Below are 56,187 nucleotides of genomic sequence, written 5' to 3' on the forward strand. Positions count from 1 at the left end.
CAGAAACTGAACGCCGTGAAGCACTCCCGAGTTGGCTGCACTTCTACAATCAACACAGATTCCACTCCGCAATCGGAGCCCCACCCATCAGCAGACTCAACAACCTACCTGGGCATCACAGCTAGCTCGCCCTGCGTCAGGGGTGCACGAGGATGTTCCCCACCTTCCGCCCCGAGTCCACGCGGCGGTGGGCGGCCACGATGTCGTCGAGCGGATGCACCGACTCCACGACCACCTCGAGCAGCCCGCGGTCGACGAGCTCGAGCAGCTCGGCGAACACCTCGGGCTTCTCCGGCGCCGGCCCGCTCTTCACCCGGCCCACCGAGCGGAGCGTCTGCCCCAGGTCGGCCACGGCGAGCAGCAGCACGCCGCGCTCGGTGAGGAGCCGCCGGCCGCTCGCCGGCGAGAGCACGCCCACGGTGTCGAGCACGAGGTCGAAGCGCTCGGCGAGCCCGTAGGGCACGTGGCTGTGTCCGTGTCCGCGTCCGTGCCTGTGTCCGTGTCCGCTGGAGGCGGGGGGCGTGCCCGGTGCGGAGTGGTCGATGACCGTGGAGGCCCCGAGCCGCTCCGCGAGCCCGGCGTTGGCGCCGCTCGTGACGGCGGTCACCCGCGCGCCGAGGTGCGCCGCGAGCTGCACCGCGTTCGTGCCGACGGCTCCGGATGCCCCCACCACGAGCACCGAGGATCCGGGAGCGAGCCGCCCCTTCTCGCGCAGGTAGTGCACGGCGGTCGAGCCGCCGAAGAGCACGCCCGCCGCCTGGTCGTGCGAGACGCCCGCGGGCTTGGGCACGAACCGCGTCGCCTTCGCGAGCGCGAACTCGGCGTGGGCGCCCATCCGGGCCCCGGTCATGCCCGCGACCTCCTGCCCCACGCGGAGACGTGCTCCGCCGGCCCCCGGGCTCTCGCCCCCGATCGCCTCGACCACACCCGAGACGCAGTTGCCGAGCACCGTCCGGCGTGGCCGTCGGAGGCCGAGCGCGAGCCGCCCGATGGGCCCGAAGCCGCCCGGGAACCGTGCGGCGCGCAGCCTCGAGTCGGCGGCCGTGACCGCGGCGGAGTGCACCCGCACGAGCACCTCGCCGGGCCCCGGCACCGGCCGCTCGATCTCGGTGACCCGAACCACCTCGGGGTCGCCGTACTCCGTGTTGACCGCAGCCCGCATGACGTCTCCTTACACCTGTAAGCCTGTTCGAGGAGAGTATCCTTACACCTGTAAGAAGCGCAAGCGGCCGACGGCCAACGGTCGACTGTCGACCGTCGACGTCGCAGCGTGAAGCAGGGTGAGGAGGTCGAGCTCGTGAAGGACCGTCCTGCGCTCACCCGAGAACGCATCCTCGAGGCCGCCGTCGCCGTGGCCGACCGGGGCGGCCTGTCGGCCGTGAGCATGCGCAACGTCGGCCGCGAGGCGGGCGTCGAGGCGATGTCGCTCTACCACCACGTGCGGAACAAGGGCGACCTGCTCGACGCGCTGGCCGACTGGATCTTCGCCGAGGTCATCGTGCCGGGCCGTCACGACCCCTGGCGCGAGGCCATGGAGGTGCGGGCCGGATCGTTGAGGAGCGTGCTCACCGCCCATCCGTGGGCGCTCACGCTCGTGGAGGCCCGCCGATCGCCCGGGCCCACGATCCTCGGCGATCACGAGGCAGTGCTCGCGTGCCTCCGCACGAGCGGGCTGTCGGTGCCGCTCGCCGCGCACGCGTTCGCCGCCATCGACTCCTACGTCTACGGCTTCGCGCTCACCGAGCAGAACCTCCCGATCGAGGAGGGGGAGCGCACCGACGAGTTCGTCGAGGAGATCGGGGTGCCGCTCGAGCAGTACCCCTTTCTCGCCGAGTACCTCGCGGTCATGGTGGTGGGCCAGGACTTCGCCTTCGCCGACGAGTTCGGCTACGGGCTCGCCCTCATCCTCGACCAGCTCGAACTGCAGCACGCCCGCGAGACCAGCGCGCACTGACCGCACCGACCTCACCGGGCACCGCTTCTTCACCCGCCGTTCACCCTCCCGTGGGGCGGGGTGCCGCCGGCCGGCCGCCGTGGCCGTCGAGGATTGCTCCATGGGTGCGGGAACCGGGCGGGTGCAGGCGACCCGCTCGAGCGCGCCCGCGGGCCCGCTCTCCGAGACGATGGTGATGTTCGCCTGGAACGGCACGATCGTGGTCGACGCCGATCGCGCGAGGGCCGCGCTCAACCTCGTGCTCGCCCGCCGGGGCCTGCCCTGCCTCGGCGAGGCCGAGTTCGCCGTGCGCTTCCGGCTGCCGCTCGCCGAGCTGTTCGAGCGGCTGGGCCTCGCCGAGGACGACCGAGCCGCCGCCGAGGAGGAGTGGATGGCCGAGCTCGCCGAGGTGCGGGCTCACCTCCGGGAGGGCGCCGTCGAGTGCCTCGGCGCCCTGCGAGGCGGGGGTGCGTGGCTCGGGGTCGTCTCCGGATCCTCGCCGGCGGCCGTGCGCTTCGACCAGCGCTCGCTCGCCGTGCCGCCCGTCTGGAACTCGATCGACGCGGCCGTGTCGGACACCTACGGCATGCTCCTTCGCCACCGGCCGATCCGCCCGCTGGCGTTCTTCGTGGGCGACTCGCCCGACGACATCCGCTCGGCCTCGGCGGCCGGCTACACCCCGGTGGGGGTGGCGGCCTCGGTGCCCGACGAGCACCCCGACTGCGAGGCGCTGCGCTCCGCCGGCGCCGCCCACGTCATCCGCTCGCTCGACGAGCTGCTCGCCATCGTCGCCTGAGCCCGAGGCCGCGAGCAATAGGCACAGACGACAGATGGCGGATGCCGCACCCGGTCTCCCGGGCGGGGCATCCGCCATCCGTGGTGAAGCGCTGGTCTAGTGCTTGTGCGCGTGCGCGGCGGCCGGCTGGTCCGCCTCGTCCTTGAGGTACTGGTACGGGTTCGTGAGGATCTCGACCTCGGGGATCTCGGGGTTCATGCCCGACTTCCAGGTGTCGTCGCCGAGCTCGCCCTGCAGGTACGAGACGGTGTCCTCGAGCTTCGCGCGCACCGAGGGCAGCTCGCCGCCGGTGAGCTTGCCGTCGAACTTGACCGCCTTGCCGCCCACGAGCACGGTGTGCACGTCGCCGCGGCCGGCCTGGTAGACCACGTGACCGTAGGGGTTCAGGATCGGCGTCATCGTGGGCGAGTCGTCGTTCTTGATGAGCACGATGTCGGCGAGCTTGCCCTTCTCGAGGCTGCCGATCTGGTCCCACTTGCCGAGCGCCTTCGCGCCGCCGCGGGTGGCCCAGTCGACCACGTCCTCCACGCGCAGCACGGCATGCGTGACGGTCTCGTTCTTCTCGTGCGCGAGCAGGTGCTCGAGCGAGCGGTCGGCGCCGATGGTCGAGCGCATCGCGGCGAACATGTCGGCGCTGAACCACACGCTCGTGTCGACCGAGAGCGAGGCCTGGATGCCGTGGCGACGGAGCGCGTGCGCCGGCGGGTAGCCCTGGCCGCAGGTCTGCTCGCTCTCGGTGGAGAGCGAGACGGTGCCACCCGTGCCCGCGATCATCTGGTACGACTCGTCGTTGAGGCTCGCGGCGTGCACGTAGACGGTGCCGGGATCCATGACCTTGTTCTCGTACATCCGGCGCACGCCGTTGTCGTTGGTGGCGCCCCAGACGCCCACATGGGTGGTGACGCCCACGCCGAGGTCGCGAGCGGCCTCGAAGGCGGCCTTCTCGAGGAATTCCTCCTCGGCGGCCGGCACGTCGAAGGCGAGCTGCGCGCCGAACAGGCGCGAGTCGTCGCGGGCGCGCTCGACGAGTCGGCGCACCTCCGGGTCCTGCGTCCACTCCCAGGGGGCCGCGGCGAGGTTGCCGTAGGCGAGCACGAAGCGGCCGGGGGAGTCGGCGAGGGCTTCGAGAGCCGCCTCGCCGTGGTCGGGCGTGCGCAGCCCGTGCGACCAGTCGACGCTCGTCGTGACTCCCGACTCCACGGCGTCCAGCGCCGAGATGAGGTTGCCGGCCGCGACGTCCTGCGGGCGGAACTTCATGCCGTGCTCGAGGTAGTACCAGACGAAGTACTGCGTCAGGGTCCAGTCGGCGCCGTAGCCGCGCATGGCGGACTGCCACATGTGGCGGTGCGTGTCGACCATGCCGGGCAGCAGGATGCCGCCCTTGGCGTCGATCTCGAAGGCTCCGTCGGGAGCGGCGAGGTCGACGCCGACATCGGCGATCTTCCCGTCGATCACCAGGACGTCACCGTTCGGGATGACGGTGTGGGCGTCGTCCATGGTGAGGACGATCCCGTTCCGGAACACGATGGGCTGATCGGGCCGGGGTGTGGGGGTGCTGGACATGTGGGCGCTCATCCTCCTTGACTTGCGTTTCACTGCTGCGTTCAGATTAAGTTCTACTGCACAGGTTGTCCAGTAGAGCTTGGCACTATTGTCAGACAAAGTTTGACAGACAATCCGAAGCAACTAGTTATAGTATGTACAACGAACACAAGCGCAATGAAGGGCTGGTTGAAGTGAGCGACAGAACCATCGTGGTCGTCGGGGGGACCTCGGGCATCGGCCTGGAGCTCGCGAAGGACTGCATCGATCGCGGCGACAGCGTCGTGATCACCGGCCGCGACCAGTCCCGCACCGAGGAGATCGCCGCCTCGCTCGGCCCGAAGGCCACGGGCATCGCGCTCGACATCTCCGAACCCCGCTCGATCGCCGAGCAGCTGAAGCCCGTGGGTCAGGCCCACGGCCTCGTGCTCGCCGCCATCGAGCGCGACCAGAACACCATCCGCGACTACGACATCGAGCGGGCCATCCGCCTCGTGACCCTCAAGCTCGTGGGGTACACCGAGACCGTCCATGCCCTGCTCGACCGCCTCGACCCCACGGTCGACACCGGCATCGTGCTCTTCGGCGGCCGCGCCAAAGACCTGCCGTACCCGGGTTCGACCACCGTCTCCTCCATCAACGGAGGCGTGATGGGGCTCGTGAACACGCTCGCCCTCGAGCTCGCCCCCATCCGTGTCAACGCCCTGCACCCCGGCATCATCGGCGACAGCCCGTTCTGGGCGACCAAGCCCGAGGGTGTGCTCGTCGGCTACGAGAGCCGCACCCCCGGCGGCAAGCTCGCCACCATGGCCGACGTCGTCGACGCGACGCAGTTCCTGCTGCGCAACCGCGGCGTCTCGGCCGTCAACCTCTACGTCGACCGCGGCTGGTCGATCACCTGACCCGACACCCCCTCCGGGTGCCTTTTCAACGACGAAAGGAACGCACGATGACGATCACCGAGGAGGCCCGGCCCAGCCAGGCCGAGGCCACGCCCCACGAGGATCCCGCCGCGCTCGAGAAGCGGCTCGTCGCGGCCGCCCGGGCGATGCGGGACGAGATCATCTCCTACTCGGCCGAGGGCCAGGAGGTCACCCACATCCCCGAGGGCCTGCACCGCCGGTTCGACGAGGAGGGCTTCTACGGGATGTACATCCCGCGTGCCCACGGTGGGCTCGAGGTGCCGCCCGTGACGTTCTTCAAGGTCGTGCAGGAGATCGCGCGCGCCGACATGGGCATCGCCTGGAGCTTCTGCCTCTCGGCCAACCACGCCCTCATGTTCGCCAACTGGTTCCCCGAGGAGATCCACGCCGAGGTCTATGCCGGCGGCGACTTCCGGGCCGCGTCGATGTACGCGCCCACCGTGAAGGCCACGCCCGTCGAGGGCGGCTGGGAGCTCAACGGCGTCGTCAACTTCTGCTCCGGCATCCCGTGGTCGACCTACTTCCTCGGTCAGTGCATCCTGCCCGGCAAGACCGAGAAGGGCGGCCCCCGGCTCGGCCTCTACATCGCGCCCAAGGAGACGTTCGAGATCCTCGACGACTGGGGCAACATGATCGGCCTGAGCTCGTCGGGCTCGAACAGCATCCGCTTCGACGGCACCTTCCTGCCCGAGCGCTTCCTGGTGGAGGACGCCGACCTCATGGACTACGCCTTCGACGGCGACAGCCCCGGATCGGCGGCCTACGGCAACTCGATGTACTCGGCACGCCACATGAGCTCGTTCGGCCTCGCCCTCGCCGCGCTCTGCCTCGGCGGCGCCTACGGTGCCCTCGACGAGTTCGGCGCCCTCATGACCACGCGGAAGACGACCATCCCGCCCTTCGTGATGCGCAGCCAGGACCCCGACTTCCTGCGCTACTACGGCGGCGCCATCGCGAAGCTCGCCATGAACGAGGCGGCCACCTACAAGGCGCTCGAGATGTGGCAGGACGCGGCGGCCGACAACGTGGCCGGCATCGCGCCGTTCTCGCAGGAGACCGACGCCATCCTCGGTGCCATCGGCCGCGAGGTCATCATCCAGACCTGGGAGGTCGTGGAGCGCGACCTCTACCGCACCATCGGCGCCTCGGCCTCGAAGAAGGGCGAGCGGTTCGAGCAGATCTTCCGCGACATGGCTCAGGCCGCCGGGCACCGCAACCCGCAGCTGCGGGACGCGACGTTCCAGCTGATCGCCCGCCAGGCCCTGGGCCAGATGTGACCGACGGAGCAGCTGTGACCGACGGAGGAACAGTGACCGACATCGCCGAAGGCCGCGTGGCGGCGCTCCCCGAGGAGTTCGAGCACTACCCCGTGCGGGCCGTCCGCCGCGGGCACTTCTGGATCGCGGGCGAGCGGGTCGAGAGCGAGCGCGGCACCGTGCAGCGCGCCCCCCTGTTCGTGGAGTGGGAGGCGCCCGAGGAGATCACCCGGCCGTATCCGCTCGTGCTCGTGCACGGCGGCGGCGGCCAGATCACCGACTGGCGCGGCACCCCCGACGGCCGCCCCGGCTGGTCGGACAAGTTCGTCGACGCCGGCTACCTCGTGTACCTCGTCGACCGGCCGGCGCACGGTCGCTCCTGGGCGCATCCGGATGTCGTGGGCACCCCGGGCGCCCAGTTCAGCTACGAGATGGCGATGGGCCTGTTCGACACCGAGATCGAGGGGCACGACCAGTCGCTCTGGTCGGGCGGCATCGGCGATCCGATGCTCGACCAGCTCATCTCCGGCATGGGCTTCCTCCCCGCCGACCTCGCGGAGTCGCACCGCATGGACCAGGACCGGATCAGCCGGCTGCTCGACCGGATCGGCCCCGCGGTGCTCGTGACGCACTCCGCGGGCGGGCCCACGGGCTGGCTCGTGGCCGATGCGCGGCCCGAGCTCGTGAAGGCGCACGTGGCGATCGAGCCGATGGGCCCGCCGTTCCACGAGTTCGGCCCCGGCACCCGGCTCGACTGGGGGATCGCGGCGGCGCCGCTCACCTACGACCCGCCCGTGGCGGACGCGGCGGCCCTCGAGGCCGCCGTGACCGAGAACCCGGGCAGCCACACGCTCCCGGCGCTGAAGGATCTGCCGGTGGTCGTGGTGGTGGGGGAGACCTCGCCGTTCACGGCCTGGGCGCCGCTCATGGTCGACTACGTCAACGCCGCCGGCGGCAGCGCCGAGTTCCTGAACCTCGGCGAGCACGGCGCGCGCGGCAACGGTCACGCGATGATGCTGGAGAAGAACTCCGACGAGGCGATCGTGCCGATCCTGGAGTGGATCGCGCGCATCGCGTGAGCGCTGACGGGAGTCAGTAGCTCGGCGGGGTGATGGCGACGATGTAGGTCGCCTTCTCCTCGCTGTCGTTGAAGAGGCGGTGGGGCAGCCGCGAGTCGTAGTGGCAGCTGTCCCCCGCTTCGAGCACGACGGTCGAGCCGTCGACGTCGATCGAGAGCGTTCCCGCCACCACCACGATGCACTCCTCCGCGGCGTGGCTGCGCGGCTCGGTGCTCGATTCACCCCCCGGGGCGATGTCGCCCTGCAGCACCTCGATCGTTCCGCGCGCCTTCGACAGGCGCGTGTAGGTGATCGAGGTCGCCGGGGTGGTGATCTCGATGTGCTCGCCCTTGCGCATCACGGCCACCCGGCTCGACTCCTCCTCGTCGACGAAGAGCTCGAAGAGGGGCACCTCGAGCACCCGGGCGATCTGGCGCAGGGTCTCGAGGCTCGGGTCGGCGAGCCCCCGCTCCACCTGGCTGATCAGGCCGCTCGAGACGCCCGCCGATCCGGCCAGCTGCGCCACTGTGAGGCCGCGCTGGGCTCGGATCTCGCGGATTCGGAAGCTCATGATGGAATCCTAGGGGCGACGCCGCAATAAGTTTCAATCACGTTAACTCTCTTTCATCCAGGTGACGATCGGCATTAGAGTCGCCCGCATGACGACGACGCATCCCTCCTCGACGCCCTTCTCGGCCGAGGACTTCCGAGCGAACTTCCCACCCCTGACGAACATGGTGCACCTGGCCAGCTGCAGCCAGGGCGCGCTCTCGAACCAGCTCTCCGCCTCGCTGACCGCGGTCACCGACTCCATCACCGACTCCGCGGCCCCCTGGGGCCTCTGGATGGACGAGGTGGAGTCCCTGCGCGTGCGCATCGCGGCCTTCATCAACGCCTCGCCCGACGAGATCGCGATCGTGCCGTCGGCCTCCGAGGGCGCCTACCAGATGGTCTCGAGCTTCGACTGGTCGAAGGGCGGCGCCATCCTCACCTCGAACCTGGAGTTCCCCTCGGTCGGTCACGTGCTGCGGGCCCAGCAGGCCAACGGGGCCGAGATCCGCTCGATCGACGACCGCATCGCCGCGCTCGAGGCCGACGCGTGGGCGCCCCTCATCGACGAGGGGGTCAGGCTCGTGTCGGTGCCTCTCGTGAGCTACCACGACGGATCGCGCGCCGACGTGGCCGCCATCACCGAGCTCGCCCACGCGGCGGGCGCCCGGGTGTTCGTCGACGCCTACCAGGGCGCGGGCGTCGTGCCCATCGACGTGAAGGCGCTCGACTGCGACTACCTCACGACCGGATCGCTGAAGTACATGCTCGGGCTCGCCGGCGTCGCGTTCCTCTACGTGCGCGGCGGCATCACGAGCGAGCGGGTGCCGGAGCTCACCGGCTGGTTCGGCCGGGTCGACCCCTTCGCCTTCGACCCCGCGCTCGTCGACTACCCCGAGACCGCCCGCCGCTTCGAGAGCGGAACGCCGGCCGTCCCCGCGGTGTACGCCGCCGGTGCCGGCCTCACCCTGCTGGAGTCGATCGACCAGGAGGCCGGCTGGGCGCACGTCGTGCGGCTCACCGATCTCCTGGCCGACGGGCTCACCGAGCTCGGGGTCGAGCTCAGCCGCCCGTCCTCGGCGGCGCGCCGTGGGCCCCAGGTGGCGCTCTACGACGACGACCCGGTGGCCCTGTCCACCGCCATCCACGAGCGCCGCGTCATGTCGGCTCCTCGCAGCCGCCTGCTGCGGCTGTCGCTGCACTACTACAACACCGAAGCCGACGTGCAGGCCGCCCTCGAGGCCATCGCCGCCGCGCGCCACGGGAAGGACGCATCATGACCGACGGCAAAGCCGCAGCCGCCGCCCAGACGGACGGCACAGCCCGGACGGACGGCGCCGTTCAGGCGGCAGACCAAGGGCCCCTGACGTTCCGCATCGGGATGCTCGGCGCCCTCATCGCGCCCTTCGTCTTCCTGATCGGCGTGATCGCCTACTTCGTGATCTTCGCCGTGTTCGACATGAACGCCCTCACCGCCTCGGGGCTCGCGGGCCTCATCATCGCGGCGCTGTTCTCGCGCAAGTACAGCCGGTTCTGGGACGCGGTGATCTCGGGTGTCTCATCGCGCCCCTCGATCACGCTGCTGCTGATCCTGCTCACGGTGAGCCTCATGTCGGCGCTCATCACCGCCACCGACGTCTCGGGCGGCTTCGTCTGGCTCGCGAGCACCCTCGGGGTGAGCGGCGGCGTCTTCATCGCCGTCATCTTCCTGATGACGTGTGCCATCTCGATGTCGACCGGTTCGTCGATCGGCACGCTCTTCACCGCGTTCCCGATCTTCTACCCGGCCGGCGTGCTGCTCGGGGCGGATCCGCTGCTGCTCGCCGGAGCCATCCTCTCGGGTGCGCTCTTCGGCGACAGCCTGGCACCGATCTCCGACTCCACGATCGTCTCGGCCTCGACCCAGCGCTACCGTCGCAAGGTCGGCACCGCCGAGATCGGCGGCGTCGTGCGGGCCAGGGCGAAGTTCGCGCTGCCGGCCGCGGCGGTCAGCGCCATCCTGTTCCTCGTGATCGGCTCGGCGGTCTCGCCCGGCACCGACATGAGCGCATCCGACATCATCGACGCCACCGGGGCCGGCCCGCTCCCGCTGATCATGCTGATCCCGATCGCGCTGCTGCTGTTCACGGCGTTCTGGAAGCGCGACATCTTCCTCGCCACGACCGTCGGACTCCTCTCGGGCACGCTGCTCGCCCTGCTGACCGGGCTGATCGACTTCTCCGACGTCATCTCGGCGAACGACGACGGCACCCCCGGCGGCTTCCTCGTGGCGGGCATCGCCGACATCATCCCGCTTATCGGGCTCGGCATCGTGATCTTCGGCATGATCGGTGTGCTGCAGGAGGCCGGCATCTTCGACGCGATCGTGAACGCGGCGAGCCGCTCGGCGTTCGCCAGGACCCCGCGCGGAGCGGAGGTCGTGATCGGCCTCGGCGCGCTCGCCACGGCGACCGTCTTCGCGGGCGTCAACGGGCCCTCGATGATCATGTTCGGTCCCGTGGCCGACCGGATCGGGGCGGCGGCCGGGCTCCACCCCTACCGCCGGGCCAACGTGATGGAGGGCTTCACCCTCGGTCTCGGCTCGGTCGTGCCGATCGTCAGCTCGTTCCTGCTGATCGCGAGCCTGCTCACCCAGGGCCACGAGGGGGTGCCCGAGGTCGCGGCGCCCGCCATCTTCCTCGGCGCCTTCTACCCGCTCGCACTCACGCTCGTGATCGCCATCTCGGTGATCACCGGCTGGGGCCGCCGCTTCGAGGGTGAGGGGGGCGCCGAGAGCCGCACGCCCGTAGCTCCGCTGAGCTAGAGCAGACCGCCGTCGCGATCCGTCAGTTCGTGCCGCCACCCGAGAGCGGGAGCGGCACGAACTGACGGATCGCGTGCGTGCGGGGCTACATCGTGAGCGGCTGGCCGAGCAGCACGCGGCCGAGCGAGGCGAGCAGCACGTCGTGCTGGGCGCCGATGTGGGTGCGGTACATCGCCGCATCCAGGTAGTACTTGCCGAGCTTGGTGCCCGCGAGGCCGGCCGAGGTGGTGCCCGCGGTCGAGAACGCCACGTCGATGGCCTCCTGCGAGAGCCGGGCGGCCTGCACGATCTGGCCCCGGATGCGCACGTCGTCGCGCGTGGTGAACTCCGGCCCGCCGTCGACCCAGGCCTGGTTGCGCTCGGCGAACTCGCGCACGGCGGCCAGCAGCAGGGCCTCGGAGGCCTCCGCGAGCGACACGACCTTGCCGTACCAGAGCTGGTACTCGGGCGACTCGCTCCGCGGGATGCGCGGCGGGAAGCTCGATCCGCGGTCCATCAGTCGCTCGTACTCGTCCATGCAGGCGAGCGCGCAGCCCACCATCGTCTGCGTGAGGCCGGCGATGAAGATCGACGAGGTGCGGCCGAGGTAGAGCGGGTTCTCGTGCAGCTGGTAGCCGGGCGTTCCGTCGGCACCCCACTCGATGTCCTTGAAGTTGAAGGGCACCGCGTTGTAGGAGGCCACGAACGCGTCGTCGATCTCGATCGAGTTCGACGACGAGGCGTGCAGGCCGATGGTGCGGCCCTCGCCCCAGTCGTCGATGATCGTGAAGTCCTCGCGGGGCAGGATGAACATGAACGGCTTCTTCGAGCCGTCGGCCTGCTCCACGAACGCGACCGGCATGAAGTGCGTGCTGAAGGTGCAGCCCGAGTTGTAGTCCCAGCGACCGGAGAGCCGGTAGCCGCCCTCGACGAGGGTGACCGTGGCCTTCTGCGGGAACGCGCGCGAGGCCGAGATGAAGGGCTCGGCGGCGAACGCCTCCTCCTGGGCGCGCTCGGGGAAGTGCGAGGCGAACTGGTAGGCGTGGCTCGAGCCGAGCTCCCACGACCAGCCCACGCCGGGGTCGCCGCGCGAGATCTCGACGGCCACCTTGAAGTAGGTCTCGAGCCCGAGCTCGAGCCCGCCGTACTTCTTGGGGCGCAGGATGTCGTAGAGCCGGCCGGCCACGAAGGCGTCGTGGATCTCCTGGGAGTAGGTGCCGAGCTTCGCGTGCTCGGGCTGGAGTTCGCGGAGGCGGTCGCGCAGCCCCCTGGCGTAGGCGACGAGGTCGTCGGCCGTGGGGGAGTCCGTGACCGGGGTGTCTTGCAGTAGCGACATGCGTGCGTCTCCGATTCGCGTCATTGCGGTTCCGGCGCGCGGCCGAGACTCGGTATTTATAGTAGTTATAACTATATGGATGTCCGGCTCGTCCTGCAAGCACCTGTTCGACTGCGCGTTACACTGCTTCGATGACCGGCACCCCGCCCCGTTCCGAGCTCCTCGGCGAGATCGGCCAGTCCGTGATCGATTCCTTCCGCTACCTCCAGCGCGAGGTCACCGTGCCGCACGCGGGCCTCATCCACATCACGCGCTCCGAGGCCGACATCATGCGCATCCTGATGGAGGAGCCGGGCACGACCGTGACCGAGATCGCGCGCGCCTTCGGTCAGCACAAGAGCAACACGAGCGCCCGGATCGCGGCCCTCGTGGAGAAGGGCCTGGCCGAGAAGCGCTCGGCGGCGGGCGACGGCCGGGAGGTGCGGGTCTACCCCACGGTCACCGCCCGCACGAACCTCGAGGGCTACCGCCAGGTCTGGGCCGAGCACCTCGAGCCGCTCTCGACGGCCTCGGACGAGCGGCTCGCGATCGCGGCCGAGGTGCTCGGCGAGATCGCGGAGGCGCTCGCCAGGGGAACCGCGGCTAGCTCGTCGGAAAGCCCACGCCCGTGAGCTCCTCCGACACCTCCCACACCCGACGGGCCTCCTCGAGCCCCGTCAGTCGCGAGTAGAGCGGCTGCTCCGCGGGGGCGCCACCGAGGTGACCTGGCCCCTTTGGGCCGTAGAGCCGGCCGCCCACGGCGTCGGGCGACGTGGCGGCGTAGAGCGCCGGCAGCGCCGCCGACTCGGGCGTGCCGAGCAGGATGCCCCTGGCCGAGAGCCACCGGATCACCCGGACGCTCCGGGTGTCGGCGCTCCGCCCGAGCTCGGGCCGCGCCGCGAGCAGGCTCGTGGGGGCGACGCCCGGGTGCGCGAGGTTGCTCGAGATGCCCCAGCCGAGCTCGGTGCTCCGGCGCTCGAGCTCGAGCCCGAAGAGCCCGAAGGCGATCTTCGACTGGCTGTAGGCGCGTCCGCCGTGGTACGAGCGCTCCCAGGCGAGGTCGTCCCAGTTGATGGCGTAGCTGTTCGCCGCGACGCTGATCTGCGAGGTCACGCGCGCCGTCCCGGCCCGCAGCAGCGGCAGCAGGTGAGCCACGAGGGCGACGTGGCCGAGGTGGTTGGTGCCGAACTGCGACTCGAAGCCGTCGGCGGTGCGCTGCAGCGAAGGCGGCGTCATGACCCCGGCGTTGTTCACGAGAAGGTGGATCGGCGCGCCCTCGTCGAGCAGCGCCTCGCCGAGGGCCGCGACCGACGCGAGCGACGACAGGTCGAGCGAGCGGAGCGACACCGTCGCATCCGGAGCCTGTTCACGGATGCGCGCCAGGGCCGCCTCGCCCTTCTGCGGGCTGCGCACCGGCAGCACGAGCTCGGCGCCCGCGGCGGCGAGGCGTGCGGCGATCCTGAGGCCGATGCCGTCGCTGCCGCCCGTGAGCACGGCGCGGCGCCCCGTGAGGTCGGGCATCGGGATGTCGAAGCGGGGGTGGTCGGTCGTGGTGCGAGGCATGTGCGGCTCCTGAGGTCTGGTGTCCCCTGAGCCTCCGGCATCGGCGGATCCGCATCCAGGACTCGTCAGGTCACTGCTCGGGATGCCACGGCTCCGGTAGAAAGGAGTCGACGAGGAGGGCGGTTCGAGCGTGATCGATCGCGAGGGGATGGCCGGGTTCCTGCTGCGGCGGCGGCAGGCGCTGCAGCCGGAGGACGTGGGGCTGCCGCGCGGGCCGAGGCGCCGCACGAGCGGGCTGCGCCGGGAGGAGGTGGCGGCGCTCTGCCACATGTCGCCCGACTACTACGCCAGGATCGAGCGGGGCACCGGCCCGCAGCCGTCGGAGCAGATGATCGCCTCGATCGCGCAGGGGCTGCACCTCACGGTCGACGAGCGCGACCACCTCTTCGCGCTGGCGGGACACCGCCCTCCGGCGCGCGGGGTCTCGGCCGACCACATCAGCCCCGGACTCCTGCGCGTGCTCGACCGCCTGCACGACACCCCGGCCGAGATCGTCACGGAGCTGGGGGAGACGCTCCGGCAGACCCCGCTCGGTGTCGCGCTCACGGGGGACATGGCGGCCCTCCCCGGCTCGATGCGCAGCATCGGCTACCGCTGGTTCGCCGATCCCGCCAGCCGCTCGCTGTACCGGGCCGACGAGCACGAGTACCTCTCCCGGCTGTGGGTCTCGGGGATCCGCGAGGTGCTCGGCCGCCGCGGCCGTCCGTCCCGCGCGGCGACGCTGTGCGACGACCTGCTCGAGCGGAGCGCGGAGTTCCGGGAGCTGTGGGACGAGCACGAGGTGGGGCTCCGCCCGCACGAGACCAAGCACTTCGTGCATCCCGAGCTGGGCGACCTCGAGCTCACCTGCCAGAGCCTGCTCGACCCGGTGCAGTCGCACTCGCTGCTCGTCTACACCGCCACTCCGGGCTCCGAGTCGCACGAGAAGCTGCAGCTGCTCGCGGTGCTCGGCGCACAGCCCCTGGCCTGACTCCTGCACCTGGTCAGCCGGCAAGCCGGCCTGTGCCGGCGGAGTCAGACGCTCCGGAACTCGGGCTCGCGGAGGTTCTGCACACCGAGGAAGAACTCGCGGGAGGCCACGGGGTCGCCCTCCACCCGCTGGTAGAGCTCGAAGGCCTCGTCGATGTCGGCCTTCACGCCGTCGTAGACGAGGTGCTTGAACCGGCTAGCGGTGGGGGAGGCCTTCTCGAGGAACGCCGTGCGCCGGCGCTCGGCGTAGTCGTCGAGGGCCTCCTCACCGGCCTCGCCCGCGACCACGGCGCCGAGGCGGTCGACGAGCAGCTCCACGTCGAAGACCCCGGTCGTGAGCCCCATCGCCCCGGTGGGGTTGGTGAGGTGCGCGGCGTCGCCCGCGAGCAGCACGCGGCCCAGCCGGTACGACTCCGCCGAACGCTGGTGCATGTGGTACGGCGAGTACTGCACGAGCTCGTACTGCTTGTCGCCCGGCAGGAACGCCTGCATGAACGCGTCGATCCGCTCGGGGATGGTCTCCTCCGGCAGCTCCTCGCTCTCGGCGAAGGTCACCCGCCAGAGCCCGTCGCGGTCGAGCAGCGCCACGATGCAGCCGAGCTCGGCATCCATCACCATGTTCGCCCGGTGGTAGCCGTGCGCCTCGAAGTCGAAGCGGATGTTCGTGGCTACGAACCGGTCGTCCCAGGTCATGCCGGGGAAGCCGAGGCCGAGGAGCCTCCGCACCGTGCTGCGCCCGCCGTCGGCGCCGATGAGCCAGTCGCCCGTGACCGTGCGGCCGGAGTCGAGGGTGACGGTGACCGAGTCGTCGTCCTGGCTGATCGCGGCGAGACCGTCGCCCCAGAGCACGGTGGCGTTCGGCAGCTCGTCGAGGTGCTCCACGCAGATGCGCCCGAGCGCGCCCTGGCCGAGGTTGAGGTTGTAGGGGAAGGGCACCACGCCCTCCATGACGGAGTTGCCGATGAACACCGACTCGTCGGTGGAGGGCCGGCGGAAGGAGTTGCCTTTCACGATCACGCCCTCCGCCTCGGCGTCGGCGCGCACCCCGAACTTCTCGAGCACCTCGAGCACGCACCAGTGGTACACGGCGGCGCGGGGCGAGTCGTTCAGAGCCGTCTCGCGCTCGAGCACCGTGACCGTGACGCCCTGGCGCGCCAGTGCGAGCGCCGCGAGGAGCCCCACGGGTCCCGCCCCGGCCACGATCACGTGCGCCGGCTCCGTCGTGCTGACCATCGGGTTCCTTCCGTCAGGGCGTGAGCACGCCGGTGATGTCGTCGAGGGCGAGCGAGCGCCGCACGACCGTGTCGATCTCGTCGAGCGCGTAGGTGCGCGTCACGAACGGGCTCGGATCGAGCTCGCCCGACTCGAGCAGCGCGATGAAGCGCGGCATGTCGGCGTGCGGGCTGATCTGCCCGTTCTGGCAGCCGAGGATGCGCTTGCCGTGCACCGTGAGCTGCAGCTGGGGCAGGTCGACCTCGGTGGCCGAGTGGGCCACACCGGCGAGCACGATCGTGCCGGCCCGCCTGGCCATCATGACCGCCTGGCGGGTGGCGATCGCGGGCCCCGCGGCCTCGATCACGACGTCGGCGCCCCGCCCCTCGGTGAGCTGCTGCACGGCGGTCACCGGATCCGTGCTGCCGGAATCGACGGTGTCGGTCGCCCCCATCGAGACGGCGAGCTCGCGCCGGCGGGGGTGGCCGTCGATGCCGATGATGCGGCCCGCTCCCGCGAGGCGCGCGGCCTGCACGGCCCAGAGCCCGAGGTGGCCGAGGCCCACGACGGCCACGGACTGGCCGGGCTGCACCTCGCCGATCGTGAAGACGGCGCCGATCGCGGTCGAGACGCCGCAGCCGAGCAGGCACGCGACGTCGTCCGGCAGCGAGTCGGGCAGGTGGTGCACCTGGATGGCCTGCACGAGCATCCGCTCGGCGTAGGCGCCCACGCGCCCGGCCGCCCGCACGTCGCGCCCGTCGGGGAGGGTGGCCACGACGGGGTCGGAGCCGTCCATCAGCACCGAGCACTGGTCGGGCCGGCCGATGCCGCAGTAGAAGCACTCGCCGCACTCCGGGGTGCCGGCCACCACCACGCGGTCGCCCGGCGCGAAGCCGGTGACCGCGCTGCCGACGTGCTCGACCACGCCCACGGCGGTGTGCCCGAGCACGACCGGCGGCTGCTTGCGCCGCATCGCGCGCCAGCCCATCCAGTCGGTGGAGCAGAAGGGCGCGGCCGTCGTGCGCACGACGAGCTGCCCGGGGTCCGGATCGGCGAGCTGCATGGGGCCGACGTAGAAATCGCTCTCGAACTGGGTGAGAACGGCGGCGCGGGTCTGCACGGCGGCTAGACCGAATCCCCGCCGCTGTGGATGAGGCGCGCGACGTGGCCGCGGAGGTGGATGAACGCGGGGTCTTCGCGGGTCGTGATCTGGTCGCGCGGCTCGGCGAGCTCCACCCGGATGTCCTCCACGAGCGTCGCGGGCGGGCGCGAGAGCACGAGCACGCGGTTGGCGAGGTAGACGCTCTCGTCGATGTCGTGCGTGACGAACAGGATGGTCATGTCGTAGCGATCGCGGATCGAGAGCACGAGATCCTCGAGGCCCTCCCGGGTCTGCGCGTCGACCGAGGCGAACGGCTCGTCCATGAGCATGAGCTTCGGCCGGTAGGCGAGCGCGCGGGCGATGGCGACGCGCTGCTGCATGCCGCCCGAGAGCTGCCAGGGGTACCGCTTCTCGAAGCCCTTCAGCCCAACGGCCTCGAGAGCCTCGTCGACGAGCGCCTTGCGCTCGGGCTTCGAGAGCGAGGAGCCGGCGATCGGGAACGCGACGTTCTTCTCGACCGAGAGCCAGGGCAGGAGCGAGCGGCTGTAGTCCTGGAACACCATCGCCATGCCGTCCGGCACCCCGGTGTTCTTCTTGCCGTTGACCCACACGGCGCCCTCGCTCGGCTGCAGGAGCCCCGCGAGGGTGCGGAGAAGGGTCGTCTTGCCGGCGCCCGAGGGGCCGACGATCGAGACGCACTCCTTGGGCATGACCTCGAAGTTCAGGTCGTGGATGGCGTGGTGCGCCGTGTCGCCGCGCCCGTAGGTGTGCGAGACGTGGTCGACGACGACCGCGGCGCCCGGCGTGCCGGGAGCGGTGCCGGCCGGGCGCGCTGCAGCCGCGGTGGCGGTGTTCGAAGTGCCTGTGTTCGTGGTGCCTGTGTTCGTGGCGCCTGTGGTCGTGGGAAGGCTGTCGGTCATGGGAGCACCGTCTTTCAGATCTTCTGTCGGGAGAGCTTGTGCCAGGCGAGAACGCGGTTCTCCACGGCGTCGAGCAGGAAATTGATGAGGAGGCCGAGGATGGCGAGCGCGAGCATCCACGACCACATGTTGAGCAGCTGGAACCGGCCCTGCGCCTGGATCAGCTGGAAGCCGATGCCGTTGGAGGCGAGGATGAACTCCGACACGATCGCGAGCAGCAGCGCCGCGGTGCTCGCGATCCTGAGGCCGGCGAAGATCTTGGGGCTCGCGGCCGGGAGCACGATGCTGAACAGCCGGCGGGCGGGCGAGATCTTGAAGACCTTGCCGAGATCGAGCATGGTGCGGTGGATGGAGCCGACACCGGAGGCGGTGTTGATGAGCACGAACCAGGAGACGCCGTAGGCGATGAAGATGATGCGCATGTCGTCTCCACCCCCGAGCAGGATGATGAACAGCGGCAGTGTGGCCGTGGCGGGGATCGATCGCAGGAACTCCACGATCGGCGTCACGGTCTCGCGCGAGCCCTGGCTGAGGCCCATGGCCGTGCCCACCACGACGCCCCAGGCCGCGCCGATGGCGTAGCCGGCGAGCATCCGCCCCACGGTCGAGAGGAAGTCGTTGTAGAACACCTCGGTGAAGACCGCGTCGCCGCCGAAGAGCAGCTTCACGAGGTTCTCGGCGATGTCGACGGGTGGCGGGAAGAAGGGCGACGGCGCGACCGTGGTGGCGATCTGCCAGAGCACGACGAGCACGGTGAGCGGGATGAAGAAGTAGCCGAGGGCCACAAGCACGCCGCGGCCACGGCCTGGGCGCCCGGGGCGGGCGGTGCGCTCGGCCTTGGCGGAGCTGCGGGTGTTCTTCTCGGGTGCGACGGTCATCACGCACCTCCTCTCGCGGTGGCGTCCCAGCCGAAGAAGCGACGCTCCAGCCAGCCGATGCCGAGGTTGATGACGAGGCCGAGGAGGCCCGCCGTGACGGTGGCGGCGAGCACGGCGAGATAGCTCTCGGCGTCGCTGAACGCGCGCTCCCGGGAGATGAAGGCGCCGATGCCCTGGGCGCCGCCGGCGATGAGCTCGACCGTGATCACCACGATGAGCGCGATCGACGACGCGATCCGGATGCCGGTGACCACGAAGGGCGCGGCCGAGGGGATGACGACGCGGCGGATGACGCCGAAGCGGCTCACCCCGAAGCTCCGCGCCATCTCTTTGGCGTAGGGGTCGACGTCGTGCACGCCGTAGAGGGTGTTGAACATGATCGGCCAGATCGCGGCGAAGACCACGATCACGAGCTTCATCTCGAGCCCCGCGCCCAGCACGAGCAGCACGAGCGGCACGAGGGCCACGGGCGGGATCGGGCGCATCAGCTCCACGATCGCGCGGGCCCCGCGGTAGGCGGGCCGGAACATGCCGAGCACGACACCGACGGGGATCGCGATGGCGCAGGCGATGAGCATGCCGTAGACGTAGGTGAGGAGGGTCGAGAGCACGTCGGCGCGGAAGACCTCGTCGCCCCACAGGGTGATGGCCTTCCACAGCACGCTCGAGAACGGCGGGAGGAAGTTGGTGTTGACGAGCCCGGAGCGCGACACGATCTCGAGCAGCAGGATGAGCCCGACGACGCCGGCAAGCCCGCGGAGAACGGCGTTGCGGCGAGCGGTGCTCCGCGGCTTCTTGGGCGCGTGGGGCGGCGTGGGCCCCGTGGTGGGGGCGGGGGGAGCAGGGGTGGCGATCGCCAAGGTCGGGTCTCCAGACGGACGGATGCGGCCGGTCGGGCGGGGAGGTCAGGAGGGAAGGCGGGGCGCCCTCACGCGGTGGTGAGGGCGCCCCGGTGCCTCACGCGGCGTCGCAGCTCTCGGGAGCCGGGAGCACGTACTCCGTGAGGTCGAACTCCTCGGTGAGGCGACCGCTCTCGAAGTACACGTCGGCGTTCCGCTGGATCTCGTCGAGCCGGTTCTCCGACTGGTAGTCGAGCATCACCTCGGCGGCCGCGACCGCCGGGGGTGCGCCGAGGAAGGCCGAGAACTGCTCCTCGAAGTAGGCGCGGTCCTCGACCAGGGCGCCCTGCGCGTCGAAGAGCGAGCACTGGATCGCGGCGATCGTGTTGGGGTTGGCCTCGGCGAACTCGCGCGAGGCGACCCAGCCGGACTCGGCCATGCCCTCGTAGTCGCCGGCTCCGTAGTCGAAGACCGAGACGCCGCCGAGGGCGCGCACGGCCGCGAGGGTCGGCCCCACGGCGCTCGAGGCGTCGATGGTGCCCTGCTCGAGTGCCGCGGCGACCTCGCCGTAGGGCAGCTCGACCCAGTCGACGGCGTCGGGGTCGAGGCCCTCCTTCAGCATCGCGTCGCGGAGCTTGATGGCGTGGCTCGACGACAGCGAGATCACGTTGACCGTCTTGCCCTCGAGGTCGGCGAGCTCGGTGATGCCGGAGGACGGCAGCGTCTCGAGCGAGCTGGTCAGCGGCGAGCTGGCCCAGCCCTCCGCGATCACCACGAGGTCGAGGCCCTGCTGGATGGCGTCGATGACGCCGAAGTAGCTCGTGTTCGCGGCGGCCGCATCGCCGGAGATCACCGAGGTGACGGCCACGCCGCTGTTGTCGACGAAGTACGGCTCGATGGTGAGGCCGTACTCGGCGCCGAACTCGTCGGCGGCGGTCTGCAGCGGGATGGTGCCTGGGCCCTTGATGCCGGTGAGCGAGACGTCGGTGGTCTCGGGGGCGAACGGATCGCCGGGGGTCACCTCGTCGGCGACGCTGCCGCCGGAATCGCCTCCGGAGGATCCGCCCGAGGAGCAGGCGGCGAGGGACGCTGCGAGACCGAGGGCGGCGACTCCCGCGAGGGCGCGGATCAGGCGCAGATTGTGCTGTGGACGTGCAGGCATGATGAAGGGTCCTCTCCATTGAGACAGATCATGGCTTTTGTCGGACAATAATATGATCTGGCGGAATGGTCAAGGCCCCCCACCCCCGCCCGAGGGGTGCCGGAGGCGGCCGGCTCAGGTCGCGTCGGCCGACTTCTCCGAGAGCCGAAGGCTCTTGAGCGCCGTCTTCGAGGCGTTGCGCACGTGGGTGGCGCAGAGCTGTGCGGCGAGGGCCCCGTCGCGGCGGAGCGCGGCCTCGGCCATGGCCTGCAGCTCGGCGGCGGCCTCCTCGGCGCGCCCCGGCTCGCCCATCGAGGTGGCGCGCAGGATGCGCACGCGGGCCTGGATGCCCTCGATGATGTTCTTGAGGGCGGGGCTCGCGGCTCCCTCGATGAGCACGACGTAGAGCACGTCCTTCGCGTCGAGCACGACGCGGATCTCGTTGCTGCCGGCCGTGGCGGTCGCGAAGTGGTCCACCGCGTCCTTCAGGCGCTGCAGCTGCTCGTCGGTGGCGCGCTCGACGAACCGCTCGACGAGGATGGCCTCGAGCACCGCGCGGATCTCGTACAGGTCCTCCGCCTCGGCCAGCGAGGGGGCGCTCACGATGGCGCCCCGCTGGGGGACGACCGTCACGAGCCCCTCGCTCGTGAGCTCGCGGAGGGCCTCACGGATGGTGGTGCGGGAGACGCCGAGCTGCTCGATCAGCTCGCGCTCGACGAGCCGCTGACCCGGGCGGAGGGTGAAGTCGAGGATGGCCGAGCGGAGGGCGGTGATCACCTGCTCGCGCAGCGGTGCCGCCACGCGTTCCACATGGGCGCTCGACCAGGCCGCGGAGAGGGTGTTGGGAGCGGTCATCATAGGTCCTAACTGCGTGATGGTGTGCCGATCATACAGGGAGCCGGTGATGGACCAGCGGAAGGCGGGGCGGCGCGAATCGGGGTTGCACCGCGCACCCGGCGCTTGACAATATATTATCGTCAGACAATCTGCGGCAGACGATCGGATGCGACGACGCATCCGGCGGCCGCAACGACCGGTTCTCCGGGGTAGTGAAAGGCGGCACGATGACGTACGCAGGAATCGAAGGCAAGGTCGCGATCGTGACGGGAGGCGTCGGCGGCATCGGCTCGGCCGTCGTCGACCGGCTCTCGGCTGCGGGTGCGCGCCTCGTGATCGTCGACCTCGACGGTGACCGCGCGAAGGCCGCGGCCGACGCGCTCGAGGGCGAGGCGATCGGCGTGGGCGCCGACGTCTCGACCGAAGCCGGTGTCGACGCCTACCTCGAGGCGGCCATCCAGACCTTCGGATCGGCGGACCTCCACCACCTCAACGCGGGGATCGCCGGCAAGCCCCGGATCCAGCTGACCGACGCGACCGTCGACGAGTGGGACGCCGTGATGGCCGTCAACCTCCGCGGCCCGTTCCTCGGCACCCGGGCTGCGCTCCGCCACTTCGTGAAGACCGGCACCACGGGGTCGATCGTCGTCACGGCGTCGATCGCGAGCCTCCGGGGCGCCTCCGACCTCCTCGCCTATACGACCTCGAAGCACGGCGTGATCGGGCTGGTGCACGGCGCTGCCGTCTACGCCGGGCCCATCGGCGTGCGCGTGAACGGCGTCGCGCCCGGGATCGTGCCGACGCCGATCTTCGGCGAGGCGGGCATCCAGGACATGAAGAAGCGGGCGAGCACGTCTCCGCTCCGCCGGGCCGGAGAGCCGGACGAGGTGGCCGCGGCCGTGGCGTTCCTGCTCAGCGACGACGCCTCCTACGTGACCGGAGCCGTGCTCTCGGTCGACGGCGGCGCGAGCGTGCAGAACACCAACCGCTGGGGCGGCGGCGCGGGCCTCTGGGATCCGGCGCCCGTGGATGCGGACCTCATCGCCGCATTCGAAGCTTGATTGTCATACGATATTGACATCATACAATCCGTGGGCAACCATGGATCTCGGAACCGCGACGACGCGGTCCGGCAGTTTCGAAGGGGAAACCGCATGTACATCGTGACCGGAGTGGGCGGCTACGTCTCGGGCGCAGTCGCCCGGCAGCTGCTCGAAGAACTCGGACCGGACCAGCTCGTGGTCACCAGCCGCGACGAGTCGACGCTCGGCGAGTGGCGGGAGCGCGGCGTGACCACGCGCCGGGCCGACTACGGCGACAAGGAGTCGCTCGTGGCGGCGTTCCAGGGGGGAACGCATCTCTTCATGGTCTCGGCCATGGAGGCGGGGCCGAGCCGGCAGTCGCAGCACCGCAACGCGGTCGAGGCGGCGACAGAGGCCGGGGTGGAGCACATCGTCTACACCTCGTTCATCGGCACCGAGCGCCCCGAGGTCAACTCGGTGGAGGTGGCCGACCACAAGTTCACCGAGGGCCTGATCACGCAGAGCGGGATCACCTGGAACTTCCTGCGCAACAACCAGTACGCCGACGCGATGGCCGAGAACCAGGCGGCCATCGCCATCACCTCCGGCCAGAGCATCGGCAACGCCGGCGAGGGAACGGTGGCGTTCGTGGCCAGGGAGGACGTGGCCGCCGTGGCCGCCGCGGTGCTGAAGGGCGAGGGCGAGCCGAACACCGGCTATGACGTGACAGGCCCCGAGCTCCTCACCTACCGCGAGGTGGGCGAGATGATCGCCGAGCTGAGCGGTGCGCCCATCCAGATCGTCGACCTCACCGACGACGAGATGTACGCCATGTGGGATGCGCTCGGTGTGCCGCGCGACGCCACGGGCGACTTCTCGAACTCGCCCGTCCCGTGGGCCAGCGACGGCATGGTGACCTTCGGCCAGATGATCCGCGCCGGCCACCTCGGCCGCACCACCGACGTGGTCGAGCGCTTCACGGGGCGAGCCCCGCGCACCCTCCGCGACCTCATGCTCGAGCGGCGGGCCGGCTGGCCGCCCGTGCCCGAGATCGTGCCCGAGGGGGCCTGACGATGGGCGAGCAGTACGAGTTCACCGTCGTCAAGTACGGCACCCGGCACGGGCACCGCTCCGAGGTCTACCTCAACTACCACGTGCACGGGCAGCCCGACGGGCCCATCGACATGGACTACTTCGTCTGGGTCGCCCGCAACGAGAACCGCACGATCCTCTTCGACACCGGCTTCTCGGTGCAGGGCGGCGCGAACCGCAACCGCACCTTCGTGGCCGAGATCCCCGACATCTACGACGCGCTCGGCATCGACATGGCGGCGGAGCAGACCCTCGTGGTCACCCACGCGCACTACGACCACATCGGCAACCTCGCGGCCTTCCCGAAGGCGCAGATCGTGATCGCGCAGGCCGAGCTCGACTTCTGGCTCTCGTCGATGGGAACGCGCGCCCAGTTCCGCTGGTCGACCGAGCCTGAGGAGATCGACGCGCTGCGGCAGGCCCTCGACGAGGGCAGGGTCACGGCGTTCGAGGGGTCGTTCGAGGTGGCGCCCGGCATCGAGCTGATCGAGGTCGGCGGGCACACGCCCGGCCAGGCCATCGCCCGCATCGCGACGAGCGAGGGCGACGTGCTGCTGGCCTCCGACGCCCTGCACTACTACGAGGAGTTCGAAGAGGACATGCCCTTCGCCTACGTGGCCGACCTGCCCGCGATGTACGCCGGGTTCGACCGCATCCGGGAGCTCCTCGACTCGGGCGTGCAGCACCTCGTGAGCGGGCACGATCCGGACACCCTCAATCGCTTCACCCTCGTGGAGGAGGGCCCGCTCGCCGGGATCTCCGCCACCATCGGAACCCTCCGGAAGGACGCCTGACATATGACCGACGTGATCGGATTCATCGGACTCGGCAACATGGGCGGTCGCATGACCCGCCGTATCGTCGACGGCGGTGTGGAGGTGCTCGGCTTCGACATGCAGCGGGCCGCCGTGGAGGCCGCGGGCGCGAAGCCGCTCGGCTCGGCCGCGGAGGTGGCGGGCGCGAGCGACGTCGTCTTCCTCTCGCTGCCGGACAGCAAGGTGGTCGAGAAGGTCGTGCTCGAGGACGAGTCGTTCATCCCGGCGCTCCGCGAGGGCTCGGTGGTGGTCGACCTCAGCACCGCCGCCCCCGCCTCCACCAAGCGCATCAGCGCGCGGCTGGCCGAGCACGGCGTCGCCTACCTCGACGCGGGCATCTCCGGTGGCGCGGCCGCCGCCGAGAAGGGCGCGCTCACCCTCATGGTGGGCGGTGACGCGGCGGCGCTCGAACGGGTGCAGCCCGTGCTCGCCCACTTCGCCACGAACGTCTTCCTGATGGGGGACTCGGGGGCCGGCCACAGCACGAAGCTGCTCAACAACTTCCTGAACGCCATCAGCCTCGCGGCCACCGCGGAGGTCATGGTGGCGGCGAAGAAGGCGGGGCTCGACCTCGCCACGGTGCTCGACGTGCTGAACTCCAGCTCGGGCGTGAACTTCGCCACCCTCAACCGGTTCCCCAAGATCATCACGGGCGACTACCTCAAGGGCGGCCTCACGAACGCGCTGATGATGAAGGACGTCGTGCTCTACGTCGACCACCTGCACGAGCTGGGCGTCGCCTCGCTCAACTCCGCCGGACCGCTCGCGAGCTTCGGCCTCGCCCAGTCGCTCGGCTACGGCCAGGAGATCAGCAACACCGTCGTCGACGCGATCGGAGACGTCTCGGGGCGCGTGCGACTGCACGAGCCGGAATCGACCCCACGACACGAAGGACAGAAGCCATGACCGACCAGGAGACCACGAAGCAGGATGCCCCTCGCAGCGCTTCGAAGCACGACGCCACGCGGGGTGAGACCTACGAGGCGGGTCTGAACGTGCGCCGCGAGGTGCTCGGGGCCGCCCACGTCGACCGCTCACTCGGTGCCGTCACGGAGTTCTCCCGCCCCATCCAGGAGCTCGTCACGGAGTACTGCTGGGGTGCGGTCTGGACCGACGACGGCATCGACCGCCGCACCCGGAGCCTGCTCAACCTCGTGATGCTCACGGCACTCAACCGCTCGCACGAGCTGGGCGTGCACGTGCGCGGCGCGATCCGGAACGGCGTCACGATCTCCGAGATCCAGGCGACCCTCATGCAGACCGCCATCTACGTGGGCGTGCCGGCGGCGCTGGAGTCGTTCCGCGTGGCCGAGGCCAAGCTCGACGAGATGAAGGCGGCCGGCGAGCTGTGAGCGATGTGAGTGAGCCCGAAGTGAATCAGCCCGAGGTGAAGAAGCCCGAGGTGAAGCAGACCGTCGGCTTCGTCGGCCTCGGCAACATGGGCGGCCCGATGTCGGAGCGCCTCGTGGCCGCCGGCTACCCCGTTGTGGGGTTCGACCTCGCGCCCGCCGCCCGCGAGCGGCTGGCCGCAGCCGGCGGTGCCGCGGCCGAGACGGCGGGCGACGTCGTGTCGCAGTCGGACGTCGTCATCCTCATGCTGCCGAACTCCGACATCGTCGAGAGCGTGCTGACCGGCGAGGACGGCGTGCTCGCCGGTGCTCGCCCGGGCACGCTGTTCGTCGACATGAGCTCGTCCGAGCCGCTCCGCACGCGCGCCCTCGCCGAGGTCGTCGACGCGGCCGGATCGCGCCTCATCGACGCCCCCGTCTCGGGCGGCGTCAAGGGAGCCGTCGCCGGCACCCTCACGATCATGGTGGGCGGTGCCGAGGAGGATCTCGCCCGCGCCGTCGGCGTGCTGGAGGTGCTCGGCAAGCCCGCCCTCATCGGCGGCATCGGCGCCGGGCACGCGCTCAAGGCCATCAACAACCTCATGTCGGCCGCGCACCTCTGGGTGACGAGCGAGGCGATGCTCACGGGCATCGAGTTCGGTCTCGACCCGAACGTCATGCTCGAGGCCATCAACACCTCGAGCGGGCGCAGCGGATCGACGCAGCTGAAGTGGCCGAACTTCATCGTGGGCGAGACCTACGACTCGGGCTTCGGGCTGAGCCTGATGCTGAAGGACATGAAGATCGCGACCGGACTCGCCGAGAGCCTCGGCGTGCCGCATACGCTGAGCGACAAGGCCGTGGAGCACTGGAGCGCCGCGAGCGGCGACCTGGGCCCCGCCGCCGACCACACCGAGGTGGCGCGCTGGCTGCGCGAGCGCGAGAACGAAGGGAGCGGCAAGTGACCGACGAGACTGGCAAGGCCGAGACCCGCAAAGCCGACATCCGGCGCGAGTACGAGGAGTCCCACGGGGAGTGGGACGGCAGCACCCAGGCCGTGCTCGACCTCGACCCCGAGTTCCTCGCCGCCTACTCCAAGCTCGCGGGCGTGCCCGCGAAGGTCGGCGCACTCCCGGAGAAGGTGCAGCACTTCGTGCGCCTCGCCGTGGCGGCGAACTCGACCCACCTCTACCTGCCGCCCGTGCGCGGTCACATCCGCCGTGCCCTCGCCGCCGGAGCGACCCCCGAGGAGGTCATGGAGGTGCTGGAGTGCTGCGCCACCCTCGGCATCCACTCGATGAACATCGGCGTGCCGATCCTCGTCGACGTGCTCGAGCAGGAGGGCAAGCGCACCGAGGCCGCCGAGCTCGACGAGTACCAGGAGCGGCTGAAGGCCGAGTTCACCGAGAAGCGCGGCTACTGGCACTCGTTCTGGAACGAGATCCTCGAGCTCGCACCCGAGTTCTTCGACGCCTACACCGAGTTCTCCTCGGTGCCCTGGGTGAGCGGCACGCTCGAGCCCAAGGTCAAGGAGTTCATGTACATCGCCTTCGACACGGCGGCGACGCACCTCTACACCTCCGGCCTCCGCCTCCACATCGAGAACGCGGTGCGCTACGGCGCCACCGCGGCCGAGATCGTGGAGGTCATGGAGATCGCGGCGACCCTCGGCATCCACGGTGTCTTCGAGGCCGCTCCCATCCTCGTCGAGGAGGCGCGGAAGCTCTCATGACCCCCGACACCACCCCCTACGAGCTCAGCGACGGAACCGCAGCGCGCTTCCGCGAGCTGCTCGGCGACGAGGCGGTCGTGACCGACCGCGCGGGCCGCGACGAGTACTCCGATCCGTACTGGGTCAAGGGCGACCGCACCTACGACTCCTCCGCCGTGCTCTACCCCACGAGCACCGAGGAGGTGCAGGCCGTCGTGCGCCTCGCCGACGAGCTCGGCGTGCCGCTCTGGGTCTCGTCCCAGGGCCGCAACAACGGCTACGGCGGCCCCTCGCCGCGCGTGGCCGGATCGGTGCTCGTGAGCCTCCGCCGCATGAACAAGGTGCTCGAGATCAACGCGCAGCTCGCCTACGCCGTGGTGGAGCCCGGCGTGAGCTGGATGGACCTGCACGCGGCGATCGCCGAGGCCGGGCACGACGACCTCCTCATCTCGGTACCCGACCTCGGCTGGGGCTCCGTGGTGGGCAACTCGCTCGACAGCGGCATGACCTACCTGCCGCTCGGCGTCGACTTCCAGGCCCCCACCGGCATGGAGGTCGTGCTCGCCGACGGGTCGCTGCTGCGCACAGGCATGGGCGGCATCCCGAACTCGAAGTCGTGGCACGCCTACAAGCGCGGCCTCGGCCCGTCGCTCGATCCGCTGTTCGTGCAGTCGAACTTCGGCATCGTCACGAAGATGGGCTACTGGCTCATGCGGATGCCCGAGGCCTACGCACCGCTCTTCCTCACCGTGCCACGCGACCACCAGCTCGAGCAGGCCATCGACATCCTCCGCGAGCTCCGGCTCGACGGCGTCATCCGCGGTGTGCCCGTGATGCAGAACACGCTCACGCTCGCCTCGCACTTCCCGGAGCTGCTCGGCCAGATGCAGGCCGGCGGAACCCTCGGCCCCGAGCAGCTCGACGAACTCGCCGACATCTCGGGCGTGGGCCGCTGGGGCATGCGCACCGCGGTCTGGGGTGACGAGGTCGTCGTGGCCCGGCACGTGGAGAAGATCACCGAGGCCTGGTCGGCGATCGAGGGATCCCGGGTCGACCACCACCGCACCTACCTGCGCGACGAGTGGGACCAGATCGAGCACTTCGTCGACAAGGTGCAGGCGGGCATCCCGAACCTCGACATGCTCGAGTCGCTGCCGCCGGACTTCGGTCACGTGGGCTTCTCGCCCGCCGTGCCCCTCGTCGGCTCCGAGATGCGGAAGGTCATGGACACGCTCGAGGAGATCGTGACCCGCGACACCGGCAACAGCTTCCTCGTGGGCATCTGCGTCTCGAGCGAGCGCAGCGCGCTCGTGGTGAGCGGCTTCGGCTTCAACACCGCCGACGTCGACGAGACCCGCAACGCCTACGCCACCGTGAAGACGATGATCCGGGAGGTGGGCAAGCTCGGCTACGGCGAGTACCGCGCCCACCTCGACTTCATGGAGGAGGCGACCGCCGAGTTCTCCTTCGGCGACCACGCCTACCGCCGCTTCGTGGAGCGGATCAAGGACGCCGTCGACCCCAAGGGCATCCTCTCGCCCGGCCGGCACGGCATCTGGCCGTCCTCCCGACGAAAGCCCTGACCCTCCACCCACCTCTTCCCCACTTCCCCACTTCCCCAAGGAGCAACGATGCCCCAGGTCTCCGACGCGGATCTCTCCGCCCTCCGTTCCGAGCTGAACGGCCCCCTGTTCGAGCGCGGCGACGAGGGCTACCAGCCCGAGATCGACGGCTTCAACTCGCTCTCGCCCATGCGGCCCGACTACGTGGTGGGCGCCACCTCGGAGGCCGACGTGCAGGCGGCGGTGCGCTTCGCCGCCGCGCACGGCCTCGAGGTGAGCGTGCAGGCCACCGGGCACGGCTCCTACCGGGGTGTCGACCACGGCGTGCTCATCCGCACCCACCGGCTCGACTCGGTGACGGTCGACCCGGCGGGGCCGACGGGGCCGACGTTCACGATCGGGGCGGGAGCGCGCTGGATGGGGATCCTGCCCCACCTCGGCGAGCACGGCCTCGCCGCGGTGACCGGCTCCTCCCCGAGCGTGGGAGCCGTGGGCCTCGTGCTCGGCGGGGGCATCGGGCCGCTCAGTCGCACGCTCGGCTGGGCCGCCGACCGCGCCGTGTCGTTCCGCGTGGTGATCGGCGACGGATCGGTCGTGGTGGCGAGCGCCGAGAGCGAGCCCGACCTGTTCTGGGCGCTCAAGGGCGGCAAGGTCGGCCTCGGGATCGTCACGGAGCTCACTCTCGAGGCGCTCGAGCTCACCGAGATCTACGGCGGCGGCCTGTTCTTCGCGCAGGAGGACATCGCCACCGTGCACCGCGCCTGGCTGCCGTGGGCGAAGAGCCTGCCCGAGTCGGCGAACACCTCCATGTCGATCGTGCGGCTGCCGCCCGTCGGCGTGCCCGAGCCGCTGGCCGGGCGCACGCTCGCGCACGTCCGCTTCGCCTACGTGGAGCAGGGAGCCGACGCGGCCGCACTCTCCTCGCGGGGCGCCGAGCTGCTCGCCCCGATGCGCGAGGTGGCGCCGGTCTACATCGACGGCGTCGACGTCATGCCCTTCACCGACGTGGGCACGATCCACGCCGAGCCTTTCGGCCCGCTGCCCATCTGGGAGCGCGGCGAGTTCCTCGATGACATCGACGAGACCTACGTCGAGCGCATCCTCGAGCACGCGGGCGGTGATGTCGAGGCGCCCTTCGCCAACGTCGAGACGAGGCTCCTCGGCGGCGCCATCGCGCGCGACGCCGCGCTGCCCAACGCGATCGGCGGTCGCGGGGCCCAGTTCTCGCTGCTCACCATCGCGGCCGTCATCCCCGGGGTCAACGACCAGGCGCTCCCCGTGGCCGGTCCCGCCCTCTACGACTCGGTGGCCGACTACTCGCACGACGAGATCAACTACAACTGGGCCGGGCACCCGAGCCCCGAGGTCTTCGCGCGGCTGTGGCCCGCCGACATCGCAGCCCGGCTCGCCCAGGTGCGCGAAACCTACGACCCGGCGGGCGTCTTCGCCTACGGGAACTGACAGAGACCCACCTACGACCGCGTACGCGTAGACCACGTACGCGTAGACCACGTACAAGAGGAGTGCACGCATGACCAGCATCGCCGGACGGGTGGCCGTCGTCACCGGCGGCGCCAGCGGCATCGGCCGCGGCATCGCCGAACAGCTGATCGCCGAGGGCGCGCAGGTCGTGATCGCCGACGTGCAGCAGGATGCGCTCGACGCGACGGCCGCCGAGATCGGCGCCACGGGCATCCGCGTCGACGTCACCGACCCCGCGAGCGTCGAGGCGCTCGCCGCCGAGGTGATCGAGCGGTTCGGCTCGGTCGGCATCGTCGTGAACAACGCGGGCATCGGAGCGCTCGGGCGCCTCGCCGACCTCTCGCTGGCCGACTGGAAGTGGATGATCGACGTCAACCTGTGGGGCGTCATCCACGGCGTCACCACGTTCCTGCCGCTCCTGAAGGCGAACCCGGATGGCGGCCACATCGTGAACACCGGATCGATGGCCTCCTTCTCGCCCATGGCGGGCGGCGGGGCCTACGCCGTCACGAAGTACGGCGTGGCCGCGCTCACCGAGGCGCTCGCGATCGAGCTCGAGGAGGACGGCGTGCCCGTGCACGTCACGCTCCTCGCGCCCGGCACCGTGCGCACCAACATCAAGAACAGCACCCGCAACCGTCCGGCCGAGCTCGCGGGCGGGCTCGCCGACGTCGACATCTCGGAGGGCGTCGCCGCCGACCTCCGCTGGATCGACCCGATCGAGGCGGGGCGGATCGTGACCCGTTCCATCCGCAACGACGATCTGTACGCGCTCACGCATCCGGACTGGTGGCACATCGTCGAGGGGCGGCAGACCGCCATCCGCACCGCCTTCGAGAAGTACCCGGTCGAGGATGCTGCAGCACTCTCGGCGGCTCCGTCGGCGGCTCCGGTGGTGGCGTCATGACCACGTGGCGGGGGCGCGCCGGTGTGCTGCGCGCGATCAAGGAGCCGTTCTCCATCGAGGAGGTCGACCTGCTGCCGCTCGATCCGCACCGGGTCGTGGTGAAGACCCACGCGAGCCCGTTCTGCTCGACCGACGTGAAGAACTGGAAGGGCAAGCTCTACAAGATCCCGCCCACCATCCTCGGTCACGCCTCGATCGGCGAGGTCGTGGAGGTCGGCTCGGCCGTCTCCGGCGTACGCGTGGGGCAGCGCGTCGTCGTGCCGGGAACCCCCGAGTGCGGCGTCTGCTACTACTGCAGCATCGGCGAGCCGTGGCAGTGCGGCGAGCTGTTCGATCTCGGTGGCATCTACCCCGACATCGCCGCGGGCGACGACGGTGCGCGCATCTCGTGCGCCGGCTGCGTGGGCGGCTACGCCGAGTACATGTCGATCTCGGGCAACCAGGTGTTCCCGGTGGAGTCTGATCTCGACTCCGACGTGCTCTCGATGCTCGGCTGCGGCATCTCGACGGGGGTCGGATCGGTGTTCAACGTCGCACAGGTGCAGCCGGGGGAGTCGGTGGCCATCGTGGGTGCCGGGCACCTGGGGCTCTGGATGCTGCAGGCCGCGCGGCTCGCGGGAGCGGGCAGCATCACGGTCGTGGAGCCGCACGCCGAGCGGCTCGCGCTCGCCGGTTCGCTGGGCGCGGATGTGCTCGTCGATCCGGGCTCCACGCCCGAGGAGGCCGCCGAGGCGCTCGCCGCCGTGCGGGCCGCCACCGGGGGCCGGGGTGCCGACGTGGTGCTCGAGGCCGCGGGCCCGGCGGTCTCGCAGGCCTTCGCCGTGCAGGCGTCGCGGCGGGGTGGCCGCACGGTGCTCACGGGCTTCGAGATCGGTGGGGCCACGCTGCCGCTGCCGCAGGTCGAGACCGCGCTGCAGAGCCGGCGCATCCTGAGCTCGCAGAACGGGCAGGTGCACATGAAGAGCGACCTGCAGCGCTACACGGGGCTGCTCGAGCGGGGACTGCTCGACGCGGCGCCGATCCTGACGCGGCGCTACCCGCTCGAGGAGCTCGACCTCGCACGTGATCGCTCGGGGAGTCTCGACGACGTGTGCGGGGTGATCGTCTTCGACCACTGAGGTCGCGGGCTCTCGCGCCCGGGTCTTTTCTGGGTGGCGCCCGCGAGCGGTTCGGGCTCGGGCGGAGCACACTCGTCCCATGCGCATCGTCATCGTGGGAGCCAGCGGCAATCTCGGAACGGCACTGCTCCGGCGGGCCCTGCCGGAGCCGGAGGTGCAGCTCGTGGGGGTGTCCCGCCGGCGACCGGCCGACGAGGCGCCCTACTCGGCTGCGGAATGGCATCCGCTCGACATCGCCGAGGGCGGTGCCACCGACCGGCTGCGCGCCGTGTTCAGCGGTGCGGATGCCGTGGTGCACCTCGGCTGGAAGCTGCAGCCCAACCATGACGAGCCCGAGATGGCCCGCACGAACGTGCACGGCACGGCAGTTGTGCTCGACGCGGCTGCGGCGGCAGGGGTGCCGCACGTGCTCGTGGCGTCGTCGGTCGGGGCCTACAGCTTCGGGCCGAAGCACGCGCGGGTGTCGGAGGACTGGCCGACGGGTGGGGTGCACACCTCGCACTACGCGAGGCACAAGGCCATCAACGAGCGGCAGATGGATGCCTTCGAGGCTACGCACCCGTCGATTGTGCTCACGCGAATGCGGCCGGGGCTCGTGTTCCAGCCGGATGCCGCGCGGGAGATCGCGCACCTGTTCGCCGGCCGGCACATCCCGGTGCCGCTGCTCGCGCTCGTCAAGCGGCTGCCCGTGCTGCCGCTGCCCACCTCCCTCATCTCGCAGGCTGTGCACGCCGACGACGTGGCGGATGCGTTCTGGCGTGCCATCGAGCGGCGTGCGGGCGGGGCGTTCAACATCGCGGCCGAGCCGGTGCTGGGGCCATCGGAGGTGGTGGGGGCGTTGGGGATCCCGCGCACGGTGCCGTTGCGTCGTCAGGTGCTGAGGGCGATCGTGGACGTCTCGTGGCGGCTGCGGCTGCAGGCGTCGGACCCGGGGTGGATCGACATCGCCACGTCGGTGCCCGTGATGTCGACGGCGCGTGCTCGGGCGGTGCTGGGGTGGGAGCCGACGGTGTCGTCGACGGCGGCGCTGCGGTCGCTGGTGGATGCACTCGGGGTGAATCGGGGGCATGAGCCTTCGCCGTCGTTGGGGGCGTGAGCGGCTGAGGGGATAGGCTGCCGCGCGCTTCGCGCTTGCCTTCGATGGGCGTGGTTCGGTTTTCAGGAGCCGGTGTCGGTGGGTACTGATTGAATAAAGCTCATGAAGACGACGTTCGGATCACCTCCCGGGGCACCCCTGGATGCTCTCGAGCGTGCGATCTCGGATGAGGTGGCGGGCTTCGCTCGGGATGATCGGAAGATCGCGAGGCTGCAGGCCCGGCAGGCGCGGCGGTTGGCGCGGGCGGTCGGGTTGGCGGAGTCTCGGGCGGAGTTGCTGCAGGGTGGGTTGACGCCGAAGGCGCGCGAGTGGGCTCGCCGGTCGCTGCGGGCCGAGGTGGCGTGCGCTACCCGGCGTTCGGAGGGTGCGGTGTCGCGTCTGATCGCGGATGCGGAGGCGTTGGTGGCGGATCTGCCTTCGACGCTCGCCGCGCTCGAGGCGGGCGAAGTCTCCTACGCCCACGCCCGTTCGGTGGTGATCCATGCGGGCTCGCTCCCGATCGAGGCGCGTGGCGCATTCGAGCACGCGGTCCTGCCGCAGGCGCGGGAGAAGAACCCGGCCCGCTTCGACGACGTGGCCCGGCGTCTGCGTGAGGTGCATCATCCCGAGTCGATCACCCGCCGAGCGGTGCTCGCCCGTGAAGAGCGTGCCGTCTGGTTGGACGCGGAGCGGGACGGAATGGCGACCCTCCATCACCATCTGCCCGCAGTGGACGCGCTCGCGATCCACGACATCATCGACCAGGCGGCCCGCGCCGCACGGAGTGACACTGAGCCGCGCACGCAGGCGCAGCTGCGCTCGGACATCCTCGCCGACCGAATTCTCGGCCGCTCCGATGGCCTGGCTGGCTTCGTGCCGAGCGTGATCGTGACGGTGCCGGCGCTGGTGCTGGCCGGGTGCGAATCGGCACCCTCCACGTCGCCCACGTTCACCCCACCCAAGTGCCCGTCGTTCATCTCCACCCCGCCCACTTGCACCCCGGCGGACTCACCTGCGGAGTTGCACGGGTACGGCCCCATCGACCCCGCGACTGCCCGCCGGATCGCCGCGTCGGCGCCCACGTTCCTCCGCGTGCTCACCCACCCGGTCACCGGCGACGTCATCGAGGCCGCCGGACGCTATCGCATCCCCACCGCGCTGCGTGAGGTGCTGGTCGTGGCAGACCAGCACTGCCGGTTCCCCGGCTGCGGTCGCCGGGCCGCACGGTGCGAACTCGATCACACCGTGGACTGGGCGCACGGAGGCCGGAGCGTCGCCTCGAACCTCGCCCATCTCTGCACGAGCCACCATCACCTCAAACACGACGGTGGCTGGCAGGTGACCCGCCCACCCGACACCGGGCCCGCATCCCGCGCCCTCGAATGGCGATCACCTCTCGGCGCCACCTACCGCACCAATCCACCCGGAGCGGCCCTTACCGCTGGGCACATCGCCGACCCGCCACCCTTCTGATGCGCCGAATGATGCACCGACGGGTGCCGAAGGATGGCGGGCGCGATGGGCGCCAAAGGCGCGGCGGGATCGCCGGCGGGTCAGGCCTCGTCGCGGTACTTGGCCGGCCAGACGCCGTGGCGGCCGGGGGAGAGGATGCCCTTGGGGTCGACCGCGTCCTTGATCGCCTGGGTGAAGCGACGGTAGGCGTGGTCGCCGAAGGAGTACTGCTCCGAAGCGAGGTCCATGAAGTCGAGGTGCGCGCGGTACTCGCCGTAGCCGAGCGCCGCGACCTCCTCGATCAGGATCTTCACCGTCTCGAACGTGCGCGCCACATCCTCGGCATTCGTGCGATCGAAGCTCACCGAGCTCACGATCATCGCACTCCGATCATTGGTCGGGAAGATCGCGCACACGAAGTTCGTGCCCGTGCGCTCGATCACCCGTGCCTTGATCCGGTCGACGACCTCCACGACCTCCGCACCCTTCAGCGGCACGATCGGCGAGAAGCCCACGTGCCCGACCCAGTCGGGCATCTGCTCCATCATCTCCATGGTGGGGATGCCCGCCGAGATCTTCTGCATGAACGTCGAGATCTCATGCCAGTTCGACGCCCCGAACCGGCCCAGCTCATCGATCCGCGACCCCTCGATCGCCGACCAGGCCTCCCGGATCCGCGCGAGATGATGATCGATCACCGGCCCGTCACCCCACAGCGCCGTGCGCACACCCCAGCGACCGATGCCCGTGGCATCCGCCAGCGCATCGAGCCTGTCCTCCGACCACGTCGCATCCGCCCCCGGGAACATGCCCATGTGCTCCGGGAACTGCGTGCCCATCGTGATGAGGTTCTGCAGATTCGGCACCCCGCGGATGACACCGTCGAGCCGGAGCTCCCGGATGATGTCGATCGCCTGCGCCAGCTGGTGGTCACGCGGCACCGAGAGGTAGAGCGGCGCGTACTCCCGCGGCCGCCGCATGAGCCACACACCCATGCGCGTGACGATGCCGTAGTTCGACTGCGTGAAGAGCGGATCGAGCGTCGGACCGAGCCCTCGCTTGTAGACGTGCCACGACTTCGAATCCGGGATCGCCCCCATGCCCGTGCGCAGCAGCGAACCGTCGGCGAGCACGACCTCCATGCCCGTGGGCGCCTGGAAATCCGAACCGAGCGGCAGGTAGGTCATGCCGTTGTCGAGCGAGTTGCCGATGATCGAGCCCCACCCGATGTCCGGCACCGAGAGCATGAGCTCGTCACCCAGCTCGTGCAGCGCCGCGTGCAGATCGAGCCAGCGCACCCCGGGCTCCACCACCGCGTAGGCGAGCTCGGTGTCGATCTCGAGGATGCGGTTCATCTGCCGTAGGCTGATCAGCACCGAACCGGCCACCCGCGGCGACGGCCCGCCGTAGCCGTTGTTGCGGCCCTGCGACGAGGTCCACACCGGCACCTCGTAGCGGCCGGCGATCCGCACGATCTCCTGCACCTGCTCCACACTCGTGGGGAAGACGACCGCCGACGAGTCGTAGGTGCGGTCGTCGTGGTGCCAGTACGGGTCGCGGAAGGTGTCGCGCTCCTCCTCGGTGAGCAGGATGTTCTCGCGGCCGACCACCGCGACGAGCTCGTCCCGCGCGGCGTCCGGCAGCGTGGCGGGCGCCGGATGACGGGTGCTCACGCGCGCGCAGCCGAACCGGCCGCCGAGCTGTCGCCCGCGATCCCCGTCGTCACGGCGGCCGCCGCGTACTCCTCCTCGGAGACCTCCTCGAGCCACACCGTGTCGCCGAGCGTGATGGCCGTGTGCCCGAGCAGCGACTCGGCGGTGCCGCCGTGCCAGTGCCGCTCTCCGGGCTCGATCCAGACCGTGTCGCCCTCCGAGATGAGCTGCGGCACCCCGTCCGCACCGGCCACGAAGCCGCGACCGCGGAAGACCTGGAGGATCTGCCCGTGCGAGTGGTGGTGCCAGTACGTGCGCGAGCACGGGGTGAACAGCACCGTGTTGATCTTCACGTCGGCGCGATCCGTGATCACCGGATCCTGGAGCACCTGCCCCGTGAACGTGCCGCTGGCAGTGATGGAGGGGGCACCGGATCGGCCCGAGATGATGCGCATGTCGCTCTCTTCCGTGAACATCGTCGTCCAGATTGTCAGACAGTACTATAGCTCTCAGTCGAGGCCTGAAACTAGTTGTAGCTGTTGTAACTAAATGCTAGCATCGGCGACACCGCGGGTCCATGCCCGCATCCGAGTCAGCGCAAAGGGGCGAGACATGACTGCAGTCGAGACCAGCACGGAAGAGATGAGCACGGACGGGCCCAGCAAGGGCGAGTTCCGCGACGTCATGGGACGGTTCGCGAGCGGCGTGACCGTCATCACCACGAACTTCGAGGGAGAGGACCTCGGCGCCGCCGCGAGCGCCGTCTCGTCCCTCTCGGATGAGCCGCCGAGCCTGCTCATCTGCCTCAACGTCACCTCCACGACGGCGCAGGCCATCGTGAAGAACGGCACCTTCGCCGTCAACGTGCTCGCCGAGGACTCCGCACCCATCGCGCAGCGCTTCGCGAGCAAGGCGCCCGACAAGTTCGCCTCCATCGCCTTCGAGCGCGGCCACGCCGACGTCCCGCTCATCGCCGGAAGCATCGCCCACTTCGAGTGCGTGGTCGACGAGACCGTGCGCGGCGGCACCCACCTCGTGTTCCTCGCCCGCGTGGTGAGGGTCTCCTCGAAGCCGGGAAACCCGCTCGCCTACTTCCGCGGGTCCTTCGGCCGCATGGAGACGGCCCCGGATGCCGCAGCGCTCCACGCCGTGCGCGACTACGTGGTGGCGGCGGTGACGGATGAGACGGTGCCGCTCGACGCCGAGAGCATCGCGGCCGAGCTCGAGATCGAGGTGGGCCGCACGTTCCAGGCGCTCGTCGCCCTCTGCAACGAGGGGCTCGTGCGCCGCGCCGGCGGCACCTTCGAGGTCGAGCCGGTGCCGGACGAGGTCATCTACGACTACTACGCCGCCAAGCTCGCGATCGAGGTGGGGGCTGCCGCCCAGACCGTCGGATCGGTCGAGCCCGAGCAGCTCGCGGAGCTCCGCCGGCTGCTCGACGAGACCCTCGGGTTCAGCGTCGACGAGCAGTTCAGCGACCCCAAGGGCTGGATCCGCGCGAACGCGGACTTCCACGAGTACCTCGTCGGCCTGGCCGGCAGTGTCATCCTCACCGAGACCTACAAAGGGCTGCAGCTGCCCGCCCTCGAGCAGCGCTCGATCAAGCCCTCGACGAAGGCCACGACCGTGCTGCACGACGACCATCGAGCCATCGTGGAGGGCTACGAGAGCGGCGACGTCGAGCTCGTGCTGCGCACCCTCACGGCCCACGCCCGCCGCCCGCAGGAGATGCGGGCGGGCGACGCCGGGGCCTGAGTCCCGGCGCCGGCCCCAGGCCGCGCCATGGCTGCATCCTGCCTCACATCACCATGCCGCCGTTGGAGTTGACGGTCTGCCCGGTGATGAACTGCGCCTCGTCGCTGCAGAGGTAGACGATGGTCGCGGCCATCTCCGAGGCCGGCACCACGCGCGCGATCGGCTGCAGCGCGACCATGCTCGCGAGCAGCTCCTCGTCGTCGGGCAGCATCGCGGTCTTCGTGGCGGCCGGGGCCACAGCATTGATCCGGATGTTCTCCGACCCTACGAGGGCCGCGATCGCCCGGGTCATGCCCAGCACCCCGGCCTTCGAGGCGGGGTAGGCGGCGGCGAGCGGATACGGCGCGAGCGCGCCGACGCTCGAGATGGTGACGACGGCGCCGCCCCGGCCCTCGTTCTTCCGCAGCAGCGGCAGCGCGGCGCGCACGCAGTAGAAGGTGCCGGTGAGGTTGACCCGGATCACGAGATCCCACGCGGCGTCGTCGATGGTCGACGGATCGGGGTCGCTGTTGCGGTCGGAGAGCCGCCACGGCGCATCCGAGATGCCGGCGGCCGTCACGAGCACGTCGAGCCGGCCGTGGTCGGCGGCGACCCGTTCGAACGCCGCGTTCACCTGGGCGCTGTCGCCCACGTCGACCGCCTGCGTCACGACTTCGTCGACACCGGCCCACACCGCGTCGAGCGCGTCGGCCGAGAGGTCGAGGGCGTAGAGGACGGCGCCTTCGGCGACGAGGCGTTCGACGACGGCCCGGCCGATGCCCGACGCGGCTCCCGTGACGACGGCGATCCGGCCGGGGAAGCGGCGGGCTCCCCAGGTCTCGACATCCGCCGCCCCGACTCGGACGGTCGTGGTCGCGGGGGTGGTCTCTTCGTGGTTCGGCATCGTCGCCCTCCAGGGTTGCAATATGTCTGATTGTCGTACAACAATGATGCCGATGGTAGACGCGCCTCCCGCGCCGACGCCAGCATCCGCAGATTTCAAAGGAGAGATCGAACGTGCACACCTTCCCCAGGCCCCGGGCGGAACGACTCTCCGTCGAGCGTGACCACGTCGAGGCCACCTGCCCCGAATGCGGCGGCACCGACATCGCCAGCTACCGCGCCCTCAGCGAGGGCGGGTGGTGGACGGTCGTGAAGTGCCAGGACTGCCTCGCCTCGCTCGAGCGGACCCCCGCGCCGGCGCTCGGGTCGTTCGTGCCGCTCGGCACGACCGTCGCGAACACCCCGAGCACCACCCCTACCGCCACCGCAGGAGGCCGCGCATGATCGGCGTGGATGTCGGCGGCACGTTCACCGACGTCGTCGCGATCCGCGACGGCAAGGTCACCGTCACGAAGGTGCCCTCCGGCCGCACCGACCCGGCCGGCTCGGTGGTCGAGGGCGCCCGGCGCCTCGGCGTGGAGGGCAGCGCCGTGTTCAACCACGCGAGCACCATGGGCCTGAACGCCGTGCTCGAGCGCCGGCTGCCGAAGATCGCCTTCCTCACCACCGAGGGCTTCCGCGACGTGCTCGACCGCGGCTCGGTGCACCGGCCGCTCGCGGCGCAGACCGACCCGTCGTGGCGGCGCACCTTCGGCGACGCGGCCCGCCCGCTCGTGCCGCGCTACCTCCGCCGCGGCATCGTGGAGCGGAAGACCGCCGACGGCGGCACCCTCATCCCGCTCGACGAGGCGCAGGCCCGGCACGAGCTCGAGATCCTCAGCCGGATGGACATCGACGGCGTCGCCATCTGCCTGCTCAACGCCTACGTCGACGACAGCCACGAGCTGCGCCTCCGCGAACTCGTGCGCGAGGTGCTCGGCGGCGACGTGGAGGTGTCGATCTCGTCGGCCACCTCCCCGCTCGCCAAGGAGTACGAGCGCGCCTCGACCACGGTGATCGACGTCATCATGAAGCTGCTCTTCAGCGACTACTCCGAGCAGCTGCAGGCGGGCCTCGGCGGCCTCGGCTTCGACGGCCAGCTGAACTTCGCCGACTGCGCCGCCAACCTGCTGCCCTGGCAGGAGGCTCTCGAGCGCCCCTTCCGCATCCTGTTCGCCGGCCCCGCCGCGGGCACCGTCTCGAGCGGCCACCTCGGAGCCGCGATCGGCCGCGCCGACATCCTCTGCGCCGACGTCGGCGGCACCTCCACCGACGTCTCGATCATCGTGGGCGGTGCGCCGTTCGTGCAGAACACCTTCGAGATCGAGCACGACCTCATCATCAACGCCCTCTCCACCGAGGTGTCGAGCGTGGGAGCGGGCGGCGGCAGCCTCGTCACCGTCTCCTCCTCGGGCGGCATCCTCGTGGGCCCCGGCAGCGCGGGCGCCGAGCCCGGCCCCGCCTGCTACGGCCGCGGCGGCACCGAGCCGACGGTCACGGATGCCGCGCTCCTCATCGGCATCCTCGATCCGGCCGGATTCGCCGGCGGCGAGTTCGAGCTCGACCGCGAGGCCGCGCGCCGGGCGTTCGAGTCGCTCGACACCCCGGTGCCCTTCGACGAGCGGGTGCGCACGGCGTACCGGCTCGCGGTGGCGCACATGGCCGAGGAGATCCTCAACGTGGCCGTGCGGCACGGTGTCGACATCCGCGACTTCAGCCTCATGGCCTACGGGGCGGCGGGCGGCATGCTGCTGCCGGCCGCACTCGACCTGCTCCCGCTGAAGGAGGTCGTGATCCCGCCGCACCCCGGCCTCTTCTCGGCCATCGGTCTGCTCTCGGCCGACCAGGTCTACTACGAGGCCGAGAGCGCCTACGTGGTGTTCGGGCCCGAGAGCGCCGAGGGCATCGAGGCCGTCTACCAGCGCATGGAGGAGCGCCTCCGCGAGCGCCTCGGCGAGGCGGGCGAGGGGCTGCCGGTGCGCCGGAGCTTCGACGGCCGCCTGATGGGGCAGAGCTGGGAGACGCCGTTCGTGCAGATCCCGGAGGGCGCCATCACGGCCGAGACCATCGGCCGGGCCGTCGCCGGATTCCACGACACCTACGAGCTGCGGAACGGCAACCGCTTCGACGCGTTCCCCGTGGAGGGCGTGACCTACCGGGTCGAGCTCGTGGTGCCCTCGGAGAAGGTCGACTACACCCCGGCCGAGGCCCGCGATCCGTTCCCCGCCGTGCCCGAGGGCACCACGACGCTCAGCCATCTGACCGGCGAGCCGGTCGAGGCCGAGTGGTTCTCGCGGCCCGCCCTCGAGACCGGCGCGACCGTCACAGGTCCCGCCATCATCCGCGAGGAGCTCAGCACCACGTTCGTCGCCGCCGGGCAGTCCGCCGTCGTGGGCCGCTGCGGCGAGCTCATCATCACCACGAGGAGCGCATCATGACAGACACCATCTCCCGCCCGGCTCCGCGGGCGGCCTCGCAGATCCGCGACCTCGACGAGGCGGCCTTCCAGGCCCACTACGACTGCGACCGCTACACCGCCACCGTGCTCGGCAACCGCTTCGACTACCTCGTCGAGCACATGAGCGCGCGCCTGCTCACGGGCGCCTTCTCGCCCGTGCTGCGCGACTTCTACGACCTCGCCTGCACGATCGCGGGCCCCGCCGAGCTCGGCTATCCGGTGCCCGCCGCGAGCAACGGCATCGTGCTGATGGCCGGCACCACGATCGACGCCGTGCCGAACATGGTCGACGAGTTCGGCGCCGACCGGCTGCGCCCGGGCGACGTGCTCATCGCCAACGACCCGTACCGCACCGGCAACCACAACAACGACCTCGTCTTCACCCGGCCGGTCTTCGTCGACGGGCGGATCGTGGCCTACGTCACGCTCAACGCCCACCAGCTCGACATGGGCGGCACGGTGCCCGGCGGCTTCAGCGCCACCAAGCAGAACGTGTTCGAGAACGGCCTCGTGCTCTCGCCGCGCCTGCTCGTCCGTGAGGGCGTCAACGTGCCCGAGACCTGGAGCGTGATCTTCGACAACGTGCGCATGGCCGAGGTGCTCTACCCCGACATGAAGACCGTCTGCTCGAGCCTCGAGCTCGGCGAGCGGCTCGTGCTCGAGTCGATCGAACGCTACGGCCTCGGCGCCTTCCACGGCGCCATGCGCTACGCCACCGACGTGGCGGCGGAGCGGATGGCGCTCGGCATGGCCGAGCTGCCCGACGGAGACTGGGAGGCCGAGCACGGCGTCGACGCCGACGGCATCGACGACAGCGAGAGCTACCCCGTGCACGTCGCCATCCGCAAGCGCGGCGACCGCATCGAGGTCGACTTCTCGGGCACGCACCGGCAGGCCCGCACCTCGATCAACGCCACCGCGTGGGAGGTGAAGACCGCCATCGGCGTGGCCCTGAAGTACAACTTCGACCCCCGCGGCCGCTTCAACTCCGGGCTCTTCCGCAACATCGACATCGTCATCCCCGAGGGCAGCGTCGTCTCGGCGCTGCCGCCGGACGGCGCGGTGTTCCTCTACTTCGAGCAGAGCCAGGTCATCCTCGCCACCGTGCTCATCGCCCTCGAGAAGGCTCTCGGCGAGCGGGCCATCGCGGGCGACCGCGCCGGCACCAACCTGCACACCGCGTTCGGTGCGCATCCGGATGGCACGCCCTGGGTCTCGGCCATGCAGTGCGGCGGCGAGATCGGCCCCTTCGGCGCCAACCGGCACGGCGACGCCGACACCCAGTGCATGTCGTACCTCGCCAACGGCGTCGCCCCGTCGGTGGAGGCCATCGAGAAGGAGAGCCCCGTGGTGATGCTCCGGCACGAGCCCGTGGCCGACACGGCGGGGCCCGGCGTCAACCGGGGCGGCAACGCCATGCTCCGCGACACCCTCTGGCTCACGGATGCCGCGCACTCGATCATCGAGCTCCGGCACAAGTCGGTCACCGGCTTCGGCGTGCACGGCGGCGGCAGCGGCGTCAACGGCGGGGTGTGGATCTTCCCGCCCGACGCCGAGGGCGCGGCAGCCGTGCCCGGCACCGGGCGAGACTCGTTCGGCGGCGGAACCGCCTGGGCGGGCGTCATCGACCCCGAGTCGAACGCCCCGTCGGCCGAGGGGGAGTACGTGTACCCGTTCTCGAACGCCAACACGAGCACGAAGCAGTCGGTGCTCCGCTACATCACGAACGGCGCCGGAGGCTGGGGCGATCCGCTCGCCCGGGAGCCGGAGCGCGTGCTGGTCGATGTGCGCGACGAGTACGTCACGATCGAGGGTGCAGCGAGGCTGTACGGCGTCGTCGTGTCCGGTGACCCGCACGAGGATCCCGAGGGGCTCGTGCTCGACCTCGACGCCACCACCGCTCTCCGCCAGCAGCTCCGCGCCTTGTAAAGCCCCGGCGCACAGAGGGGTGGAATTCCCTCTGGTAATCGTGCACCGCGAGTGTATGATTACCCCATTGTCCGACAATTATTGTCCGACACTATGACAATGACGTCACCCAGAAAGCGAGCAATCACATGCAAAGACGCACCACAGCAGCTCTGCGTACCGCCGCCGTTCTCGCCTCCGTCGCCCTCGTCGCCACCGGCTGTTCCGCCGGCGGCGGTGAGTCAGGTGAAGGAGGATCGGGCGAGGAAGTCGCCCTCACCTACCAGACCCCCGACGGCCAGTGCGAAGCCGGCCCCACCGAGGGCGTCGACTACGACACCGCGAACGAGCTGATCCAGTCGTTCCAGGAGCCCTCCACCGGCCTCATCCAGACCGAGCCCCTGCCCACGCCCGTCGGGCCCGACTTCACGGTCGCCTTCCTCAACAACGACACCGCCGTGGCCGGCATCATGTACGCGAGCATGGAGCTCGCCGCCGACGCAGCCGGGGTCGAGCTCGTGAACGTGAGCACGGGCACCGACGCCCAGAGCATCAACAGCGCGCTGAACTCGGTCGTCGAGCTCGAGCCCGACGCCGTCATCTCGGTCGCCATCGACGCCACCTTCTACCAGGACCAGCTCGAGCAGCTCGAGGCCAAGGGCATCCCGGTCGTCTACGCCTCCCAGGGCAACGCCGAGGAGTTCGGCCTCGACGACACCCTCGGCGGGCTCAACGCCTCGCTCGTCAACGGCCAGGTGCTCGCCGCCGGCGCGGTGGCCTTCACCTGCGGCACTGGCGACGAGTTCGTGTTCTACAACGTGCCCGAGCTCACCTTCTCGGCCATCCAGCTCGAGGCGGCCCAGGAGTACCTCGCCGAGCTCTGCGCCGACTGCTCGCTCCGCGTGGTCGACATCTCGATCATCGACCCGAGCCCGGCCGACAAGATCGTGAGCGACCTGCAGTCGAACCCAGAGACCGACTTCTTCATCACCCCCGTCGACCAGTACCAGATCGGTCTCGGCGACAAGGCGCAGCTCGCCGGCCTCACCAACGCCTACGGCTTCGGCCAGTCGTCGCTGCCGCCGAACGTGCAGCAGCTCGCCGACGGCCTGCAGACCGCCGGCTTCGCCGTGGACCTCAACATGTTCATGTGGCTGCTCCTCGACGAGGCGTTCCGCAAGGCGCAGGGCGTCTACGAGCCCTACACCGACTGGGATGCCGTCAACCGCTCGGTCTCGCTCGTGCTGACCCCGGAGAACGCCGGCCAGTACGTCGCGGGCTTCGAGGCCTACCCGGGCATGGAAGACGACTTCAAGGCCCTCTGGGGCAAGTAGCAGCACCCGCGGCCGCCGGCCCAGCACCGGCCGGCGGCCACACCCCTCATCCGCACTAGAAAGCGAGCAATCACATGCAACGACGCATCACGAACGCACTCCGAGCCGCAGCGGTTCTGGGTGCGGTCTCCCTGCTGGCCGCAGGCTGTTCCTCCGGAGGAACCGACGGCGGCGGTGGCGGCGACGCGGCCGGCGGCGACGTCCCCCTGACCTACATGGCCGAGGACGGCTCCTGCGCCGAGGGCCCCGCCGAGGGCATCGACTTCGCCGCGGCCGACGAGGTCGTGAAGAGCTTCGAGACGCCGAACGAAGCCATCCTCGCCACCGAGCCCCTCAAGGAGCCGGTCGATCCGAACACCACCGCGGTCTACCTCAACAACGGCACCCCGGTCGCCGGGCTCTTCCAGGCCGGCCTCCAGGCCGCCTCCGAGGCCGCCGGCATCAAGTTCGTCAACGTCGACACCGGCACCGACGCGCAGAGCATCAACTCGGCGCTCAACTCGGTCGTCGAGATGAAGCCCGACATCGTCTTCGACCAGTCGGTCGACGCCCGCTTCTTCCAGGACCAGCTCACGCAGCTCCAGGACCAGGGCACCGCGATCGTCTACGGCGGTCAGCTCAACGCCGAGGAGTTCGGCCTGCGCGACTCGCTCGGCGGCGCCGGCAGCATCGAGGTCAACAGCGATGTTCTCGCGAATGCCGCCGTCCAGCTCACGTGCGGCACGGCGACCGAGTTCGTGATGTACTCCATCCCCGAGATCCCGGCCTCCGAGATCCAGAACGAGGCCGTGCCGGCCGCGCTCGCCGAGCTCTGCCCCGAGTGCACGCTGCGCATCGTCGACATCTCGATCGCCGACGCGAGCCCCGCCGACAAGATCGTCTCCGACCTGCAGGCCAACCCGCAGACGGAGTTCTTCATCTCGCTCGCCGACCAGTTCCAGATCGGCCTCTCCGAGAAGGCGCAGCTCGCCGGACTCACCAACGCCTACGGCGTGGGTCAGTCGTCGCTGCCGCAGAACATCCAGCAGATCGCCGACGGCACCGAGGTGGCGGGCTACGTGGTCGACTTCAACATGTTCATGTGGCTGCAGGTCGATGAAGGACTCCGCACGATGCAAGGCATGGAGGTCCCCTACCTCGACGGCGACTGGGAAGCCGCGGCCAAGGCGATCTCGCACATCGTGACCATCCGGAACGCCGACGAGTACCTCACCCCTGCGGGTTACGTGGCCCTCGAGGGCTTCGAGGACCAGTTCCTGGAACTCTGGGGCAAGTGATCCGATGACGAACGAGTCGACGAACGGGTCGCCGATGGGCGCCCCACCGCTGCTGAGCATCGAGGGGATGATCAAGGACTTCCCGGGCAACCGGGCCCTCGACAACGTCTCCCTCGAGGTCGCCAGCGGTGAGGTGGTCGCGGTGGTGGGCCACAACGGGTCGGGCAAGTCGACCCTGGTGAAGATCCTCGCGGGGGTCTACACCTCCGACGGGGGCACGGTGGAGCTGTCGTCCCAGGACGGCTTCGACACCGAGCTGCACATCATCCATCAGGATCTCGGCCTCGCCAACGAGCTGACGGGCATTGAGAACCTGGGCATCACGCACTACCACGGCGCCTCGTCGTTCGCCCCGTTCGACCGCAAGAAGGAGCGGGCCAAGGCGCGCGAGCTCATCGGCCGCTTCGGCGAGCCGTTCGACGTCGACATCCCCATCTCCAAGCTCGCCCCCGCCCAGCGCTCGATCATCGGCATCGCCCGAGCGCTGGACGGGTGGCAGCACCCCCGCAACGTGCTCATCCTCGATGAGCCCACGGAGGCGCTGCACGCCACCGAGGTGCGGGTGCTGTTCGACGCCGTGAAGAAGCTCGCCGCCGACGGCGCGGGCGTCATCTTCATCTCGCACCGACTCGACGAGGTGCTCGACCTCGCCGACCGCGTCGTCGTGCTCCGCGACGGGCGGAAGGTGGCCGACGAGCCCCGATCCGACCTCGACCACGACCGTCTGGTCTCCTACGTCACCGGCATCCCCGTGGGCGAGGCCGAGCACGGCGAGAACGCGCGGAACGCGGGGGAGGTGGTGCTCGACATCAAGGGCCTCACGGGCGAGATCCTCGATGGGGTCGACCTGCAGGTGCGCTCCGGCGAGGTCGTCGGTGTCGCGGGCGTGCTGGGCTCGGGCCGCGAGGCGCTGCCCGCCATGATCTACGGATCGATCGACGCCGACGTGGAGTCGTTCACCCTCGACGGGAGGCCCTACCTCAAGCGGTCGCCGCGGGAGAGCATCCGCCGAGGCACCGCGTTCGTGCCGGGCGACCGGGCGAAGTTCGGCTCGGTCAGGCCCATGACGGCGCGGGAGAACGTGACGCTGCCGGAGCTGAAGTCGATGACCGGTGCCGGAGGCGCCATCAACCTCAAGCGCGAGCGCGAGCACGCTCAGACGCTCATGCAGGAGTACGACGTGAAGCCGCCGCGTGCGGAGCAGGTGTTCGCACAGTTCTCGGGCGGCAACCAGCAGAAGATCGTGTTCGCGAAGTGGCTGCGCAACAAGCCCTCGCTGCTGCTCCTGGAGGAGCCGACACAGGGCGTCGACATCGGCGCCAAGCAGGCCATCTACGACGCCATCGATCGAGCGGCCTCCACGGGCGCCGCGGTGCTCGTGTGCTCGTCGGAGGCGAAGGAGCTCGTGCGCCTGTGCGACCGGGTGCTGGTGCTGCGCGATGGACGGATCGCCGCCGAACTGGCGGGCGACGAGCTGACGGAGACGCAGCTCGTCATCGAAGGCTATGGATTGAAGAGCGAGGACGAACTGTGAAGAAGACCGAAGCCATCCAGACGGTCGATCCGGCGGTCGCGGATCGCGGACCGGCGAAGAAGAACGGGGTGCTGGCGGCGCTGTCGTTCCGCAACATCAGCGCGATCTACATCTTCGTCGTGCTGTTCGCGATCTTCGCGATCATCACGCCGCGCACGTTCCTCACCCCGGGCACCTGGCTCGTGCTGCTGGACGCGCAGTCGATCACGGTGCTCGCGGCGATCGCGGTGCTCATCCCGCTCGTCAACGGCGTGTTCAACCTGGCGATCGGCGCGGAGGTCGGCTTCGCCGTCATCCTCGTGGCCGTGCTGCAGACGAAGCTCAACATGCCGTGGGGCCTCGCCATCGCGGTCGCGATCCTGATCGGGGCCTTCATCGGCCTCGTCTCGGGCCTCATCATCACCAAGGGCAAGATCGACTCGTTCATCGCGACCCTCGGCATGAGCTCGATCCTGCTGGCGGGCCTCGCGTTCCTCTCCGAGAACCGCCAGATCATCGGCCTGCAGGACGGCTTCCGCCTGTTCGCCACGGGGGGTCTGCCGCTCGTCCCCGACAACCCGAACTTCAAGCTCACGAACCCCGTGTTCATCATGCTGATCGTGGCGTTCATCGTCTGGTACCTGCTCGAGCGCACCCCCGTCGGCCGCCGCATGTACGCGGCGGGCTACAACCCCGACGGCGCCCGGCTCTCCGGTGTCAACGTCGGCCGGCTGCAGATCGCCTCGCTCGTGGCCGGCGGCATCATCGCCGCCCTCGCGGGTGTGCTGCTCGCCTCGCGCATCAACGCCGGTGACCCGACCGTCGGCCCGGGCCTCCTGCTGCCGGCGCTCACCGCGGTGTTCCTCGGATCGACCCAGTTCAAGGGCGGCCGGTTCAACGTGTGGGGCACCGTCATCTCGGTCTACGTGCTCGCCGTGGGCATCAAGGGCCTGCAGCTGCTCGGTGCGCAGAACTGGGTGAGCGACCTGTTCAACGGTGTCGCCCTGCTCGCCGCCGTCGGTCTCTCCCGCTGGGAGCGCACCGCCAAGCGCGGAAGCGCCATCAAGCGGGCGACGCCCAAGTTCGGCCGCGGCAAGTAACCCCTCCCACGAGTGGTCGGTTTCGGTCCCTAGAAGCAATTCTTGGGACCGATTCTGACCACTCGTGGGATGGAAGAAGCCCCCTCCACGTCGTGTGGAGGGGGCTTCTCGGCGTGCGGGCTAGAGCAGGTCGCGGCGGGAGACCTCGGCGATGGCGCTCCAGTCGGCGTCCTTGAGATCCGGATCAGCGAGGGCCGCGTCGAACACCTGGATGAGGGCCGGGAGCGTCGCCGCGGTCACGCCGCCGGCCTCCGCGACCTCCTGGGCGAGCCCCAGATCCTTCCGCCCGAGGGCGATGTGGAAGCCGGGCGGGGTGTACTCGCCGCGCGCGATCATGCCGCCGTAGCCGGAGTAGACGACCCCACCGAAGAGCGTCGACGAGAGCAGCTCGGTGAAGAGCTCGGGATCGACCCCCTGGCGCTCGGTCATCGCGACCGACTCGCCGATCGCCTGCATGGCGTGGATGATGTTGTAGTTCACCGCCGCCTTCACGGCGTTGGCGGCCGAGGGCCGCTCGCCGAGCCGCCAGGTGCGCTTGCCGAGCTCGGCGAAGTACGGCTCGAGGGCGTCGAGCGCCTCGGCCGGGCCCGCCGCCAAAATGTTCAGCTGGCCCGCGGCCGCCACCGGCGGGCGGCCGAGCACGGGGGCGCCCACGTAGGTGGCGCCCTCCGCGTCGAACGCCGCCACGAGCCGATCCGCCAGCGACGGGCTGATCGAGGCCATCACGACGTGCGTGCGGCCCTTCAGCGACCGGATGGCGGCCTCGTCGAGCACCGACTGCACGGCCTCGTCGTTGGCGAGCATCGAGAACGACAGCTCGGGCTCGAGGGCCTCGGCGGGCGTCTGGGCCCGCCGGGCCCCCGCGGCCACGAGCTCGTCGGCGGCACCGGGCGAGCGGTTCCAGACGACGACGTCGTGGCCGGCGTCGAGAAGGCGCCTCGCCATGCCCTGGCCCATCGAGCCGAGGCCGAGGAATCCGACCGTGGTCACGGTGTCGCTCGTCACGCTTCGCCGCGCCCCCAGGTGGTGTTGAGGTGCGACTGCGAGTCGCGCTCGAGGTTGAGCGGGCCGTCGATCGTGTAGTAGCGCTTGCCCGCCACGAGCAGCTCCTCGGCCGGGAACTTCGTGATGACCTCGCAGCCGTCGGCCGTGACCACGACCTCCTCCTCGATGCGCGCGGCGCCCCAGCCGTCGGCCGAGGGCCAGTAGGTCTCGAGGGCGAAGACGTTGCCCTCCTGCAGCACCTCCGGGTGGTCGAGCGAGGTGAGGCGCGAGAAGATCGGCTTCTCCCAGATCGACAGGCCCACGCCGTGGCCGTACTGCAGGGCGAACGCGGCCTCCTCGTCGGCGAAGCCGAACTCCTCGGCCTTCGGCCACACCTTCACGATGTCGGCGGTGGTGGCACCGGGCTTCACGAGGGCGATCGCGCGGTCCATGTACTCGCGGGCGCGGGTGTAGGCGTCGCGCTGGGCCGACGACGCCGAGCCGACCGCGAAGGTGCGGTAGTAGCAGGTGCGGTAGCCGTTGAACGAGTGCAGGATGTCGAAGAACGCCGGGTCGCCCGGGCGGATCAGGCGGTCCGAGAACACGTGCGGGTGCGGCGAGCAGCGCTCACCGGAGATCGCGTTCACGCCCTCGACGTACTCCGAGCCGAGGTCGTAGAGGGTCTTCGCCACGAGGCCCACGGCCTCGTTCTCGCGGACGCCGGGGCGGAGGAAGCGGTAGAGGTCCTCGTAGGCCGCGTCGACCATCGAGGCGGCCTGGGTGAGCAGGCGGATCTCATCCGGCGTCTTCACGCGGCGGGCCTCCATGAAGACCTGCTGGCCGTCGACGACCTGGATGCCCTCCTGCTGCAGGGCGAAGAGGATGGGCAGCTCGATCACGTCGACACCGAGCGGCTGGTTCGCGAGCCCGAACTTCTCGAGCTCGCGCTTGATCTTCTTGGCCACCTTCTGCGCGATCTCCGCCTCGGGCGGGAACGCGCCGCGGAGGGTGGAGATGCCGGCGCGGGCGCCGGACTCGAGCCGCGGCCGCTTGGCGCCCTCGTGCGGGGCGTTGGGGTCGGCATCCATCTCGGCCGTCGTGGTGTCGAGCCACGGGTTGTAGAGGGCGTGGTGCTTCGCCGCCGAGCCGAAGTCCCAGACGATCGGATCGGTGTTGCGCGTGAGCAGCGAGAAGCGGATGAGCTTGTCCATCGCCCAGGTGCCGATGTGGGTGGCGCTCATGTAGCGGATGTTGGAGAAGTCGAACGCGAGCACCGCACCGAGCGAGGAGATGTCGAGCTCCGCCTTCAGTCGGGCGAGGCGGGCGTCGCGCAGCCGATCCATGTCGACGCGCTCCTCCCAGTCCACGGCGTTGGTTCCGGTGGTGCCGGTGCTCTTCATCGAGTCCTCCTTGGGGTCGCGCCGACGATCTGGTCGCGCTGACGATCTGACTGGCTTGGCGGCGCCGCACTTTACACGCGTACAGCCCGACTTAACACTACAACACCGATCTCGCGTACGCTCGGGCTCTACTATGGAGACCATGCCGGACGGATTGGGCGCACGACTGCGCGAAGCACGACTGAAGCAGGGAATGAGCCTGCGCAGCGTCGCGCAGAGCCTCGGTGTCTCGGCTTCCCTCATCTCTCAGGTCGAGATCGGCAAGACGCAGCCCTCGGTCTCGACCCTCTACGCCATGGCGAACCACCTCGGGGTCTCGCTCGACGAGCTCGTGGGCATGCAGCCCGCGCCGGTGGCTCCCGACGAGGCGCCCGTGTCGATGTTCGGTCACACCGGCCCCGCCCTGCCCGACGTGCAGCGCGGCGCCGAGAACCCCGTGATCGAGATGGAGAACGGCGTGCGCTGGGAGCGGCTCGCGGCCGGCGCGGGCGGCCCCGTCGATGCGCTGCTCGTGACCTACGAGCCCGGAGCGTCGAGCTCGGTCGAGGGCAAGCTGATGCGGCACGCCGGCACCGAGTACGCCTACCTGCTCGAGGGCGAGCTCACCCTGCACATCGACTTCGACACCCACGTGCTCGGCCCGGGCGACTCGCTGCAGTTCGACTCCGTGCGCCCGCACCTCTACTCCAACCGCGGCTCGGTGCCGGCGAAGGGCGTGTGGTTCGTCTTCGGCCGCCGGCAGCAGAACCTCGCCATGCGCGATGCTCCGCAGGGGGAGTCCGGCGCTCCCGAGGGCGCGCCCGGATCGGCGGTCGACGTGCTGCGGCAGATGGACGGGCTCGGCGCCTAGCCCCCTCGAGGTGCCTGGCGCCGAGCCCGTCGTCGTCGTGTTGGCCGTTCGTGTCAGCTGCGGGTGTGCACCGCGGGCCGCGGCTCGGCGATCCACGGGTCGACGAGCGTCTTGATCTGCGTGGAGCGGCCCTCGAGCAGCGGCTGCAGCGCATCCTCGCCCACGGTGTCGAGCGGGATGACCTCGCTCGCGATGTCGGACCAGTCCGGCCGGGTGCCGAGCAGTCGCACGGCCTCGGGGAAGTCGGTCCGGTAGACGTGCGCGACGGTGCCGATGATCGTGTACTCGCTGAGCGTCCAGCGCCCGAGCGGCAGGGCGGGCTCGCCGCGCTGCACGCCCACGGGCACGATCGTGGCGCCGGGCTTGGCCGCATCGAGCACGGAGGCGAGGCCCGGGGCCGAGCCGCTGACCTCGAAGAACACGTCGATGTCCATGCCGAGCTCCTCGATCCGCTCGGCGAGGCTCGCGGTGCCGCCCTTCAGTGTCTCGGTCGCGCCGAGGCGCTTCGCGAGCTCGAGCCGGTCGTCGTTGAGGTCGACCACGAGCACCCGTGCGCCCGTGGCCGCGGCGGCGACCGTGATGAACGCGCCGATGCCGCCCACGCCGATCACCACGGCGTCCATGCCGGCGGCCAGGCCGCTCCGGCGCACGGCGTGCACCGCGATGGCCATCGGCTGGGTGAGCCCGAGGGTGTCGAGGGGGAGGCCAGAGTCGGAGGCGTCGAAGGTGATGGCGGCCGGCGAGATCACGTAGCCGGCGAGACCGCCGTCGTGGTGGAAGCCGATCGTGCTGTAGCTGCGGCACAGGTTGGTGCGGCCCTGGCGGCAGGGCTTGCAGTCGCCGCACGAGATGCCGGCGCCGCTCACCACGGTCGCCCCCACCTCGAGGTCGGTCACGCCGGGGCCGACGGCCGCGACGGTGCCGGCGAGCTCGTGGCCGAGGGCCACGGGAGGGGAGGCGAGCACGAGGCTGCGACCGAACTCGGTCGCGTCGCTGCCGCAGACGCCGCAGACGCCCACGCGGATGAGCACCTCGCCGGGGCCGGGCTCGGGCACGGCCAGCTCGTCGACCCGCAGGTCGCCGACGTCGTGCAGCACGACAGCGCGCATGGTCGCCTCCGGCACGAGGGAGTCCGGGACGGTCGTCACGCGAACGATCCGGACTCGATCGGCAGCTGCACCGCGGAGCGCTCCGCGATCATGCGGCCGAGGTGCTTCTCGTAGACCGCGACGTGGTCGGGGTGGTCGAGGTAGGCGTCGAGGCCCGCGGCGTCGTCGAGGATCGCGACGACCCCGTAGTCGGAGCCGGCCGGGCGGAGGTGCAGGTTGGGGCCCGCGGTGTACGACTTGATCTCGGGGATGCCCGTGGCCATCTCGGAGAGGGCTGCCGTGAGCGCGCTCACGTCGGCTTCCGTGACGTCGTCTTTCCAGCGGAATGCGGCGAGGTGGAGGATCATCGGTCTCTGCTCTCTTCGTCGAGGATGTCAAGCGACAATGTACATTGTGGGGCTCTGGCCTTCAATTTATCAGGGGATTGTGTGACGGTTGTACATCGTTGCTGTATTCTCGACAGCGTTGCCGATGAGGGCTGGAGGACACCGATGAGCGGACCGCGGATCGCCGTGCTGGGAGCCGGAGCGAACGGAGCCTCGATCGGAGCCGATCTCACGGCGGCCGGCCTCGACCCGGTGCTGATCGAGCAGTGGCCCTCTCACGTCGAGCGGATGCGTGCCGACGGCATCCGCATCATCACCCCCGACAGCGAGCTGCACGTGCGGCCCCGGGTGCTGCACCTCTGCGAGGTCGCCGAGCTCAAGCAGCCCTTCGACGTCGTGCTCATGCTCATGAAGGCCTACGACTCGCGGTGGGCCGCCGAGCTGATCCGGCCGTACCTGGCCGCCGACGGCCTCATGGCCGGCGTGCAGAACGGCATGACCGCGGGTGTCGTGGAGGACGTGGTGGGCGCCTCCCGCACCATCGGCACCGTGATCGAGTGCTCCGCCACCATGGACGAGCCGGGCGTCGTGCACCGGCACACGGGCGTCGACCGCTCGTGGTTCGCGGTGGGGGAGCTCCCGGGCGGGCCGGCCGGCCGCGCCGAGGAGGTGGCGGCCCTGCTGCGGCACTCCGGCACGGTGCAGCACTTCGACGACATCGAGGCGGCGAAGTGGATGAAGCTCGTCTCCAACAGCACGCTGCTCGTCACGAGCGCGATCCTCGGCTTGCCGATGCTCGACGCCCTGCACACGCCCGGGTACCGCGAGGTGATGGTGACCGCCGGAAACGAGGCGCTCGCCGTGGGGGCCGCCGCGGGGCATCCGGTGCTGCCCATCTTCGGGCTCACCCCCGACGAGATCGCCGACCCCGACCAGGTGGTCGAGATCATGACCGACAAGCTCTTCACCGGATTCGTGGTGCCGGGCGCCACCACCACCGTGCTGCAGGACTGGGTGAAGGGGCGGCACAGCGAGGTCGACGACCTCAACGGGCACGTCGTCGCGCGCGGCGCCGAGCTCGGGGTGCCGACGCCCGTGAACGCGGCCGTCGTGGAGCTCGCCCACGCCATCGAGCGCGGGGAGCTCGAGCCCTCGCCGGCGCACCTCGACGCGATGTCGCGGGCGCGCGGGTGACGACGGGCCCGGACTCGCAGGCTGCCGCACCGGCGTCGGAGCCGGCGTCGGAGCCGGCGTCGAAGCCGGGCCCGGCGAAGCGGTCGCGGCCCGTCGTCGCGACGATCGCCGCCCTGGTGGCCGGGTGCGCCGTGGCCGCCCAGACCTCCATCAACGGGCACACGAGCGTGGCGGTCGGATCTCCCGTGCTCGCGACCGCGGTCAACCACGGGTCGGCGCTGCTGCTCTCGCTCATTGTGGCGCTCGCCATGGGGGCGCTGCCCCGGGCGGCCCGCGCCCTCCGGCAGCGGCGCTCGGAGCTCCGCTGGTGGTGGTTCCTCGGCGGCCTGATGGGCTTCGTGGCCGTGCTCGCCATCATCACGGTCACGCCCACCGTGGGAGTGGTCGCGGTGGCGGTGGCCGTCACCCTCGGGCAGCTCATCGGCTCGGTGATGGCCGACTCGCTGAACCTCGGGCCCGGAGGCCGGCGACCGCTCAACCTGCTCCGCACGGTGGGGCTCGGCGTGGCGGTGATCGCCGTCGTCGTGGGAGCGGTCGGCCGTTTCGAGGTCGAGAACCTCGTCGTCATCCCGGTCGTCATCGTCGCCGGCATCATCATCGCCGTGCAGCAGGCCTGGAACGGCTGGATCGTCGTGGTCTCGGGCGAGTTCGCCGCCATGTCGGTCATCAACTTCGCCACCTCGGCGATCTTCGTGGGCACGGCGCTCGTGATCTCGATGCTCAACGCGCCCATCGACTTCGCCGCGCTGCCGCCCTGGGCGCCCCTCGGCGGCGCCGTGGGGGCCGTGATCGGAGTGGTCACGGCGCTCACCCTGCGCATCATCGGCGTGCTGAGCGTGATGCTCTGCATCGCCGCCGGGCAGGCGATCGCGGCGGTCGTGCTCGACCTCGTGGTGCCCGTCGACGCGATCGGGTTGACGCCGGGCGCCGTGCTCGGCGCGGTGCTCGCGGTGGCCGCGGTGGGGATCGCGGGACTCGGGGCGCTCACGGGTGCTCGGCGGCGGGCGGCGGATGCTCGTGATGCTGCGGGGGCGGGTGCGGGGGCGGATGCCGGTGCGGGCGCTGGTGCCGATGCCGTGCCGCTGCCCGGGAGCCAGACCCCCTAGACAACACGCAGGCCGGCACCGCCGCCGGGCCAGGAGGAGATGCCATGCCGACCACCGTCGATGCCGCCGTCACCCACATGGGTGCGCTCGAGCTCAGCGTGGAGCCGCTCGTGCTCCGCGATCCGGGCGAGCGCGACGTCGTGGTCGAGATCGACGCCACGGCGTTCTGCTACAGCGACTG

The 56,187-nt window shown here is 70.4% G+C and carries 53 protein-coding genes and 1 pseudogene (1 of these 54 only partly in view); 35 read left to right on the top strand and 19 right to left on the bottom strand.

The features are described from left to right. Positions 1-125: pseudogene (locus Q0D57_RS02865) on the top strand (IS481 family transposase); the annotation flags it as partial. An 11-nt stretch (positions 126-136) separates the two neighbouring features. On the opposite strand, the gene Q0D57_RS02870 reads toward Q0D57_RS02865, so the two are convergent. Continuing rightward, on the bottom strand, positions 137-1,162 hold the full coding sequence (locus tag Q0D57_RS02870) for an NAD(P)-dependent alcohol dehydrogenase (protein ID WP_291037827.1): 1,026 nt from the start codon (positions 1,160-1,162) through the stop codon (positions 137-139). A 108-nt stretch (positions 1,163-1,270) separates the two neighbouring features. Here Q0D57_RS02870 and Q0D57_RS02875 point away from each other — a divergent pair, with 108 nt between their 5' ends. Together Q0D57_RS02875 and Q0D57_RS02880 are read left to right on the top strand one after the other, a co-directional pair. Next, the gene (locus Q0D57_RS02875) at positions 1,271-1,954 is read left to right on the top strand and encodes a TetR/AcrR family transcriptional regulator (RefSeq protein ID WP_291037830.1); all 684 of its coding nucleotides are present in this window, start codon (positions 1,271-1,273) and stop codon (positions 1,952-1,954) included. Between the two features lie 100 nt (positions 1,955-2,054). Beyond that, on the top strand, positions 2,055-2,729 hold the full coding sequence (locus tag Q0D57_RS02880) for a hypothetical protein (protein WP_291037834.1): 675 nt from the start codon (positions 2,055-2,057) through the stop codon (positions 2,727-2,729). 96 nt (positions 2,730-2,825) lie between these two features. Here Q0D57_RS02880 and Q0D57_RS02885 read toward each other — a convergent pair whose 3' ends face one another. Beyond that, positions 2,826-4,292 carry an amidohydrolase family protein gene (locus Q0D57_RS02885; protein WP_291037837.1) on the bottom strand — a complete coding sequence of 489 codons (1,467 nt, stop codon included), beginning with the start codon at positions 4,290-4,292 and terminating at the stop codon, positions 2,826-2,828. A gap of 173 nt (positions 4,293-4,465) precedes the next feature. Here Q0D57_RS02885 and Q0D57_RS02890 point away from each other — a divergent pair, with 173 nt between their 5' ends. The 3 genes from Q0D57_RS02890 to Q0D57_RS02900 are packed head-to-tail and all read left to right on the top strand — an operon-like array spanning position 4,466 to position 7,529. Next, positions 4,466-5,173, top strand: coding sequence for an SDR family NAD(P)-dependent oxidoreductase (locus Q0D57_RS02890; RefSeq protein ID WP_291037840.1), 708 nt, complete (start codon positions 4,466-4,468; stop codon positions 5,171-5,173). Between the two features lie 47 nt (positions 5,174-5,220). Continuing rightward, positions 5,221-6,471, top strand: coding sequence for an acyl-CoA dehydrogenase family protein (locus tag Q0D57_RS02895; RefSeq protein ID WP_291037843.1), 1,251 nt, complete (start codon positions 5,221-5,223; stop codon positions 6,469-6,471). Between the two features lie 32 nt (positions 6,472-6,503). Continuing rightward, entirely contained in the window at positions 6,504-7,529 is a 1,026-nt protein-coding gene (locus Q0D57_RS02900) for an alpha/beta fold hydrolase (RefSeq protein WP_291037846.1), read from the top strand. 13 nt (positions 7,530-7,542) lie between these two features. Here the strand turns inward: Q0D57_RS02900 and Q0D57_RS02905 are convergent, their stop codons facing one another. Continuing rightward, positions 7,543-8,079, bottom strand: coding sequence for an XRE family transcriptional regulator (locus Q0D57_RS02905; RefSeq protein WP_291037849.1), 537 nt, complete (start codon positions 8,077-8,079; stop codon positions 7,543-7,545). Positions 8,080-8,167: 88 nt separating this feature from the next. On the opposite strand from Q0D57_RS02905, the gene Q0D57_RS02910 reads away from it, so the two are divergent. Together Q0D57_RS02910 and Q0D57_RS02915 are read left to right on the top strand one after the other, a co-directional pair. Next, entirely contained in the window at positions 8,168-9,337 is a 1,170-nt protein-coding gene (locus Q0D57_RS02910; protein WP_291037852.1) for an aminotransferase class V-fold PLP-dependent enzyme, read from the top strand. After that, on the top strand, positions 9,334-10,860 hold the full coding sequence (locus Q0D57_RS02915; protein WP_291037855.1) for a Na+/H+ antiporter NhaC family protein: 1,527 nt from the start codon (positions 9,334-9,336) through the stop codon (positions 10,858-10,860). Before Q0D57_RS02910 ends, Q0D57_RS02915 begins: the two co-directional genes overlap by 4 nt. Positions 10,861-10,945: 85 nt before the next feature. Here Q0D57_RS02915 and Q0D57_RS02920 read toward each other — a convergent pair whose 3' ends face one another. Further along, on the bottom strand, positions 10,946-12,175 hold the full coding sequence (locus tag Q0D57_RS02920) for a hypothetical protein (RefSeq protein WP_291037858.1): 1,230 nt from the start codon (positions 12,173-12,175) through the stop codon (positions 10,946-10,948). A 131-nt stretch (positions 12,176-12,306) separates the two neighbouring features. On the opposite strand from Q0D57_RS02920, the gene Q0D57_RS02925 reads away from it, so the two are divergent. Beyond that, positions 12,307-12,786: a MarR family transcriptional regulator gene (locus Q0D57_RS02925; RefSeq protein ID WP_291037861.1), complete on the top strand. Its 480-nt coding sequence runs from the start codon at positions 12,307-12,309 to the stop codon at positions 12,784-12,786. Here Q0D57_RS02925 and Q0D57_RS02930 read toward each other — a convergent pair. Then, a complete protein-coding gene (locus Q0D57_RS02930) occupies positions 12,758-13,717 on the bottom strand; it encodes an SDR family oxidoreductase (protein WP_291037864.1) in 960 nt (319 codons plus the stop codon). The genes Q0D57_RS02925 and Q0D57_RS02930 overlap by 29 nt on opposite strands. Before the next feature lie 130 nt (positions 13,718-13,847). On the opposite strand from Q0D57_RS02930, the gene Q0D57_RS02935 reads away from it, so the two are divergent. Further along, positions 13,848-14,687 (top strand): helix-turn-helix transcriptional regulator, encoded by an 840-nt coding sequence (locus tag Q0D57_RS02935; protein ID WP_291037865.1) that lies wholly within the window; start codon positions 13,848-13,850, stop codon positions 14,685-14,687. Positions 14,688-14,731: 44 nt separating this feature from the next. Here the strand turns inward: Q0D57_RS02935 and Q0D57_RS02940 are convergent, their stop codons facing one another. The 7 genes from Q0D57_RS02940 to Q0D57_RS02970 form a co-directional block, all read right to left on the bottom strand. Next, positions 14,732-15,919, bottom strand: a complete 1,188-nt coding sequence (locus Q0D57_RS02940) for an FAD-dependent monooxygenase (RefSeq protein ID WP_291037866.1) — start codon at positions 15,917-15,919, stop codon at positions 14,732-14,734. 13 nt (positions 15,920-15,932) lie between these two features. Beyond that, positions 15,933-17,018 carry a zinc-binding dehydrogenase gene (locus tag Q0D57_RS02945; RefSeq protein ID WP_291037869.1) on the bottom strand — a complete coding sequence of 362 codons (1,086 nt, stop codon included), beginning with the start codon at positions 17,016-17,018 and terminating at the stop codon, positions 15,933-15,935. Positions 17,019-17,023: 5 nt separating this feature from the next. Beyond that, positions 17,024-17,920, bottom strand: coding sequence for an ABC transporter ATP-binding protein (locus tag Q0D57_RS02950; RefSeq protein WP_291037871.1), 897 nt, complete (start codon positions 17,918-17,920; stop codon positions 17,024-17,026). 14 nt (positions 17,921-17,934) lie between these two features. After that, positions 17,935-18,798, bottom strand: a complete 864-nt coding sequence (locus Q0D57_RS02955) for an ABC transporter permease (protein WP_291037873.1) — start codon at positions 18,796-18,798, stop codon at positions 17,935-17,937. Next, positions 18,798-19,658 (bottom strand): ABC transporter permease, encoded by an 861-nt coding sequence (locus tag Q0D57_RS02960; protein ID WP_291037875.1) that lies wholly within the window; start codon positions 19,656-19,658, stop codon positions 18,798-18,800. The genes Q0D57_RS02955 and Q0D57_RS02960 overlap by 1 nt, the downstream gene beginning before the upstream one ends. A gap of 97 nt (positions 19,659-19,755) precedes the next feature. Beyond that, on the bottom strand, positions 19,756-20,799 hold the full coding sequence (locus Q0D57_RS02965) for an ABC transporter substrate-binding protein (protein WP_291037877.1): 1,044 nt from the start codon (positions 20,797-20,799) through the stop codon (positions 19,756-19,758). A gap of 114 nt (positions 20,800-20,913) precedes the next feature. After that, positions 20,914-21,633 (bottom strand): GntR family transcriptional regulator, encoded by a 720-nt coding sequence (locus tag Q0D57_RS02970; protein WP_291037880.1) that lies wholly within the window; start codon positions 21,631-21,633, stop codon positions 20,914-20,916. Between the two features lie 209 nt (positions 21,634-21,842). Here Q0D57_RS02970 and Q0D57_RS02975 point away from each other — a divergent pair, with 209 nt between their 5' ends. The 13 genes from Q0D57_RS02975 to Q0D57_RS03035 all read left to right on the top strand — a co-directional run bounded on the left by Q0D57_RS02975 (position 21,843) and on the right by Q0D57_RS03035 (position 35,200). Further along, positions 21,843-22,676 (top strand): SDR family oxidoreductase, encoded by an 834-nt coding sequence (locus Q0D57_RS02975; RefSeq protein WP_291037882.1) that lies wholly within the window; start codon positions 21,843-21,845, stop codon positions 22,674-22,676. A 93-nt stretch (positions 22,677-22,769) separates the two neighbouring features. Then, positions 22,770-23,708: an NAD(P)H-binding protein gene (locus Q0D57_RS02980; protein ID WP_291037884.1), complete on the top strand. Its 939-nt coding sequence runs from the start codon at positions 22,770-22,772 to the stop codon at positions 23,706-23,708. Positions 23,709-23,710: 2 nt separating this feature from the next. Beyond that, positions 23,711-24,523: an N-acyl homoserine lactonase family protein gene (locus Q0D57_RS02985; protein WP_291037886.1), complete on the top strand. Its 813-nt coding sequence runs from the start codon at positions 23,711-23,713 to the stop codon at positions 24,521-24,523. A gap of 3 nt (positions 24,524-24,526) precedes the next feature. Next, positions 24,527-25,450, top strand: a complete 924-nt coding sequence (locus Q0D57_RS02990; RefSeq protein ID WP_291037889.1) for an NAD(P)-dependent oxidoreductase — start codon at positions 24,527-24,529, stop codon at positions 25,448-25,450. Then, entirely contained in the window at positions 25,447-25,896 is a 450-nt protein-coding gene (locus tag Q0D57_RS02995; protein WP_291037891.1) for a carboxymuconolactone decarboxylase family protein, read from the top strand. Before Q0D57_RS02990 ends, Q0D57_RS02995 begins: the two co-directional genes overlap by 4 nt. Positions 25,897-25,916: 20 nt before the next feature. Then, a complete protein-coding gene (locus tag Q0D57_RS03000; protein WP_291037895.1) occupies positions 25,917-26,837 on the top strand; it encodes an NAD(P)-dependent oxidoreductase in 921 nt (306 codons plus the stop codon). Continuing rightward, positions 26,834-27,604 carry a carboxymuconolactone decarboxylase family protein gene (locus Q0D57_RS03005; protein ID WP_291037898.1) on the top strand — a complete coding sequence of 257 codons (771 nt, stop codon included), beginning with the start codon at positions 26,834-26,836 and terminating at the stop codon, positions 27,602-27,604. The genes Q0D57_RS03000 and Q0D57_RS03005 overlap by 4 nt, the downstream gene beginning before the upstream one ends. Further along, positions 27,601-29,166: an FAD-binding oxidoreductase gene (locus tag Q0D57_RS03010; protein ID WP_291037902.1), complete on the top strand. Its 1,566-nt coding sequence runs from the start codon at positions 27,601-27,603 to the stop codon at positions 29,164-29,166. Before Q0D57_RS03005 ends, Q0D57_RS03010 begins: the two co-directional genes overlap by 4 nt. 48 nt (positions 29,167-29,214) lie before the next feature. Then, the gene (locus Q0D57_RS03015) at positions 29,215-30,606 is read left to right on the top strand and encodes an FAD-binding protein (RefSeq protein ID WP_291037906.1); all 1,392 of its coding nucleotides are present in this window, start codon (positions 29,215-29,217) and stop codon (positions 30,604-30,606) included. 70 nt (positions 30,607-30,676) lie between these two features. After that, positions 30,677-31,534 (top strand): SDR family NAD(P)-dependent oxidoreductase, encoded by an 858-nt coding sequence (locus Q0D57_RS03020; RefSeq protein WP_291037910.1) that lies wholly within the window; start codon positions 30,677-30,679, stop codon positions 31,532-31,534. Further along, on the top strand, positions 31,531-32,652 hold the full coding sequence (locus Q0D57_RS03025; RefSeq protein WP_291037913.1) for an alcohol dehydrogenase catalytic domain-containing protein: 1,122 nt from the start codon (positions 31,531-31,533) through the stop codon (positions 32,650-32,652). The genes Q0D57_RS03020 and Q0D57_RS03025 overlap by 4 nt, the downstream gene beginning before the upstream one ends. Positions 32,653-32,731: 79 nt before the next feature. Next, on the top strand, positions 32,732-33,748 hold the full coding sequence (locus Q0D57_RS03030; RefSeq protein WP_291037917.1) for an NAD-dependent epimerase/dehydratase family protein: 1,017 nt from the start codon (positions 32,732-32,734) through the stop codon (positions 33,746-33,748). 102 nt (positions 33,749-33,850) lie between these two features. Next, positions 33,851-35,200, top strand: a complete 1,350-nt coding sequence (locus Q0D57_RS03035; protein ID WP_291037922.1) for an HNH endonuclease signature motif containing protein — start codon at positions 33,851-33,853, stop codon at positions 35,198-35,200. A gap of 80 nt (positions 35,201-35,280) precedes the next feature. Here Q0D57_RS03035 and Q0D57_RS03040 read toward each other — a convergent pair whose 3' ends face one another. Beyond that, positions 35,281-36,852, bottom strand: coding sequence for an FAD-binding oxidoreductase (locus tag Q0D57_RS03040; RefSeq protein ID WP_291037925.1), 1,572 nt, complete (start codon positions 36,850-36,852; stop codon positions 35,281-35,283). Next, on the bottom strand, positions 36,849-37,307 hold the full coding sequence (locus tag Q0D57_RS03045) for a cupin domain-containing protein (protein WP_291037928.1): 459 nt from the start codon (positions 37,305-37,307) through the stop codon (positions 36,849-36,851). The genes Q0D57_RS03040 and Q0D57_RS03045 overlap by 4 nt, the downstream gene beginning before the upstream one ends. Positions 37,308-37,443: 136 nt before the next feature. Between Q0D57_RS03045 and Q0D57_RS03050 the strand changes: the two genes are divergently transcribed. Then, complete coding sequence (locus Q0D57_RS03050) at positions 37,444-38,586, top strand: flavin reductase (RefSeq protein WP_291037930.1); 1,143 nt, start codon at positions 37,444-37,446, stop codon at positions 38,584-38,586. Between the two features lie 43 nt (positions 38,587-38,629). On the opposite strand, the gene Q0D57_RS03055 is transcribed toward Q0D57_RS03050, so the two are convergent. Then, positions 38,630-39,469 carry an SDR family NAD(P)-dependent oxidoreductase gene (locus Q0D57_RS03055; protein ID WP_291037933.1) on the bottom strand — a complete coding sequence of 280 codons (840 nt, stop codon included), beginning with the start codon at positions 39,467-39,469 and terminating at the stop codon, positions 38,630-38,632. A 113-nt stretch (positions 39,470-39,582) separates the two neighbouring features. Between Q0D57_RS03055 and Q0D57_RS03060 the strand changes: the two genes are divergently transcribed. The 7 genes from Q0D57_RS03060 to Q0D57_RS03090 all read left to right on the top strand — a co-directional run bounded on the left by Q0D57_RS03060 (position 39,583) and on the right by Q0D57_RS03090 (position 49,037). Continuing rightward, positions 39,583-39,852: a hypothetical protein gene (locus Q0D57_RS03060; protein ID WP_291037936.1), complete on the top strand. Its 270-nt coding sequence runs from the start codon at positions 39,583-39,585 to the stop codon at positions 39,850-39,852. After that, positions 39,849-41,885: a hydantoinase/oxoprolinase family protein gene (locus Q0D57_RS03065; RefSeq protein WP_291037939.1), complete on the top strand. Its 2,037-nt coding sequence runs from the start codon at positions 39,849-39,851 to the stop codon at positions 41,883-41,885. The genes Q0D57_RS03060 and Q0D57_RS03065 overlap by 4 nt, the downstream gene beginning before the upstream one ends. After that, a complete protein-coding gene (locus tag Q0D57_RS03070; RefSeq protein WP_291037942.1) occupies positions 41,882-43,834 on the top strand; it encodes a hydantoinase B/oxoprolinase family protein in 1,953 nt (650 codons plus the stop codon). Before Q0D57_RS03065 ends, Q0D57_RS03070 begins: the two co-directional genes overlap by 4 nt. A gap of 128 nt (positions 43,835-43,962) precedes the next feature. Further along, complete coding sequence (locus Q0D57_RS03075; RefSeq protein ID WP_291037944.1) at positions 43,963-45,147, top strand: substrate-binding domain-containing protein; 1,185 nt, start codon at positions 43,963-43,965, stop codon at positions 45,145-45,147. 74 nt (positions 45,148-45,221) lie between these two features. Then, a complete protein-coding gene (locus tag Q0D57_RS03080; protein ID WP_291037947.1) occupies positions 45,222-46,424 on the top strand; it encodes a substrate-binding domain-containing protein in 1,203 nt (400 codons plus the stop codon). A 4-nt stretch (positions 46,425-46,428) separates the two neighbouring features. After that, positions 46,429-47,958: a sugar ABC transporter ATP-binding protein gene (locus Q0D57_RS03085; protein WP_291037952.1), complete on the top strand. Its 1,530-nt coding sequence runs from the start codon at positions 46,429-46,431 to the stop codon at positions 47,956-47,958. After that, positions 47,955-49,037: an ABC transporter permease gene (locus tag Q0D57_RS03090; RefSeq protein ID WP_291037955.1), complete on the top strand. Its 1,083-nt coding sequence runs from the start codon at positions 47,955-47,957 to the stop codon at positions 49,035-49,037. Before Q0D57_RS03085 ends, Q0D57_RS03090 begins: the two co-directional genes overlap by 4 nt. A gap of 120 nt (positions 49,038-49,157) precedes the next feature. Here the strand turns inward: Q0D57_RS03090 and Q0D57_RS03095 are convergent, their stop codons facing one another. After that, the gene (locus tag Q0D57_RS03095) at positions 49,158-50,027 is read right to left on the bottom strand and encodes an NAD(P)-dependent oxidoreductase (RefSeq protein ID WP_291037958.1); all 870 of its coding nucleotides are present in this window, start codon (positions 50,025-50,027) and stop codon (positions 49,158-49,160) included. 11 nt (positions 50,028-50,038) lie between these two features. Further along, positions 50,039-51,421 carry a Xaa-Pro peptidase family protein gene (locus Q0D57_RS03100; RefSeq protein ID WP_291037961.1) on the bottom strand — a complete coding sequence of 461 codons (1,383 nt, stop codon included), beginning with the start codon at positions 51,419-51,421 and terminating at the stop codon, positions 50,039-50,041. Positions 51,422-51,563: 142 nt separating this feature from the next. On the opposite strand from Q0D57_RS03100, the gene Q0D57_RS03105 reads away from it, so the two are divergent. Beyond that, the gene (locus Q0D57_RS03105; RefSeq protein ID WP_291037964.1) at positions 51,564-52,271 is read left to right on the top strand and encodes a helix-turn-helix domain-containing protein; all 708 of its coding nucleotides are present in this window, start codon (positions 51,564-51,566) and stop codon (positions 52,269-52,271) included. A gap of 53 nt (positions 52,272-52,324) precedes the next feature. On the opposite strand, the gene Q0D57_RS03110 is transcribed toward Q0D57_RS03105, so the two are convergent. Both Q0D57_RS03110 and Q0D57_RS03115 read right to left on the bottom strand, forming a co-directional pair. Beyond that, complete coding sequence (locus Q0D57_RS03110; protein ID WP_291037967.1) at positions 52,325-53,419, bottom strand: alcohol dehydrogenase catalytic domain-containing protein; 1,095 nt, start codon at positions 53,417-53,419, stop codon at positions 52,325-52,327. Beyond that, positions 53,416-53,727, bottom strand: coding sequence for a Dabb family protein (locus Q0D57_RS03115; RefSeq protein ID WP_291037970.1), 312 nt, complete (start codon positions 53,725-53,727; stop codon positions 53,416-53,418). Before Q0D57_RS03115 ends, Q0D57_RS03110 begins: the two co-directional genes overlap by 4 nt. A 144-nt stretch (positions 53,728-53,871) precedes the next feature. On the opposite strand from Q0D57_RS03115, the gene Q0D57_RS03120 reads away from it, so the two are divergent. The 3 genes in view from Q0D57_RS03120 to Q0D57_RS03130 are tightly spaced (at most 44 nt apart) and all read left to right on the top strand, a layout consistent with a single transcriptional unit that may run on beyond the window. Next, positions 53,872-54,900, top strand: coding sequence for a 2-dehydropantoate 2-reductase (locus Q0D57_RS03120; protein WP_291037974.1), 1,029 nt, complete (start codon positions 53,872-53,874; stop codon positions 54,898-54,900). Then, positions 54,897-56,006: a DMT family transporter gene (locus Q0D57_RS03125; RefSeq protein WP_291037977.1), complete on the top strand. Its 1,110-nt coding sequence runs from the start codon at positions 54,897-54,899 to the stop codon at positions 56,004-56,006. Before Q0D57_RS03120 ends, Q0D57_RS03125 begins: the two co-directional genes overlap by 4 nt. Positions 56,007-56,050: 44 nt before the next feature. Continuing rightward, a protein-coding gene (locus Q0D57_RS03130) for a zinc-binding dehydrogenase (RefSeq protein WP_291037979.1) crosses the window boundary here: on the top strand, positions 56,051-56,187 show its beginning. It continues 970 nt past the right edge of the window; 137 of the gene's 1,107 nt are visible here — the first part of the coding sequence; the start codon lies at positions 56,051-56,053; its stop codon lies off the right edge, out of view.

The organism is Herbiconiux sp., from assembly GCF_023264895.1.
In the GTDB taxonomy this organism is placed as follows: domain Bacteria; phylum Actinomycetota; class Actinomycetes; order Actinomycetales; family Microbacteriaceae; genus Herbiconiux.

Bases quoted from the DNA above. Each gene is read 5' to 3' on its own strand.
- Q0D57_RS02870 (WP_291037827.1), bottom strand. From the start codon at position 1,162: ATGCGGGCTGCGGTCAACACGGAGTACGGCGACCCCGAGGTGGTTCGG.
- Q0D57_RS02880 (WP_291037834.1), top strand. From the start codon at position 2,055: ATGGGTGCGGGAACCGGGCGGGTGCAGGCGACCCGCTCGAGCGCGCCC.
- Q0D57_RS02885 (WP_291037837.1), bottom strand. From the start codon at position 4,292: ATGTCCAGCACCCCCACACCCCGGCCCGATCAGCCCATCGTGTTCCGG.
- Q0D57_RS02895 (WP_291037843.1), top strand. From the start codon at position 5,221: ATGACGATCACCGAGGAGGCCCGGCCCAGCCAGGCCGAGGCCACGCCC.
- Q0D57_RS02905 (WP_291037849.1), bottom strand. From the start codon at position 8,079: ATGAGCTTCCGAATCCGCGAGATCCGAGCCCAGCGCGGCCTCACAGTG.
- Q0D57_RS02910 (WP_291037852.1), top strand. From the start codon at position 8,168: ATGACGACGACGCATCCCTCCTCGACGCCCTTCTCGGCCGAGGACTTC.
- Q0D57_RS02915 (WP_291037855.1), top strand. From the start codon at position 9,334: ATGACCGACGGCAAAGCCGCAGCCGCCGCCCAGACGGACGGCACAGCC.
- Q0D57_RS02920 (WP_291037858.1), bottom strand. From the start codon at position 12,175: ATGTCGCTACTGCAAGACACCCCGGTCACGGACTCCCCCACGGCCGAC.
- Q0D57_RS02925 (WP_291037861.1), top strand. From the start codon at position 12,307: ATGACCGGCACCCCGCCCCGTTCCGAGCTCCTCGGCGAGATCGGCCAG.
- Q0D57_RS02930 (WP_291037864.1), bottom strand. From the start codon at position 13,717: ATGCCTCGCACCACGACCGACCACCCCCGCTTCGACATCCCGATGCCC.
- Q0D57_RS02940 (WP_291037866.1), bottom strand. From the start codon at position 15,919: ATGGTCAGCACGACGGAGCCGGCGCACGTGATCGTGGCCGGGGCGGGA.
- Q0D57_RS02950 (WP_291037871.1), bottom strand. From the start codon at position 17,920: ATGACCGACAGCCTTCCCACGACCACAGGCGCCACGAACACAGGCACC.
- Q0D57_RS02955 (WP_291037873.1), bottom strand. From the start codon at position 18,798: ATGACCGTCGCACCCGAGAAGAACACCCGCAGCTCCGCCAAGGCCGAG.
- Q0D57_RS02965 (WP_291037877.1), bottom strand. From the start codon at position 20,799: ATGCCTGCACGTCCACAGCACAATCTGCGCCTGATCCGCGCCCTCGCG.
- Q0D57_RS02970 (WP_291037880.1), bottom strand. From the start codon at position 21,633: ATGACCGCTCCCAACACCCTCTCCGCGGCCTGGTCGAGCGCCCATGTG.
- Q0D57_RS02975 (WP_291037882.1), top strand. From the start codon at position 21,843: ATGACGTACGCAGGAATCGAAGGCAAGGTCGCGATCGTGACGGGAGGC.
- Q0D57_RS02980 (WP_291037884.1), top strand. From the start codon at position 22,770: ATGTACATCGTGACCGGAGTGGGCGGCTACGTCTCGGGCGCAGTCGCC.
- Q0D57_RS02985 (WP_291037886.1), top strand. From the start codon at position 23,711: ATGGGCGAGCAGTACGAGTTCACCGTCGTCAAGTACGGCACCCGGCAC.
- Q0D57_RS02990 (WP_291037889.1), top strand. From the start codon at position 24,527: ATGACCGACGTGATCGGATTCATCGGACTCGGCAACATGGGCGGTCGC.
- Q0D57_RS02995 (WP_291037891.1), top strand. From the start codon at position 25,447: ATGACCGACCAGGAGACCACGAAGCAGGATGCCCCTCGCAGCGCTTCG.
- Q0D57_RS03010 (WP_291037902.1), top strand. From the start codon at position 27,601: ATGACCCCCGACACCACCCCCTACGAGCTCAGCGACGGAACCGCAGCG.
- Q0D57_RS03015 (WP_291037906.1), top strand. From the start codon at position 29,215: ATGCCCCAGGTCTCCGACGCGGATCTCTCCGCCCTCCGTTCCGAGCTG.
- Q0D57_RS03020 (WP_291037910.1), top strand. From the start codon at position 30,677: ATGACCAGCATCGCCGGACGGGTGGCCGTCGTCACCGGCGGCGCCAGC.
- Q0D57_RS03025 (WP_291037913.1), top strand. From the start codon at position 31,531: ATGACCACGTGGCGGGGGCGCGCCGGTGTGCTGCGCGCGATCAAGGAG.
- Q0D57_RS03030 (WP_291037917.1), top strand. From the start codon at position 32,732: ATGCGCATCGTCATCGTGGGAGCCAGCGGCAATCTCGGAACGGCACTG.
- Q0D57_RS03035 (WP_291037922.1), top strand. From the start codon at position 33,851: ATGAAGACGACGTTCGGATCACCTCCCGGGGCACCCCTGGATGCTCTC.
- Q0D57_RS03045 (WP_291037928.1), bottom strand. From the start codon at position 37,307: ATGTTCACGGAAGAGAGCGACATGCGCATCATCTCGGGCCGATCCGGT.
- Q0D57_RS03050 (WP_291037930.1), top strand. From the start codon at position 37,444: ATGACTGCAGTCGAGACCAGCACGGAAGAGATGAGCACGGACGGGCCC.
- Q0D57_RS03055 (WP_291037933.1), bottom strand. From the start codon at position 39,469: ATGCCGAACCACGAAGAGACCACCCCCGCGACCACGACCGTCCGAGTC.
- Q0D57_RS03065 (WP_291037939.1), top strand. From the start codon at position 39,849: ATGATCGGCGTGGATGTCGGCGGCACGTTCACCGACGTCGTCGCGATC.
- Q0D57_RS03070 (WP_291037942.1), top strand. From the start codon at position 41,882: ATGACAGACACCATCTCCCGCCCGGCTCCGCGGGCGGCCTCGCAGATC.
- Q0D57_RS03075 (WP_291037944.1), top strand. From the start codon at position 43,963: ATGCAAAGACGCACCACAGCAGCTCTGCGTACCGCCGCCGTTCTCGCC.
- Q0D57_RS03080 (WP_291037947.1), top strand. From the start codon at position 45,222: ATGCAACGACGCATCACGAACGCACTCCGAGCCGCAGCGGTTCTGGGT.
- Q0D57_RS03085 (WP_291037952.1), top strand. From the start codon at position 46,429: ATGACGAACGAGTCGACGAACGGGTCGCCGATGGGCGCCCCACCGCTG.
- Q0D57_RS03100 (WP_291037961.1), bottom strand. From the start codon at position 51,421: ATGAAGAGCACCGGCACCACCGGAACCAACGCCGTGGACTGGGAGGAG.
- Q0D57_RS03105 (WP_291037964.1), top strand. From the start codon at position 51,564: ATGCCGGACGGATTGGGCGCACGACTGCGCGAAGCACGACTGAAGCAG.
- Q0D57_RS03115 (WP_291037970.1), bottom strand. From the start codon at position 53,727: ATGATCCTCCACCTCGCCGCATTCCGCTGGAAAGACGACGTCACGGAA.
- Q0D57_RS03120 (WP_291037974.1), top strand. From the start codon at position 53,872: ATGAGCGGACCGCGGATCGCCGTGCTGGGAGCCGGAGCGAACGGAGCC.